A 54,048-nucleotide genomic window follows, 5' to 3' on the forward strand; every position below is an offset into this window, starting at 1 on the left:
CTTGCGACCGTTGTCTTCCGACACGAATTCGGCGCCCAGACGGATCGGCAGGTTGAAATCGAGCTGCAGAGTACCGCATTGCCAGACGCGACCCAAGCAATCCTTGAGAGAAAATTCGATCTTCGGACCGTAGAACGCGCCCTCGCCCGGTTGCAGATCGTACGGCAGACCCGCGCTGTCAAGGGCTGCAGCCAGTGCAGACTCGGCGCGATCCCACAATTCATCGGAACCGACACGCTTCTCAGGACGGGTAGACAGCTTCATTTCGATGTCTTTGAAACCGAAATCGGCGTAGACGGCCATGGTCAGCTTGATGAACGCGGCGGATTCAGCCTGCATCTGTTCTTCGGTGCAGAAGATATGCGCGTCATCCTGGGTGAACGCCCGCACGCGCATGATGCCGTGCAGCGCACCCGAAGGTTCGTTGCGGTGGCAGGCGCCGAATTCGGCCAGACGCAGCGGCAACTCGCGGTAGCTTTTCAGGCCCTGATTGAACACCTGCACGTGGCACGGGCAATTCATCGGCTTGATGGCGTAGTCGCGGTTTTCCGACTCGGTGGTGAACATGTTCTCGGCGTAGTTCGCCCAGTGCCCGGACTTCTCCCACAGGGAGCGGTCGACAACCTGAGGCGTCTTGATCTCGAGGTAGCCGTTTTCGCGCTGGGTCTTGCGCATGTATTGCTCAAGAACCTGGTAGAGCGTCCAGCCGTTCGGGTGCCAGAACACCATGCCCGGCGCTTCTTCCTGGGTATGGAACAGGCCCAGGCGCTTGCCGATCTTGCGGTGATCGCGTTTTTCGGCTTCTTCGATGCGCTGGATGTAAGCCGCCAGCTGCTTCTTGTCCGCCCACGCCGTGCCGTAAACGCGCTGCAACTGCTCGTTCTTGGCATCGCCGCGCCAGTAGGCGCCGGACAGCTTGGTCAATTTGAATGACTTCAGAAAACGGGTGTTCGGCACGTGCGGACCGCGGCACATGTCGACGTATTCTTCGTGGTAGTACAGGCCCATGGCCTGCTCGTTCGGCATGTCTTCGACCAGACGCAGCTTATAGTCTTCGCCACGGGCCGAGAACACTGCGATCACTTCCGCACGCGGCGTGACCTTCTTGATGACGTCGTAGTCCTTTTCGATCAGCTGCTGCATGCGCTGCTCGATCGCCGCCATGTCGTCCGGCGTGAAAGGACGTTCATAAGCGATGTCGTAATAGAAGCCATCATCGATGACCGGGCCGATCACCATCTTGGCAGTCGGATAGAGCTGCTTGACGGCATGGCCGACCAGGTGCGCGCAGGAGTGACGAATGATCTCCAGGCCTTCCTGATCCTTGGGGGTGATGATTTGCAGGCTCGCATCGGTATCGATGATGTCGCTGGCGTCAACCAGTTGACCGTTGACCTTGCCGGCCACGGTGGCTTTGGCCAGGCCCGCACCAATGGATGCTGCGACCTCGGCAACGGATACCGGGTGATCGAAAGAACGTTGACTGCCGTCGGGAAGAGTAATAGTTGGCATGGCGCCTCCTCTCCTAGTGGTGACCCCTACCAAAGGTCACGTGGGTGGGATAGAGCCAGTACGCGATTCGGTGGTATGCCTGCCTCACAGTGGCAGGAGCCCGAAGGCCAACCTGAAGACCGAACCAGAGTGACTGGAACTTACGAAATCGACAGAACTTGCAGCAGGGCAACGGGGCCCCGCGAGATGCGAGCTAATCTGCAGGCGCGCATGCTATCACAGCGTTACCGCAGGGTCAGCTAAACGGTGGTGGGCGCTGCACGGGGATCGGCAAATGAACCGAGACGCAGCGGCGCCACGGAACTGGTGCGCTTCAGGGGCCTCAGATTATCGGTAGTACCTGTTCAAGGCCTGACACCTCGACGGCCACCGACAAAAAGGAATCCACCATGAAGCTTCTACGCGTTGCCGCCCTTCTCGCCCCGCTTGCCCTGACACTGCCCCTCAGCGCTCATGCCGCGATGGATGCGAAAACCAAGACCAGCTACATGAACGAATGCACCACCGCAGCCACCCAGAGCAATCCATCGATGGACGCCAGTGCAGTGAAGGCGCATTGCGAGTGCGGCGCTCAACAAATCAACCAGAACTTCTCGGACAAGGAGATCGCGTCGCTCAATGACAAAACGACGCCTCCCAGTACCGATATGACCTCTCGTCTGCAGGCGGCGGTGAGCAAAAATTGCCTGAATGGCAAAAAATAAAAAATTTACATTTCCTTGATGCCCCAGACCGGGGCGTAAAGAAGGACCTATCGACCGACACCCTGAAGCCCGCGAATTCAGCGGGTTTCAGGGGTTGAAGAAGGGTTCGCCGCTGAACGCGCCGACCGGGCTAAACAGGCCTACGGGGCCCATTTGGGGCGTTATATCGAAGATGCTGACGCAAAGTTCTAATCGAAAAAGTCCAGCATTCACACAATTCGACTATGATAGCGCTCGTGTGCCCAGTTGGCCTGAGCAACACAGCACTACTGAAAATTATGTTCCTGGAGATACACCATGTCTAATCGCCAATCCGGCACCGTAAAATGGTTCAACGATGAAAAAGGCTTCGGCTTCATCACCCCACAGGGTGGCGGCGACGACCTTTTTGTACATTTCAAAGCCATTGAATCCGACGGTTTCAAAAGCTTGAAAGAAGGCCAGACTGTTTCCTTCGTGGCTGAAAAAGGCCAAAAGGGCATGCAAGCTGCTCAGGTTCGCGCGGAGTAATCCCAGCGATCTGAAAAAACCCCGTCACTGACGGGGTTTTTTTATGCCTGCAATTCCGTAATGCGCTGACGTTAACCGCAATTGACGCGGTTCACTTTCCCTGAATCATCGGTGTTCAGGTTCAGACGGTCCGAGCGGTATTCCAGTGTCACGATGTCGTTGGGCCCGAGCACTCTGGCGGTCTGCGCGCCGGCCTTGGCCTTCGCCTGGTCCAGCAATGCCGCTGACGCCGGCTTGCCGACAGCGAACTGCACCGCTGCCGCGTCACAACGGGCATAACCATCAGCGGAACTGGCCGGGGAACTGGCGACGCTCTCCTCAGGCTGGCTCGAAGACTCCGACGTGCTGCTGCAACCGGCCAGCAGCGCTGCGGCGAGCACCAGACCCGATGATGCGTATTTCCAGGGCATACAACCTCCTAACGTTTAACTGAATCAGAACCTCTGCGACAGCGGTCCAGCGGCTTCGTTTCGCCACGCGCAAGCCAAGGCATGTCGAGTACAGCGCAGGAGTCTGCCCGAGGCATCGCCTGCCCGGCGCATTCAATCGTGACAAAACGTTTAAGGCACGCCCGCAGGACGGGCCAAACAGGCGGGCGCGAGTCAATAGACGTCGACGTAATCGGTGGTGGGATTGGCCCAGTTGTCCCGCAGGGCGTTGTAGATCTGCGTCACCCATACGGCATCGCTGGCAGCCACCGGGCCCACGCAACCGGAACCGGCCGCCCAGGTCTCCAGACGAAACAGCAGTCCGCGGATGTCGACGCCGCCCACCGCGTCACTGGAAATCCACGCACGGCCGTCACGACCGACGCGCAGCTGGCTGTGCACGCCATCCCGCGCCGCCGCGATCATTTGCCGGACAGCGTCGTGGGTAAAGGAATCGGGACTATTGAGGTCGATAGACACAGTTTTGCACCTTGATTGCTCTGCGCCCCGCAGCGGGATGCCACGCGGCGCAGCACTGCAGATTTACTTCAAAAGACCAAGGCGCTGAGTCAACAGGTCAAAAAAGCCTTGGGCATCGCCGTTTTCGACCCAGAACACATTTTTGTTCTGAGCGAGGGTGTCATACCAGTCCGCAACGGTCTGGCCGTGGGTCACACCCTCACGGTTATCGATCACCAGATTGACCTGTCTGCCGCTGAACAGCTCCGGTTTGATCAGCCAGGCAATCACGCTCGCATCATGTACCGGCCCGCCGGGCAGGCCGTAATGGACCATATCAGCCTTGACGTACTCGTTGAGGATACCGCTGACCAGCTTGCCAGCCTGATTGTTCAGGCCGTCGATCTGCTTGATGCGCGCTTCGCTGGTGAGGATCTTGTGGGTGACATCCAGCGGCACGTAGGTCAGCTTCACGCCGCTGTCCAGGACAACCTTCGCCGCATCGGGGTCGGCGTAGATATTGAACTCGGCCACTGGAGTGATGTTGCCACCGTTGAAGTGGGCGCCGCCCATCACCACGACTTCCTTGATGCCCTGGGTGATCTCAGGCGCCTGACTCAGCGCGAGCGCCAGATTGGTCTGCGGCCCGAGCATGGCGATGGTGATGCTGTGGGGCGCAGCTTTCTTCAGGGTGTCGACCAGGTACTGCACGGCATTGCCTTCAGCCAACGGCTTCTTCGGCTCATGCACTTCCACGCCCGGGAGTCCTTCCTTGCCGTGGATGTTCTCGGCGTAGATCGGCGTGCGCACCAGTGGCTTGCCGGCACCGGCGTACACCGGCACTTCTTCACGGCCAGCCCATTCCCGAGCCAGCCGGGCATTACGCGACGTCTTGTCGATGCGCACGTTGCCCGCCACGGTGGTGATTGCCATGACGTTGAGTTCTCGCGGCGACGCCAGCGCCAGGAGCAGTGCGACGACGTCATCGGCGCCCGGGTCGGTGTCGATGATCACGTCGCGCTTCTCGGCGGCATGCACCGACGTGGCGGATAAAATGGTCAACAGCGCGGCACTCCTGATCAGTCCTGTAAAAAAATGACGGGTTGTATTCATGGGAACTCCTTGTTCCTGACGGCTGAAAATAAAAAACCGGCGTTAAAAAACCACGCCCGCCACGAGCGCGATGTTGGTGTAGGGCTGGCATTCGCCGGTGCGGATGATAGCCCGAGCGCCGCGGCTGAGCTGTTTCAATGCCTGATGACTCACCAGGCGTTGCTCACCGAGGCTGCCCGAGGCCTGCAAGCTCGAAACGGTGGCCAACGCTGGCGGTTGTTTCGACAGCATCTCTTCGGCGAGGACGTGACTCTCGACCTGCATTTCAGTCAGCACCACATTCAGCACGCTGAGAAAATCGGGCACCCCATGGGTCAGGGCCAGATCGATCAGCTCGACGCCAGCCGGTACGGGCATGCCCGCATCGACGATCATCAGGATGTCGCCGTGGCCGAGAGACGCGATGGCGCGGGACAAGGCAATGTTGAGCAGTGGGGTTTTTTTCATGATGAGTGCCCTTGTGCCGCAGAGGCTTGAACCTCGGCAAATGTCGGAATGGAAGGTTGGGCGCCGGAACGGGTCACGGACAGCGCCGCTGCGACCTGACCGAAGCGAATGGCGTCCGACTCGGATTTGCCATCGGCCAGCGCCGCCGCGAAGCCGCCGACAAAGGTATCGCCTGCCGCGGTGGTGTCAACGGGCTGTACTTTGGGTGCCGGGAAGTGCTCGGAGCGCGACGCGCTGGCGAACAAGGCGCCCTGCTCGCCCAGCGTCACGATCACCTTGCTGACGCCGGCTTTAAGCAGTGCCGACGCAGCGGCGTCTGCGCTGGCGGTGCTGTCGACGGGCAGGCCGGTCAGCGCGGTGGCCTCGCTTTCATTGGGGATCAGGTAATCGATCCAGGCAAACCACTCGGCCGGCAGCGGGCCACTGGCCGGCGCCGGGTTGAGAATGACGGTCTTGCCCAGTTCGTGGCCGCGCTTGAGCACGTGGCCGACGGTGTCGAGCGGCACTTCAAGCTGGCAGATGATGACTTCGGCCCCGGACAACAACGCATCGAAGCTGTCCACCACGGAGGCAGTGACGTGGCCGTTGCCGCCGGCCACGATCACGATAGCGTTCTGGCTGCTGTCATCGACGACGATGAGCGCAACGCCGGTGGACTCGCCGGAGACCGGGGTCACTGCCTGGCAATCGATGCCTTCGGCCAGCAGCGCGGTGCGAAGTTGTTCGCCATAGGCATCATCGCCGACGCAACCGACCATGGCGACACTGGCGCCCAGTCGTGCCGCCGCTACTGCCTGATTGGCGCCCTTGCCGCCCGGCACGGTGACGAACGACTGCCCGGCCAATGTTTCTCCGGCCCGGGGCAAACGCGGCGCGCGCGTCACCAGGTCCATGTTCAGGCTGCCCACTATCACTACTTTTGCTTGCATGACGTCTACTCTTCAGAACGCTTTCTAGACCGGGCGGAGCGCTCGGCTTAACGAAATTCGGTAAATACCTGGGGTGGAGGCGCTGTGGATTCGCGCAGCACGATACTCGGCGCAACGACCAGGTGTTCGACAGCGGTTTCACCCCGCGAGGAGATCCGCCGCAGCAGCATCTCGGCAGCGCGCTCGCCCAGTTGCAGAATGGATTGGCCGACGGTGGTCAGGGCCGGGTAAACGTATTGGCTCATCTGGATGTCGTCGAAGCCGATGACCGATAGGTCCGCCGGGACCCGCACGTTCCGCTCGGCAGCAGCGCGCAACACGCCGATGCCGACCATGTCGTTGGCAGCAAAAATCGCCGTCGGCGGATCCTGCTCCAGCAGTTTCACCGCAGCAAGATAGCCACTGGGGCCGGTGAAATCGCTTTCTACCACCCAGCTTTCCGGCACGTCGACCGACGCTTCCTGCATCGCCCGGTGATAGCCCGCCAGACGCATCTTCGCCACGCTGGTCTGCGCCGGGCCGCAGATACAGGCGATTTTCCGGTGGCCCAGGGACAGCAAATGCGACGTCGCCAGATACGCGCCCAGCTCATGGTCGATGCGCACCAGGTCAGCCGTTACGCCATCCAGATCGCGGTCGACGATGACCAGCGGCGTGCGAACCGTGGACAAGCCCTCGACGAGGCTGTCTCCGCCGCCCACCGACGACACGATCAGGCCGTCGACGCGTTTTTCCAGGAGCACGCGCAGGTAACTGCGCTGCTTGTCGGGGTTGTCATCGGAGTTGCAGAGGATCACGCAGAAACCGTTGCGCTCGCAGTAATCCTCGATGCCCCTTGCCAGTTCGGCGAAGTACGGGTTGATGCCGTTGGGAATCAACAGGCCGATGGTCGCCGTGGCCTTGGCCTTGAGCGACCGCGCAACGGCGCTGGGCACATAGTCCAGCTGCACAATGGCGGCTTCGACCTTCTTGCGTACTTCTTCGCTGACCGGTCGGGTGCGGTTAAGGACATGGGACACCGTGGTGTAGGAAATCCCGGCAATCGCCGCTACGTCCTTGATGGTTGCCATGTCAGCCGCGCCGCCGCGCGCGATTGCTGCGGTAGGTGTCGAGGACCACTGCAACGACGATGACAGCGCCGGTGATGATGCGTTTGGTTGGCTCGGTCGCGCCGATCTGCGCCAGCCCTGCGGCCAGGACCGAAATGATCAGCACGCCGAAGAAGGTGCTGATCACCGAACCGCGCCCGCCCATCAGGCTGGTGCCGCCGATGACCACCGCCGCAATCACTTGCAGTTCGAGTCCGGAACCGGCGTTAGGGTCGGCGGCTTCCAGGCGCGAAATCTGGAACAGTGCGGCAACGCCCGCCAACAGGCCCATCAGCGAGAACACCAGGATCTTGTAGGGCTTGGGATTGATGCCCGCCAGACGCACGGCTTCCTCGTTGGTGCCGATGCCGATCAGGTAGCGGCCAAACACGGTACGGGTCAGCACGGCCTGGGCGGCGAAGATGACGATCAGCGCGATGACGAACGACGGCGAGATGCCAAAGGCAAAGGGGTTGGACAGCCACGCAAAGGAGTCACCGATGTACGCGGTGCGCGAGTCGGTCAGCTGATACGCCACGCCGCGGGCCATTTCCAGCACGCCGAGGGACACGATGAACGAGGGAATACGCCACGCCACGGTGATCGAGCCGGTCAGCGTACCGGCCGCCGTTGCGCAGGCGATGCCCAGCAACGCCGACGGAAACACGCCCCAGCCCCAGCCGAGCATCGCGACACTGACCGCCGACGCAGCCAGCGCCAGCACCGACCCCACCGACAGGTCGATGCCGCCGATGATCAGGATGAAAGTCATGCCGACTGCCAGCACCATCAGGTCGGGAATCTGGTTGGCCAGAGTGCTGAAGGTTTCGTACGACAGGAAATGATCGCTGAGCAACGAGAACAACACGATCATCGCCAGCAATGCGCCCGCCAGCCCCAGGTAAGTGCCCAGGCCGAAGTAGTTGCCGCTGCGCTTGCCCGGAGACGGCAGCGCGGCAGGAGAAGTAGAAGTTTTCATCAGTCGATCCTGGGCGCGGCTTCAGACAGCAGCGCGTCACGTTTTTGATAGCCCGCGAAGGCAGCGGCAAGCAGTTCGTCCTGGGTCCAGGTGTCACGCTCGAAGGTGTCGATCAGGCGCCCGGCAGACAGTACGCCGATGCGGTCGCAGATCAGCATCAGCTCGCGCAGATCACTGGACACCACGACCAGCGCCCTGCCCTGACGGGTCAGTTCACCCAGCAGCGCGTAGATGTCGAACTTGGCGCCGACGTCGATGCCGCGGGTGGGCTCGTCGAACAACATCACCTGGCAATCGCGCTCCAGCCAGCGGCCGATCACGACCTTCTGCTGGTTGCCGCCCGACAGCTCCGACACCAGTTGCGTCGGGCTGGAACTGCGAATGCGCATGGCGCCCACCTGACGTTGAGCCAGAGCGATTTCAGAATTGCCGTTGACCACGCCGGCACTGGAAATGGCGTCCATGTTGCCCAGCGCAATGTTGGCGCTGATCGACTGCGACAGCAGCAGGCCTTCGCCCTTACGGTCTTCGGTGATCAAGGCAATGCCATGACCCACGGCGTCCACCGGCGATTTGATCTGCACGCTGCGCAGCGGGCTGCCGACTTCGATGCTGCCGCTGTCGGCCACGTCCGCGCCGTAGATCAGCCGCAGCAACTCGGTACGTCCGGCGCCGATCAGCCCGGAGATCCCGAAAATTTCACCGGCCCGGACATCAAAGGAAACGTCGCGGACCTTGTCGGTACGGCTCAAGCCTTTGACCGACAGCGCCACCGCGCCGATCTTGCGCTCGCCCAGATCGATCTTCTCGCCCAGTTCACGGCCCACCATCAACGTGACCAGTTGCTCGCTGTTGTAATTGGCCATGAAGTCGACGCAGACCAGCTTGCCGTCGCGCAGCACGGCGATGCGCTGGGCAACGCGGGCGAGTTCTTCCAGGCGGTGAGAAATGTAGATGATGGAAACGCCACGGTCCTGAAGACGCGTGATCTGCTCGAAGAGCATTTCCACCTCGCGCGCCGTGAGCATGGCCGTTGGCTCGTCGAGGATCAGCACATGGCAGTCGCCGATCAGGTTGCGGGCGATTTCGACCATCTGTTGGTGGCCAATGCCCAGTTCGCTGACCAGCGTGTCCGGGTCAATCGCCTCAAGGCCGACCTGGGCCATGGCCTTGATCGCATCTTCGCGCAGCTTGCGGCGATTGATGAAACCGGCGCGGCTGGGCAGGTTGTCGAGAAACAGGTTTTCCGCCACCGACAGCGTCGGCAGCAGATTGAGTTCTTGCATGACCATGCGCACGCCGAGCTTTTCGGCCTGGGTGCGACTGCCAGGCTGGTAGGGCTGCCCCTGAAACTGCATCTGGCCGGTGGTCGGTGTGACCAGCCCGCCGATGATTTTCGACAGCGTGCTTTTGCCGGCGCCATTTTCCCCGGTCAAGGCCAGCACTTCCCCGCGCATCAGCGTCAGGTCGATGTCACCGAGTACAGGTTGGGCGTAGGTTTTGCCAATACCACTGACAGATAGAACAGCGGCCTGAGCAGACGCTGACATAACGATCTCCACGCACCTGCCCTCACGGGCAGGCGGTACATATTTGGACAACTGCGGGTTTGGAATGTGTTGACTGAGCAACCAGGCCGGCTTACTGCGGCTTGGTTACCAGCTCGACCGGGGTTTCGATCACGCCGTTGGTGATCTCGAGCTTCTCGCCCTTGACCATCTTCAGGGCGGTGTCGATACCGAACACGGCTTGACGCGCCGCGAACTGGTCAGCGGTGGCCAGAATGCGGCCGTCTTTCAGCATCGGCTTGATGGCATTGATGTTGTCGTAGCCGACCACCTGAACCTTGCCCGCCTTGCCTGCCGCACGTACTGCCGAGACAGCGCCCAGCGCCATGCTGTCGTTGCCGGCCAGCAGCGCTTTCAGGTTCGGGTATTCGTTGAGCATGGCGGACGCAACAGCGTTGCCCTTGTCGATTTCCCAGTTACCCGACTGCGTGGAAACGATTTTCATCTGCGCAGCGTCCATCGCGTCCTTGAAACCCGCGGTGCGTTGCTGCGCGTTGGTGGTGGTCGGAACGCCTTCGATGATCCCGACTTCATCACCTGCCGTCAGTTGCTTGGCCAGGTAGTCACCCACCAGCTTGGCGCCCTTGCGGTTGTTCGGGCCTACGAACGGCACTTCCATGCCCTTGCTTTTCAGCACGTCGGCGTCAAGCTGGTTGTCGATGTTGACGACTTTGATGCCCGCGTCCATGGCCTTCTTCAGGACCGACGCCAACGCCTTGGAATCGGCCGGGGCGATGACCAGCGCGTCGACTTTCTTGACGATCATCTGGTTGACGATGTCGATCTGCGCGGCCGTGTCGGACTCGTTCTTGATGCCGTTGGAAATCAGGTCAAAGTCAGCGGAATGCTCTTTTTGATAGACCTTGGCGCCGTCTTCCATGGTCAGGAAGAATTCGTTGGCGAGGGATTTCATCACCAGCGCGACGGTCGGCTTTTTAGCGTCGTCGGCACAGGCGGATGAGAGAGGCAGGGTTGCAGCGGAAGCGGTGAGCATGGCAACAGCAAGAAGGCGTGCAGCGAATGGCAGCTTCATGGAATCACTCCGACATTATGATTGTTGTTATCGGCAGCGTTTACGCGTCGGGGGATGCATCGACGAAATCGCAAACGTTTGCGTGAGCGAAACTATGGGAACCGTTCAAGCATTTGTCAACTGTGCAAAGCGGTCAAAAGAGGCGGGCCGTGTGTTGCCCTGCTCCTCCGATCACCGTTGCAGCGCTGGCGGCCTGCACCCTGAATCGGAGGATAGAAAGGAAGGGTGAATCGTGCCTCGGTTGTCGTGAGCCTTACTGAGGAATTACGCGCGTTCCTGATAGGCGGTCGTACGTCGGCTGGCTGAGTGGAGCTTCAAGTCTTCTTTGAGCGTGGCTATGAGGTTGGCGATGGCGCGGCTGGAGTTGAGCGAGCTGACCGGAATACCCCCGGCCAGGAGATCGGCGTGGCCCCGCTCGCGGTCAAAAATCTGCACCATTATTTGGTCGTTGGCATCGATGGTGCATTTGCACTTGGCAGGCAGAAACCCTGATTCGACGATATGGCAGAGTTCAAGTGTAGAGATCATGGCAAATTTCCTTATTTAGTTATGCACGGTGGATGTCGCCAGGTTCCAGCAATTCCGCGAGTTTCACAGGAATGGGACGAACGGGCATGACTTGGCTCACGAGGGACACGTCCCAAGGGTCATTCAACGGGATTGCCTGGCGGCGTAATCAGACAATGCTGCCTATACGACCTGCTGGATGGCGTAAATGCCGCGGGTTTGACTGGTTAATGAGAGCGGCAAGCCAGTAAGCTGGGCGCCTTCAAAATGGCCATTCGCCAATATCCTTGAGCGGCAGTGAACTAATCTGGCCCGCGACGGCCAGAGGGGCTCGCACTGCAACACGGCAGTCGCTGCACAAGCAAGATTTCTACAGTATTCGGAGCGCATGATGGGTCGGGCAAACAACGAGTTTGAGTTCTGGTGGGGCACGTCGGGGCCTTGGGTCGAGCCACCAAACGTGCGCCGCAACGGCACCAGCGGTGTGCAACGCGTTGTGCATGACGGCAAGACGCTTTACGTGAAACGCCAGACGGGCCACCTGTTTCGCAGCTTCCGTTACCCGACAGGCCGCCCGACTGCACTGCGTGAGGGCATTGCGCTGACAAAACTCGAGGAACTGGGCGTCAACGCACCACGACCTGTTTTTTATGGCGCACGCAAGGTTGCCGGTGTATGGCAAGGCGTTCTGGTGACCAAGGATCTGGGCGGTTTCATCGATCTTGATACCTGGTATGCCCAGGGCGGTGCCAGCACCTTGAGCGTCGAGCAACATCAGCGACTCTTCAAGCGCCTGGCCGAGACCCTGGCAAAGATGCACCTGGGCAAGTGGCAGCATGGCTGCATGCGCTCCAAGCACATCTTCATCAAGGCGACGGTCACCGACACGCGTTTTGATTTTGAGCTGGCGCTGCTGGATCTGGAAAAATCCCACGGCCGGATCACCACCCTGGGCGCGGCGCGTCACGACATTCCGCAGCTTAGAAGGCACTCATTCTGGGACGAATCCCAGTGGCAGTATTTCCTGTCGTGCTACGAACAGGCCATCGGCCGAGCCGTCTAGGCGAAGCAGCCACCCTTCATGCCGTTGCAGCACCTGGCATGAAGGGTACGGCGTGAAGGGATCACCCCATCAAGAGGCGTGACCGACCTGCTCGCTGATCAATGCCGGTGCTTTCCGGTCGTTGATCACCTGCGCCACTTTCGACGCAATGTCAGCGCGGCTGAAGGGCTTGGCCAGCATCTCGAAACCGGCAATCTGCGTCGACGAATCGCTGGTGTACCCCGTGACGACCAGCACCGGCAGCGCAGGCAGGACTTCGCGCAGACTCAAGGCGAGCTGGGTACCGCTTTTTTCGGCCATCAACTGATCGGTGATCAGCACGTCCGGCCGCAACCCGGCGCTGACCATCTGCTCGGCAGCGGACGGCGACGCCGCTTCGGTCACCCGGTAGCCCAGGTCACGCAGTTGCAGCGCAACGGTGTAGCGGACCAGTTCCTCATCATCCACCACCAGCACGTGAAAAGGGTGATCCGCGGCGGGCGCCGAGTCGCCCTCACCTTCTGCCGGTGTCAGCACATCCGCGCTCGACACGGGCAGCCAGATGTCAACGCGCGTGCCAAGACCCGGCGCCGACTGAACATCAAAACCACCGCCCGATTGCAGGGCCAGCCCCTGCACCATCGACAATCCGAGACCGGTGCCCTTGCCGACGCCTTTGGTTGAGTAGAACGGCTCGACGCAGCGTTGCAGCACTTCCTCGGTCATGCCGCTGCCGTTATCCGACACTGTCAGCCTGACGTAACAACCCTGCGCCGGCGCCGGGCCCAACCCCGGACTGTCGGCAATCACCTCGGGACGCGCGCTGATTTTCAGGTAGCCGCGTTCGGCGATCGCGTCCCGGGCATTGACCGCGAGATTGAGCACGCCCAGTTCAAGCTGATGGGGGTCGATGAGTATGTTGGGCAGATCTGCGGGAATCTCGACGATTACTTCGATGGTCGGACCCAGCGAGCGCTGGATAAGGTCACGCATGTCGTTGACCAGGCTGTCCAGCGCCACCACCTGAGGCTTGAGCGTCTGCCTGCGAGCGAAGGTCAGCAAGCGGCCGACCAGAATTCTCGCGCGATCTGCGGCCTGCAGTGCAGCATCGATCAAGCGATGGGAGCGGTCATTGCTGACCGGCTGGCGCCGCAGCAACTCCAGCGAGGTCATGATCGGCGTCAGCAGGTTATTAAAGTCATGGGCGATGCCGCCGCCGAGCTGACCGACCATCTCGATCTTGCGCGACTCGTGCAGCAGCGAAATGGCCGCCTCGCGCTCGGCCACCATGGTCGCGACGCGCTGTTCGAGGCTTTCGTTGAGCTCGATCAGTTGATGTTCGGCACCCACACGCGCGGTGATGTCAACGCAAACAAACAGCAAGCCGCTGAGGTGTTGTTGCGCGTCGAGCAGCGGCGTCACGTGGGTCTGCACCCATACGACGGAGCCATTGGCGCGCACATGGTGCTGAGTCAGCTCGAAGGGCGCTTCGGCGGTCAGGAAGTTCTCATGGAACATCGACTGCGTGTCAGGTGCGAGGTCGTTCTGTAGATCGAGGATTGAGCGGCCGTCGATGGCCCGGCGCTGCAGCCCCATGATGTCGCAGTAGCGATCATTGACCTGCTGAAACACGCCTCGGTGATCACACAGCGCAATCCCGGCGCCTGCCTGCTCGAACATCCCGGCCAGTTGCGCGGAACTGGCGTGCAGCGCCGATTCAGCCCGCGTGTGGTTGATCCATTGCCAGCCCAGCTTGGCTGTTTCTTCGATGATGTGAATGTCATGGGGGCTGCAGACCCGTTGCCCGTCGAACTCAACAGTGAACACGCCGGCCAGGACGTCATGGCGCATCAACGGCACATGCACGGCCAGACTCGTTGTACGGTCTTGCTTAAGAGCAACGCCGTGAGGGTCAGCCAGAACGGCGTCAGCCTTAATCGCCGCTTGCACGGTAACGCCCTGGTGCAACGCAGTACAGCTGTCATCGCTGACGGCGATCAGCCCTGATCGGGTCGTCACGTCACCCTGCCGGTATTCACGGCGAATGACGAAGTCGCCCTGCTCGTCAGCCTCCGCGAGGTGGACTCGGGTGGCGCCCAGCTCGCGCCCGATACGCCGGATGACGTCCGCTTCGATCTGCTCGGGGTCGCGAATGGAAGGCAAGGCCTGCCCCACCTCAAGCAGCAGCGCCTGACGACGTTCGAAATGCACGCGCTCGGTGGTTTCGGTCACAACGCAGAGCACGCCGCCCACGGCCCCGTCGCTCTGGTGTACCGCAGAATAGGAGACGTCAAAGTAAACGGTTTCGCCGTAGCCGTGGCGTTCGATATAAAAGGCACGGTCCTTGGCAGCAAAGGTTTTCCCGGTTTCACGCACGCCGCGCAGCAGCGGCTCGAGGTCGTCCCACAACTCGCGCCAGTTCTCGACCGCAGGCCGGCCAAGGGCACGGGGATGTTTCTCGCCGATGCTCGGCGCATAGGCGTCGTTGTAGAGCGCCACGAATTCAGGTCCCCAAAAGAGCACAATCTGCGCCTGCACAGGGAGAATCGTGCCCATGAGGGCCTTCAGACTGTCCGGCCAGTCGGAGGGCGCGCCGAGGGGCGAGCCGTCCATCAATGGGGACTGAAGCAGATCACCGACCGCACCGCCGTTGGCAAGGAAACGCAGGGGTGCTGCGCTGAACCCGGTGTTGGGTGGGGTATCCATAATTAGGGCCTGAGAGGAAATATCGTGAGCAGAAAGCCTCGCTTAGAGCGAAGGCAATGCGAGGACGTTCCATTCAGATCGGGACGAGTTTGCATACAGCGCGGGCCCGGCGGCCATGCCAGCCGGGCCTTGGCGTGGCTCAGTCCTCTTCTTTGACGGTGGCTACCTCGTCAGCGCGAACGCGGATGGTTTTGCCGGAGATGTCCTCGAACTCATAAAAGCCGTCTTTGCTCTTGGTCTTCGGCGCATCCTTGGTCACGTACTGCGTGCCGTTCTGCAAGGTGACTACGGTCGACGTAGAGCAACCCGCCAACGCTGCACAACAGGCGAACGCGACCGGCATCAGCAATGATTGAATCTTCATAAAAGCCTCCTGGTGTGTAGGGCTCAAGCGTCATGCGCTCGAACGCTGAATCGTCATCTAGCAGATCAGATCAGCGCCATCGACTTTGGTTCGCGATCCCGGACAATCAACCGAAAAATCAGCGACTTGGGTCAAAGGAGGTTTTTGTCCGATCCGCTGTTGCGAAACGTCCGACACTCAAATACTGTATGCGCATACAGCGAACAGGAGGGTCACGTCGTGTCTGACACCAACGCATCAACCGCAGCATCGCCAGGACACTACGGGCGCATGGCCGTGCGGGTTCAGAAAATCATCAACTCGCAGAGCGCACAGAAAGCCCGCGCGGCGCTGATTTTCCGGCTTGCGGACGAACTCGAGGACGACTGGAAACAGTTGCTGGAAGAGATCGACGAGAACGACAACGTGACCCTGGCCTGGCGGGACGACGGCGGCGTGCAGATTTTCTGGACCGTGCCCAAGGAAGATTGACCTGCCGGCGTCCTTGAGGCCGAGGTCATGGCCAGACATCCCCGCTACGACAGTGATGGCCGCAGGCGCACAGCTCACGGCCATCGACTCGTCACAGCTACACCCCGAATCAATCTCCCTCGATGAATAACCCAGTTGGATAAACATGCTCAGATTTTGTGTCGCTCTGCTTTTGTCTTTCACTTTCCTGCAAACCGCTTCCGCTGACGTCAACATTGGCACCTGGAACCTGGAGCACCTGAGCGTGCGCCCGAACAAGGACTTTCAGGGCATCGCCAAAGTCGCGCAGAAGGTGGACTTTCTCGCGGTTCAGGAGCTGATGAGCGAAGACGCGCTGGAGGCGCTGGCCAAGGAGCTGACCCGGCAAACCGGCAAGCACTGGAGCTCAATGGCGTCCCATGCCGTGGGCCGCTCTTCCTACAAGGAAATGTACGGATTCGTCTGGCGGGATGATGCCGTTGCCTATGAAGACGGCGCCGTGAGCTACCTGGACCGCAGCGACACCTTCGAACGCGAGCCCTACTCTGCGCAGTTCCGCTCGCTCAAGGACGGCAAGACCTTTGTCGTGGCCACCGTGCACATCCTGTATGGCAAGAACCAGGCGGACCGCGCTTCGGAAATCGTCGCGCTGTCTAATTACTGGACCTGGCTGCAGGAAACCTACCCGGGCAACAACCAGATCATGTTGATGGGCGACTTCAACACCCCGCCCAACTCGCCCGCGTGGGACAAGCTCGACAGCAGCGCCAGGCCGCTGGTACTTGATGGCGCGAGCACGCTCTCGACGAAGGACGGCAAATTCGCCAACCTCTACGACAACATCTTTATCAGCAAGCAGTCGGCGATCCGGGTGAACAAGGTCGAGGTGTTCGATTACCCGACATTCCTCGGCGTGACCCACGCCAAGGGCCGTGACAGCGTGTCCGATCACGCACCGATTTTCCTCAGCGCCAATTTGAGCGGTGGCAACGGTGCTGCCGGGGCGTCTGCCGTGACCGCCAAGGCACCGCCCACTGCAAGCAATCCGATGAAGCCTGCTGCGAGTGCCGGCGGGAACCCGGCGAACCTGACGCTGGCGATTCGCGGCAACAAGAAGACCATGGTGTACCACCGTCCGGACTGCCCTTCGTACAACGCGATTGCCGAGAAAAACCGGGTGGAGTTCAACAGCCCGGCGGCTGCCGAAGCGCAGCATTATCATTTGGCCGGCAACTGCCATTGATCCGCAGCGGCGCGCGCCGATCCCTGCTCAAGTCGCCTGCCACGCCGTGAAAGGCGACTTGCGTGGCTGTCCAACGCCGAATAACCCCCCAGTCATTTACGCGCCAGGTCGTGCTGGATGCAGCCCTCGTAGTAGGTTTGCTTCACTGCGGCGGGTTTGAGCTTCGAAGGGCTTTTGTAGGTCTGTTCCGTGATGCCCAGCGCCATCTTGCTCATCCACGGTTTGGCGAACTTACGGCTCTGCAGTTTTTTGCGCGCGCTGTAGAGGGTGGTGCCAGAAAGCTTTGACTGCTGCGCCGCCCCCGCGACACCTGCTCCCCATTTGCAGACCTGCAGATCGTTCTTGCTGAGGTCTTTGGCGTGCGCGGTCACGGACACCGCTGCCAGAAAAACCGCCACTACCGCCAAGCCCACACTGCGCATACAGGTTCATCCCGGAATCAATTGATAAAAAAGGATTTTTTCAGAAAAGCCGGCCGAAGCGGGCCATCAATTTGCCTTTTCCGCACAAAACATTTCCGACCCCTCCAGCATTCACCTTCGCGGGCGGGTTTGATCCCCGGCATCCCTTCGAAAACGCCCTGTTATCCCTAGTCAACGCGTCTGGATGTATGGCGAATATTCATATCGATATGGCACATGGCCGCCCATCGGCCAACGATTTTAAACCCTCATGAAGGTATGCAATTCTGCGCCGGTCGGCCGCTTCGCAACCCGATTGCGGATGGCCTGTCTCAGGTAGAGATGCATTACGGTCCAAGGCCCATTGAGAGTTGATCAGCCTGTATCGATCTCGAAATGAAGTGACAGCAATGCCGATGCAGTCGACGTGCAGGCTGTCAGGTACATGAAGCAAGCCCCCTCATTCAGCCGGCGTTAACTCACGCCCATACAGGCCAGCACCATGAATGACTATAAGGATTTTGAAATTCATTACCGGTTTCAAGGTGAGCCGCGGCACTTCAATCATCAAGGCAATCATCTCTGCGAAAGTGACGCGCTGCATTTTGCGACCTTGCACGCAGGGGTGGGCGCCGTCGAGGGTCACATCTGCGCGGGGCCGGTGAAACGCGCGCTGCTTTACGCCGAAGGCCTGGGCGTCACGCAGGTGCAATGGAAACGCACCTGATCGAGGAAAACTGCAAACAAACCCGGATTCATGCGGTCGGAATTTACAAGCAGCGCTCATCACACCAGCAAAGCGAGGTAAACATGACCATCGATAACGCACTGAAGCAGGAAGTCCTGACCCGGTTGCTACATGCCCACCCGGCAGGCCTGGGCAAGGAAGTTCTGGACAACTACCGAGGGGAGAATGCGGTTGCAGACACCCTTGAGCATTTGCAGGAGGCGGGATTGATTCACGACGGGTGCGTTAACCGCCCTGCTGAAGGGGATCGCACGTTGAAGTACCCCGTTAAACTCAGTTCTTCCGGAGTCGTGGCTGCCAGGCAGCTGGAAGCTGAGCCATCCAGACATTAAGGTTTAAGCAGGCAACAAAAAACCGGCCAAGGCCGGTTTTTTTGTGTCCGATAAGTGGTGTTCTCCCCTGGTGCTACCTGCACTGATCATCCAAAGCCTGTCAGGAAGCAGCACCACAGGGGAACGAGAAGGAGCCTACAAGCTCAGTCCCGTTTTCGTCACGCTCGCTATTGTGACTTCATGCGTCCAGTCCCACTTGCTCAACCTTGCTCAACGCCCGCGCTCAGACCGCCGGGTAGTCGCCCGTGCCGTCCGGCCACGGGGTCAGCAGCTCGAAGCCCGTCTCGGTCACCGCCACCATGTGTTCCCACTGCGCCGACAGTGACTGATCGCGGGTGAGCACGGTCCAGCCATCATCCAGCACGTAAGTGCCCGGTTTACCGGCGTTGATCATCGGCTCGATGGTGAAGACCATGCCGGTCTTGAGCTTCAACCCCTTGCCCGCTGCGCCGTAATGCAGGACTTGAGGTTCCTCGTGGTATTTGCGACCGATGCCATGCCCGCAGTACTCACGCACTACGCTGAAGCCTTCGCGGTAGGCCACGCTCTGGATGGCATGGCCGATGTCGCCCAGGGTCGCACCGGGTCTCACGGCGTGTATCCCCGCCAGCGTGGCTTCGTACGTGGTTTCGACCAGACGCCGGGCGAGCGGGCTGACCTCCCCGACGTAGTACATGCGGCTGGTATCGCCGTACCAGCCGTCTTTGATGACCGCGACGTCGATATTGACGATGTCGCCGTCCTTAAGCACATCATCCGCTGACGGGATGCCATGGCAGACGACCGTGTTGGGCGAGATGCAGGTGGTTTTGGTAAACCCGTGGTAGCCCACGTTGGCAGGGATCACTTTCAGCTCGTTGACAATGTAGGCGTTGCAAATGTCGTCCAGCGCTTCGGTGCTAATGCCCGGCTTGACGTGCTCTGCGATCATCGCCAACACATCTGCGGCAAGGCGCCCCGCCACACGCAACCCGACCAGATCGGCTTCGGTCTTGAGACTGATGCTCATTGGGACACCGCCCGGGCCGGGGCCAGATCCGGTACCAGGTCGCAGGGCTGAAGACTCAATACGGCGCCGCCAGACGTTTCAGCGCGGATCAGCAACTGGCAGATCTCGCTGTAATTCAGACCGGGGTGCAGCTCGGCTAGCATGCCCACCCGCATCCAGTGCTCGGCCTGAGCATTGATCGAGCGACTCAGGGCCGCGCTGGCGCAACGTATGTTGGCGTGCATCTGTTCGGAAATTTTTACCAGTCCCATACCGACCTCTCGAAGAATATACGGAGCATATACGTTCCATATATTTTCTTGCAACCGGCCGTCGTGATTCCTCCGTGCAGAGCGTGCCCTTTTTATGCAGAGCGGGAAAACTCGGTCGCGCACTCTGAAAGGGACGTAGCCAATTGCGAAATCGCCTCGCGGTCATCTTCGCTTAGCGCCCGGTAATGAGTAATGACTGCCCGCTCCGCGTCGTTCAGCGTGTCGGTGGCAATCGGGGTCCTCTCGCCTGACAGCACGTACATGACGTCGATGCCTTTTTTGCCCAGCGCCGCCAGGTAATCCGAACGCGGGATGCGTTCACCGCTTTCGTATTTGCCTTGGGCGTTGGCCTCAACGCCACCGATGGAGCCGAAGTCCTGTTGCGACAGCCCGAGCCGTTTGCGTTCTTCTTTCAGACGTGAGCCGAGATCTTTCATAAACGAGGGTCCTGAAGTTGACTGTGTTCAAAGAGCAAGACCCCATTGGTCCGAGGGAGTTGCGCCCTTGGGCTCATTTGGTCAATCTTCCGAATTGACGGCTCAAGGAATCACCTTCGTGGCCGATAGGTTCTGATGTACCGCTATTCTTTTTGAATGGCAGCCCGATTTCTGTAGTTCGGAGAACCAGACAATGATTTCTTTCTTACTGGGTTGGTTGGCGCTATCGGCCGTGGGCACATTGATTGCCCTGGCGATGATTCGCACCGGTAAAATGCGCCAGCCTGACGCAGACGGCCCGGTGAACGGTCAGACGCCCGTCCCGGTGCTGGTGCGATTCAAGCCCTGAATCAATCCCGGCTGTCTTGCCGGGAGCACGCTCCTGACATCATTCCCCTGCGAGCTGACCCTGTTCAGCCCCGTAGACATTGGCGTTGCCCGTGGCGTAACCGGCGCTTGCTGGCACAAATGCGATATCGGCCTGACTGGCGCTGAACTGGCGAAGTCCCGACGCCAGAGCAAGAAAATCCTCACGCTGCATCTCGTTGCCCCACACGCTGCTGAATGACGACTCGTTTTTCTGCGCAGCGAATTCCTGACGGGTGTTGACTTGATTGGTTTGCATGGCCGCTCTCTTCTTCTCGATACTGTTTAAACATACAGTATTTTCAACGCCCCTCGAGCGCAAGTCCTGTCGCGACGAATGGTCATGGGAATGAGCCTGAGTTTTGGGCTCACTCAGGCAGCCTCCGCGCCGACCCTTTACGTCAAGCCGTTAACCTTTAGCCAGCGCTTCCAGCCGATCGAGATCCTCTGCCGACACTGCAATCCCGTCTTTCAAGGAGCGCTCGCGCTGACGATAGCGGCGATCGCCCGGCATGCGCTGCTGGCCGACGCCGTGCATCTGCCGGACCAGTTCTTCGCTGCGTTCGGCGAATGCCTGACCGCTGCCCTTGTCCGGATCAATGACGATGATCACCTGGCCGGTCCAGGGGGTTTGCGCGCCGGGAGACTTCGACATGTCGAACTCGAAGGAGAAATTGCCGCCGGTGAGCGCGGCGGACAGCAGCTCCACCATCATCGACAGCGCCGATCCTTTGTAACCGCCAAAAGGCAGCAACGCGCCGCCGTCGAGAATGGCTTTCGGGTCTTCGGTCGTATTGCCGTTACGGTCGACGCCCATCCCCGGCGGCAGCAGGCGCCCCTCTCGGGCGGCGATCTGCACGTCGCCATGGGCGATGGCGCTGGTGGCCATGTCAAAGACGATGGGCTGACCGTCAGCCCGTGGCGCGGCGAACGCAATGGGATTGGTACCGAACAAGGGTTTTTGCGCATCGTGGGGCACGACGCAGGTCATGCTGTTGACCACGCTCAAGGCCACCAACCCTTCCTGGGCGAACGGCTCGACGTCCGGCCACAGCGCGGCGAAGTGATGGGAGTTGCGGATGGCCAGAATGGCGATCCCGGCGCTGCGTGCTTTCTCGATCACCAGGGCCTTGGCGGCCTGCATCGCCGGCTGGGCAAAACCGCCCATGGCATCGACGCGCACAAACGCTGCGCCGACGTCCTCGACATTTGGTTCGGCCTGGCCGTCCACCCAACCCGCTGCCAGCGACGACAGATAGCCCTTGATGCGGAAGATGCCGTGGCTGTGGGAACCGTCGCGCTCAGCCGCCGCGCAATTGGCGGCCAGCACCCGCGCTACTTCTGGCGAGGTGCCGTGACGCACAAAGATCTGCCGCAGCAGCTCAGTGAGATCAGTAAAGGAAATCGTCCGGGTGGCCTGGCGACCGTGGGTGGAAGGCATCTGAAGCTCCGTTGTGATTATTGGAAGTGGAAGCGGAACAGAGAGGGCAGGCGTCCGGAGACGCTTGTTCTGAAGAGTAATGCGCAGCAACCAGCGGGTAAACTGCAGGCCTCGCGCAATGGCCGCCCTGCCCTCAACCGAACGAGGACCGCTCAATGGATTCGCTCACCGCTGATAGCCCGATCGTGGATTGCCAAACCGTCGTCCTCGGCGCCGGTATCGTCGGCGTCTGTTCTGCACTGCACCTGCAAGCGGCAGGCCAGCAGGTCGTCTTGCTGGACCGCGATGAACCCGGCGCTGGTACCAGCCACGGCAATGCCGGCTTGATCGAACGGTCCAGCATCGTCCCCTACGCCTTTCCGCGCGAGTGGTCGCGGCTGGCGCGCTATGCACTGAACCGGCAATCCTCCATGCGTTTCAGCCCGGCCTGGCTGCCTAAAATCGCGCCCTGGCTGTTTCAGTACTGGCAGAACTCCTCGCCCGCCAATCTGGCCAGCGCCAGCCACGCAATGCTGCCGCTGATCGAACGCTGCGTCAGCGAGCACGACCGGCTGGCCGAGGCCTCAGGCATGACCTCGCTGATCCGTGCCAAGGGCTGGATCGAGTTCTATCGCGACCAGGCGGAATTTGATCTGGCAGTGGCCGACGCCCGCACTTATGACCGTCACGGCCTGCGTTATGAGGTGCTGGATGCGGGCCAATTGCGCGAGCGTGAACCTCACCTGAATGGAGCGCTGGGCGCCATTCACTGGCTCGATCCGAAAAGCGTGAGCGATCCCGGTGCACTGGTCCGTGGTTATGCCTCGCTGTTCGTCGAACGTGGCGGCCTGTTGCTCAAGGGTGACGCGCGCAGTCTTTGTCAGCACAACGACGGCTGGCGGGTGGAAACGCGCGAGGGACAGGTGCAGGCGCAAAACGCAGTCGTGGCGTTGGGCCCGCAATCGACAGAGGTGACCGTTCGCCTTGGGTACCCTATTCCCCTGGGGATCAAGCGCGGTTATCACATGCATTACGCGGCAAACCCGGATGCGCCGTTGCAGCACTCGATCATCGACGCCCAGGCGGGGTATGTGCTGGCGCCCATGGCGCGGGGGATTCGTCTCACCACCGGCGTCGAGTTCGCCGCACCGGACGCGCCGATCAACGAGATCCAACTGCGCCGCTGCGAAGCCATCGCCCGAACGCTCTATCCCATGGGCGAGCGGCTGGACGCCGAACCCTGGCTGGGCCGCCGACCCTGTCTGCCGGACATGCGCCCGGTCATCGGGCCGGCGGCTTCCCACAAAGGGCTGTGGTTCAACTTCGGGCACGCCCACCATGGCCTGACGCTGGGGCCGGTCACTGGCCGACTGCTGGCAGAAATGATGACCGGCGCCACGCCATTCACCGATCCCGCGCCTTACAGCCCGGACCGATTCAGGTAAACCTCATCACACCGTTGACTACTCTGCCTGCAAGCGCTTCTGGAAGAACAGCCGCTGGTGCCCAGGCGGATAGTCATCCAGCTGACCAAATTGCTCATAGCCATGCTTGCGATAGAACTCGGGTGCCTGGAAATCAAAGGTGTCGAGCCACACGCCAAGGCAACCCCGTTCGCGGGCGAGGTCTTCGGCCATCTTCATCAACTGGCTGCCCATGCGCTGCCCCCGGGCCTGTTCAGGCACCACGAGCAGTTCGATGAACAGCCAGCTGTAGAGGATTCGGCCGTGCAGGCCACCGAGCACGGCATCGGTTTGCTCGTCGCGGACAAACAGCGCAAACTTTTCTGACTTGCCGTCGCCGGCCATGGCTGCGTTGTAATCCCTCAAGGGCTCGAGGATCTGCAGGCGTTCTTCTTCGGAGGGGTTGGATTTGAATTCGATCCGGACACTCATGCGTCGCTTCCTGCTGACGGAAATGGGGACGGCAAGGTTGTCGGATATACAGGCGGGAGTAAAGCCGAGAAGGGGTTAAAGCGAAGAAGAAGTGCGAGGGATTCGGTGAGGATGGATGTGGAAGCCCGGGGGCTCCCACGTGCGCGCAAGCGCCGGATTGATCAGTCTTTCTGATCGCGCAGGACGTTGCCGGAGGTGCCGTCGATGCGGAATTCGTAGGTCAGGCTGTCCGCCTTGCGGCCTTCGCCTTCCCAGTAGCCATTGTCGTCGGCTTCGATCTTGTAGATCTCGGTGTAACCTGCCGACTTGGCTTTTTCGATCGCTTTTTCGATGGTGATCCAGCCAGCGCCCGGTTTGTCCGCCAGGGCGAACTGTGCGGTGGTCAGGGCAGCGGTGGCGAGAACGGCAGCGGTAAGTTTCTTGATCATGATTGAACTCCATTTCCCTGTACGGGCTTTTTGAATGCGATTTTTTGGAGTTCGTGACCGGAAAAATAGTTCAGCCGGGGTTTGTAACCGCTTGATGCTGCCATATGAAGTCGCAGCGCTGACACTGCTAAAAAAGCACCAATGTGGATCAGCGCTTGACCTTGCGCCGCAGCACGCCGTTCAGGACCACCACGACGACAGCGACAAAGATCGCGATGTATTGAAAGGTCTTTTCGCTGAGCACGCCGGTGGTCTGCAGATGGGACAGGCCAAGCATGATCGCCAGAACGCTCAAGGCGATGATGATCGAGTAAATCAGACGCTGTTTGTTGGTCATTGCGGGATTCCTGAAAACCGGTCGAGATGTGGGGCGCGGTACAAATGTGCGGACATGGTACCTGCTCACGTCGACGCTGACACGCCAACCCCCGCGCCCGGCCTGCGGCGAAGCGTCTCGGCCGCTGATGTCCGTCACTTTCACGTGGTTTAATACGCGCACTTTTCAGTCGCTCAAGCGTTTTCAGGGCGGTAGGACGGGTCTGCAACAAACGCAGAATCCTTCCTCTGCCCTCTTTCAACAAGGAGTTCCCAATGCCCCATGAAGGCAGCCTGTTGCAGGCCGCAGTCGTGTTCCTGCTCGCCGCCGTTCTCACGGTTCCTCTGGCCAAACGCCTGCAACTGGGCGCCGTGATTGGCTACCTGATCGCGGGTGTGATCATCGGCCCGTCTTGCCTCGGCCTGATCGGCGATCCACAAAGCGTCGCGCACATCTCCGAGCTGGGCGTGGTGCTGCTGTTGTTCATCATTGGCCTGGAGTTGTCGCCGCGACGCCTCTGGACCATGCGCAAATCGGTGTTCGGTGTCGGCATGGCACAAGTGCTGCTGACGGGGGTGGTGATTGGCGCCGTCGCGTTGCTGGGCTTCAATCAGCCGCTCAACAGCGCCGTGGTGCTCGGCTTGGGGCTGGCGCTGTCGTCGACCGCCTTTGGCCTGCAAAGCCTGGCCGAACGCAAGGAGCTCAACGCGCCCCACGGTCGCCTGGCCTTCGCTATTCTGCTGTTTCAGGACATCGCGGCCATCCCGCTGATTGCCCTGGTGCCGATGCTGGCCGGCGGCTCCCACGATGCCAGTTCCGGCGATTCCCTGCGTCACGGCCTGCAAGTGCTCGGCGGCATCGCCATTGTGGTGGTCGGCGGTCGTTATCTGCTGCGGCCGGTATTCCGCATCGTCGCCAAAACCAAGCTGCAGGAAGTCTCCACGGCGACCGCGCTGCTGGTGGTGATCGGCACGGCGTGGCTGATGGACCTGGTGGGCGTGTCCATGGCGCTGGGGGCGTTTCTTGCCGGCCTGCTGCTGGCGGACTCTGAATACCGCCACGAACTGGAAGCGCAGATCGAGCCGTTCAAGGGCCTGCTGCTGGGGTTGTTCTTCATCAGCGTCGGCATGGGCGCCAACATCGGCCTGCTGATCAACTCGCCGTTCACGGTGCTGGGCCTGACGCTGTTGCTGATCGGCCTGAAGTTGCCGCTGCTGTTTTTCGTCGGTCGTCTGGCGGGCGGGCTGGGCAAGCAAAGCGCGCTGCGTCTCGGGCTGGTCCTGGCGGCGGGCGGTGAATTTGCTTTCGTGGTGTTCAAGATCGGTCGCGATCAGGGCCTGTTCGATGCCGCGTTGTACGACACGCTGGTGCTGACGATCACCTTGTCGATGGCGCTGACGCCATTGCTGCTGCTGGCCCTGTCGCGCTGGCTCAAGCCCAAGACGGTGATCAAGGAAGTGCCGGCAGAGTACAAAGAAATCGAATCGGACAACCCGCGCGTAGTCATCGCCGGCATGGGCCGGATGGGGCAGATCGTTGCGCGTATCCTGCGCGCGCAGAACATCCCGTTCATTGCGCTGGACACCTCGGTGGAAACCATCGAGTTCACCCGCAGCTTCGGTAATGTGCCGGTGTTCTACGGCGACCCCCTGCGTCCGGAAATTCTGCGCGCGGCGAAGGTCGACCAGGCCGAATATTTCGTCATCGCCACGGACGACCCGGACACCAATATCAAGACCGCCGAACTGGTGCGCAGGCTGTACCCGCACATGAAGATCATCGCCCGGGCCCGTAACCGGCAGCACGTTCACCGCTTGCTGGATCTGGACGCCGAAGCGGTACGGGAGACGTTCTATTCAAGCCTGGAAATGACCCGCCGCACGCTGATCGGACTGGGCCTGAGTGAAGCTCAAGCGGCCGCACGCATCGATCGATTCAAGCGTCATGACGAACAAGTGCTCAATCGCCAGCACCTGATCTACGACGACGCCGCGAAGGTCATGCAAAGCGCGCTGGAAGCCCGGACTGAGTTGTCCGAGCTGTTTGAGTCTGACCGGATGGACGAAGAGGCGAGTGATGCGCAGCCTGCGGTGAAGGTCAAGAAGTAGACCAAGCGGAATTTCGACGTGCAAGATCAGGCCCATGCCACGATCAACGGCGCATGGGACCTTGTGGGAGTGAGCTTGCTCACGAAGGCAGTGTTTTGGCCGCCGGAAATGTGGAGCGAACACCGGCCCTTTCGCGAGCAAGCTCGCTCCCACACGTTATGCGGTGCGGGTGAAAACTCCCGGCCACTGCCCGCTTGTGTGGTTGAGCCTTCTGAAGAAGGCTCAGCTCTTCAGCCCATGACTTCGCTCAGCGGAATAAAGTTGAGCAGGTCGCCCTCCGCCACCGTTGTGCCTTCCACAATCTCGATCAGCCCGTCGGCCCAGGCGGCGCTGCGCAGCACACCCGAGCTCTGATTGCGGTAGGCAACCAGCCTGCCCTGCTCAAGGCGTCCGCGCAGGTACTCGCGCCGGTTCCCCGGTTTGGTCCAGCTAAATGCAGCAGGCACCTGAAACTGCAGCGGCTTGACGGCCTGCACGCCCAGGCGTCTGAGCAGATAGGGCCGTGCCAGCAACGCGAAGGTCACCAGCGTCGACGCTGGATTGCCGGGCAGACCGATCACCGGCACGCCACGGAAATGGCCGAAGGTCAGCGGTTTGCCGGGTTTGATCGCCAGTTTCCACAGCGCAATCTCGCCTTCTTCCCGCAGCGCGTGGCCGAGGAAATCCGCTTCGCCGACGGACACGCCGCCGGTGGAGAGGATCAGGTCGACATTGTTCAGGCTGCCCAGCGCTGCGCGGGTTTTCTCGAGGTTGTCAGGAAGGATGCCCGCATCGACCACTTCGCAGCCCAGTCGCGTCAGCCAGCTGCACAGCAACACGCGATTGCTGTTGTAGATCTGCCCCGGGCCCAGCGGCTGCCCCGGCTCGATCAACTCGTCTCCAGTGGACAGAACAGCCACCCGGGCGCGGCGCACGACCTGCACATGGCCGAAACCCATGGTCGCGGCCAGGCCCAGTTCGATCGGGTTCATGACCGTACCGGCGTCCAGTACCTTGTCGCCGACGATGGTTTCCTGCCCTTTCGGGCGAATGTTCTGACCGGTGCTCAACGGCTCGAGAAAGCGCACTGTCGCGTCCGCCTGGACCTCGGCGTTCTCCTGCATTTCGACGCAGTCAGCCCCCTCAGGAACCGGAGCGCCGGTGAAGATTCGCGCGCAGGTGCCCGGCTGCAACGGCTCAGGTGCCTGCCCGGCGAAAATGCGCTGGCTCACCGGCAGCGGCTCGCCGGTCCAGTCCGCGACGCGCATCGCATAACCGTCCATGGCGCTGTTCGGCCACGGCGGCAAGTCCAGCGTCGAGACCAGATCCTCGGCCAGCACGCGTCCTTGGGCATCGGCCAGCGCCACGGTTTCACGCTCGGTGATCGGCGCGGCGGCGGCGAGGTCCATCAATCGCTGCATGGCCTCTTCGACCGGCATCAGCCCACTCATTTCAGGTGCATTCATGGCAGCTCACCCGCGCGTCGCGCAGGGTTCGGCCTTCTTCAGGTGCGGCACGAAGTTGCATGGACGAAAGCTGTTGTTCAACTGGTCGGCGAGAATGCCGTCCCAGCCGGTGCGCACGGCGTTGGTCGAGCCCGGCAGGCAGCACACCAGCGTGCCATTGGCCAGACCGGCAAGGGCGCGGGACTGAATGGTCGAGGTGCCGATATCGGGCAGGGAGATCTGGCGGAACAACTCACCAAAACCGTCCACCTGTTTGTCCAGAAGGCAGGCCACGGCTTCCGGGGTGCTGTCGCGGCCAGTAAAACCGGTGCCGCCGGTGATCAGCACGACCTGCACTTCATCATCGGCGATCCAGGTCGCCACCTGGGCGCGGATCTTGTACAGGTCATCCTTGAGCAGCACGCGCTCGATCAGGCCATGACCTGCGGCGGTCAAGCGGTCGACGAACATCTGGCCGGAGGTATCGGTTTCAAAGGTGCGAGTGTCGCTGACAGTCAGAACAGCGATATTCAGGGGTACGAAAGGCGAGTCTGCCTTGGCTTTCATGGCGAGGTCCGGTTGTAGAGGAAACAGGGCGGTGTTATATCACAGCACCTGTTTTTTACCGCGCCGACCGAGCTGATCATGACCCCTACCGAAGCCCTGCCGCCCTGCTCCATCCTGCTGCTCGCCGGTGGCCAGGGCCGGCGCATGGGCGGGCGTGACAAAGGCCTGATCACGTGGCGCGACAAGCCTTTTATCGAGCATTTGTACGGGCTGGTGCGACCGCTCACGAACGACCTGATCGTTTCGTGCAACCGCAACCGCGAGCAATACGCGTGCTACGCCGACCGCCTGGTCGAGGATGAGCAACAGGACTTTCCTGGACCCTACGCAGGTATTCGCGCAGGCCTCGCCGTGGCGAAACATGATTATCTGCTGGTGATTCCCTGCGACATGCCGCTGCTGGATCGCCCCCTGCTTGATGGCCTGCGCCAGGCCGCTGCTGCGAATCCCGGCGTGCCGGTGATGGTCCGTCAGGGCGAGCAGTGGGAGCCGCTCCTGTGTTGCATTCCCACCTGTCACGCGCAGGTGTTCGAACAGCATTGGCAGGAAGGACAGCGCAGCCCGCGCCGGACCATGGCAGAATTGCGCGCCATCGGGTTGCAATGCGAGACCGACGACCCCCGTCTCGCCAACCTGAACACGCCGGATCTATTGACCGAGATCAAGCCCTGAGCGCAGCAGGCAGGTTTCATGGAACTTTGCCGTTACACTCTGCGTCAGACACATCACTAAACAAAATACCCCGGAGACACAGCAATGAAACAACGGACTCTTCCTGCCGCCTTCCTGCTCGCACTGAGCCTCGCCTCTTTGGCCGGTTGCTCTTCGCCAACGGTAATCACGCTGAACGACGGCCGTGAAATCCAGGCAACCGACGAGCCGAAGTACGACGAAGAGTCGGGCTTCTACGAGTTCAAGCAGCTGGACGGTAAAGAAACCCGCATCAACAAAGATCAGGTTCGTACCGTTAAAGAACTGTGATCTCCGCTTGATCGCGAGGGTTTGAAAAGACCGCCGCTGAAAGCAAAAGACCCGCCAATCGAGCGGGTCTTTTTTTGCCTGGAATAATCGGGCCACGCTGGGCCTGAGCCGCGTTACCAATCCAGTGTGATCCGGCTCTCGAAAACCCTTTCCTCTCCGGTCACCGGATCAATGAAGCGCAGTCCCTGGGCGAGCAGTTTGAGCGGATTGGCGTAGTCGTCCACGGCATCCTTGAGCACGTCGGGGTAGAACGGGTCGTTGCAGATGCCGGCGCCCAGAGCGGCCATGTGCACGCGCAGCTGATGTTTTTTGCCCGTCACCGGGTACAGCGCGTAACGCCAGAGCCCGCCATTTTGTTCGCTGACTTCGACGCGGGTCTCCGTGTTGCTCGGCCCCTCTCCCTCCTGCATGCGGAAGAACGGTTCGCCGTCGACCAGCCGGCTTTTGTGAACGCGCGGGAACGCCATGTCGGGCAGCGCAGGCGCGATCGCCTCATAGCGCTTGTCAATCTGCCGGGTCGGAAACAGCGCCTGATACGCCGACCGTGTTTGCTTGTTGGCCGAGAACAGCACCAACCCCGCCGTGTGCCGGTCGATGCGGTGCAAGGGCACCAGGTCGGAATTGTCGAGGGTGCGAATCAATCGCCGCAACAGGGTCTGCTCGACGTACTCGCCCGCCGGGGTGACGGGCAAAAAATGCGGCTTGTCGGCGACCACCAGATGCTCGTTGGCGTACAGGATCGACTCCTGCACCGGGATCGGCGTTTCGTTGGGCACTTCGCGAAAGTAATGGATGCGCAAGCCTTCGCGGTAACCAAGGTCCACCGCGATCGGCTGGCCGTCAGCGTCGAGCACCTTGCCCCGCGCGATGCGGTCCAGCCACTGCTCGCGGCTGATGGCACTGAAGCGCTCGCACAGGCAATCGAGCACCGTCAGCCAAGGCCCGGGCGGCAGATACAACGTGCTGGCTTGACGGTGGGCGGCGGTAAACACAGGTGCGGGCATAAACGGCTCAGAATAAAAAGGGTGATGGCGGCAGGGCTGGCATTATCTACGCCGAAGAATCTTTGCGCGACCGGGCAAATAACAGTTTTGCCGGGAGGCTCTAGCACGCGCCACACGCAAGTGCGCGACGTTATGTCGCACGGAAATCCGGCGCCAGTTGTCTGACAACCATAGGTCAGCGCTGGATGCGCAAATTGATTTGTCCTAAAATGTTTCGAAATCGGCACGCAGGCGCGAATCCGAGCGGACACGAACAGCCTCGTGATCGAAATCGAAAACGCCTGCCAGACCTGAAACTCATAAAAAGAAAGCCCGTCATCGACGGGCTTTTTTCGTTTTCAGGATTTGCACCGCGCATTAAGCGCTGCTGCCGGCCACAGATTTCCTTTCGCAACTTTTGAGGTTACGCCCATGCTGGTTCAATTCTTCCAATGGATCAAACGTCTCTCCACCGGGACTTCATCGCAGAACGATGAAAACTACTCCCAGTCCTTTTCCAACGAAGACCATGACGTGGGTCGCTGGACGTTCATGTCGGTGTTCATCGTGCTGACCCTGAGCCTGTACATCGTCGCCGGCCTGGGCTACTACGCCAAAGTGCACGTCTGGGACGGCATGACCGAGGAGCAGAAAGCCGCCGTCGCTCAAGCCATGGTGGTCGACACGCAATACCTCTGACCCGCAATCTCTGAAGCCGATGCTGAAACGGGGGTTCATGCCCTGATCACGTGTGCTTCAGCCGCTCAGAAACAGCACGACCTGATCGGTGTCGAACGGCCAGTCCAGTTCGGCACCGGTGTCTGCCCGCCTCAGCACGGGAATCCTCAGACCATAGGTTTCGTAGTCCGCCTCGCGCTCGGCGATGTCGACCAGCTCCACCATCAAGCCGTGCTCCACCAGCGGCATGAGTACGGCCTCGGCCACCTCGCACAAATGACACCCCAACGTTCCGAACAGCTGACATTCCGGTGGCATGGATGGGCCCCTCTGTGGCTGGGATTCCAAGGGTTGGATCGACAAGTCTAGAACCGGCCGCCGATACCGTCGAGTCCCCGCACGCGTCCTGATGTTCTTCGAATCGCCCGCCCACACTGGAGCGCGACGTTCGGCGAGTGCACCGGAACAGCGCAGAACCGCTGCAGACGAAACGGTGGCTCAGTTCACGCGATTGGAATGAACCTTCAGGAATGCGCCATACTCGAAACCCCATATCGTCATCCCCTAAGGAGAAAACCATGGCTCGACCTACAGCAGAAAAAGCCCAGGACATTTTGATGTCTGACTTCCAGACGCTGGTTGCCGATACGGAAAAACTGCTGGCGCACACGGCCTCCCTGGCCGGTGAACAGGCTGACGAGCTGCGTGAGCAGATTCGCGAAAGCCTGCTCCGTGCCCGCGAGACCCTCAAATTGACCGAAGAAACCCTGCGCGCACGGGGCAAGGAAGCGGTCATCGTCACTGAGGACTATGTTCAGAACAATCCATGGCAATCGGTAGGCATCGCAGCTGGCGTCGGCTTTCTGCTGGGCCTGCTGGCCACCCGGCGCTAACGGCCATGACGCAGCCGACAGGTCCAACCGGGACCGAACAATCCTCTTCGCCACGGCGGCTGGGTGCGGCCATTCTGGGGCTGTTGCACACCCATGTCGAACTGTTCGGCATCGAGCTTCAGGAGCAGAAAGCCCGTACCGTCAGGCTGTTGCTGTTCGCAGGCCTGGCGCTGGTTTTCGCGTTGCTGCTGCTCATCGGCCTGTCCGCGCTGCTGCTGGTTCTGGTCTGGGACAGCTATCGCCTCTACGGAATCATCGGCTTGTGCGGGTTGTACACACTGGCGGCATTGTTCTGCGCCATGCGGCTCAAGGCAGCTGTTTTCGATGAGTCTTCACCCTTCCATTCGACCCTGGAAGAACTGGCTAACGACCGCGAGCGACTGATGCCATGAGCACACCTCAATTGCCCCAGACCCACAATCGTCGCGAGCTGCGCAAAGCGCTCATCCGCCTGCGCATGGAGATGCACCGTCAAGAGATCCGTCAGGAATCCTCGCGATTGATGCATCCCCTGCAACGCATGCGCGGCATGGCCTCTGACCTGCCCGGCTCCCTCGGCATCAAGCATGGGCCGCTGTGGGGCGTCGGCGTCGTCACCCTGCTGGGATTTCTCACTGGCAAGGGCACGCGCAGCAAAAAAACCGGCAGCGTCACCCGGCTAATCAAGTTCAGCGCAACCGTTTTGCCGTTGATCAAAATGGCCCTGCAGAACTCGTCCCGCCGTCGCTAAACGCCTTCTGGCTGCATTCTTGCTAACAAACCCCGCCTTGCCCGATATGCGTATCGGGTGAGGCGACGGTGCTTGTCGAACGAGAACCCGCAGCCAATCCCTCGCCAACGCCACCCCACTCAATCGCCACTAAGGAGGCCATGTGTTCGATGGGCAACCCCTCGCCTGTTTTCAGCCGTTCATCGACACCGCGACCGGCCGCATCGCCGGCATCGAAGCCCTGGGCCGCCTGCGCCAGGCGGATGGCAGCCTGCAATCGGTCGGCCCACTTTTTGCGGATCCGCGGCGGCCGGCCGTGCAATTGAATCGGCTGGACCGGCAGGTTCGCGACAATGCCCTGAGCCGTTTCCATGAGGCGCCCGGCGACTGGTTCCTCAGCCTGAACATCTCCCCGCGCTGGATCAGCCGCCTGCGCCCCGATGAATCGCCACCCAGCCTCAAACAGCTGCAGAGCTATGGGATCCCCGCAGAACGGATCGTTTTCGAAATCACTGAATTGAGCGGCGACGGGCAGCGCCTCAATGAGGTAGTGGCCCGCTACCGCGACGCCGGCGCACGCATCGCCATCGATGATTTCGGCGCCGGCTATTCGCAGCTGGACCGGGTGCTGGCGTTGCAACCCGACATTCTCAAGCTGGACATGCGCCTGTTTCAGGCCGCAGCCCGGGGCGGCCCCAGCAGCGATGTGGTCAAGGCCCTCGCGCAGATGGCGGAGAAAACCGGGTGCTGGATCATCGCCGAAGGCGTCGAGACAGAAGCCGAACTGGACTTCGCCCTCGAATGCGGCTCGCGTTATGTCCAGGGCTATCTGTTCGCCCCGGCGCAGCTGGATTTCTTCGCAGCCGATGCGTTCGTCGACCGCTTCGCTGCCCTGCGCGATCGTTACGTGATGAAGAAAGTCGCCGAGCGGGAGCAGCTGATGACCCTGCGCAGGCAACTCACGCAATTGATGTCCCGGCTGCAGCGCTGGGCCGAAGGCAATGCGTCGCTGAGTGATTTGCCCCAGGTCACGGACTTCCCGTGGCTGTTGCGCTTTTATCAGTGCGACCGCCACGGCACGCAGCTCACGCCCAATCTGGAATGGCGCAACGGGGCCTGGACGGCGGACGCCCGGTATCTGGGCCATAACTGGTCCTGGCGGCCCTACTTCTATCACCTGCTCGCCGAGGGCTGGCACGAGCGGCGCCTGACGCTGTCGAGCACCTACCGCGACGCCACCAGCAATCAGTACTGCCTGACGGCCGGGCAGTTCTTCGACAACGGCGAGCGACTGTTGCTGATCGATGTCGACGCGGCCGGGTTTTGATGAGGCTTCTTGATCCCGCATCGGCGATCTTGTGCTTGCAGCGTGCGGGACGAACCGGGAAGCTAGCGCGGTAATCACCCGACGGAGTACCGGCCTTGGATTGGCAAACCCTGCTCACCCGCGAGCGCCTTGGCAAGACCCTGCACAGCCCTGAAGAATTGGGGCGCAGCCCGTTCCACAAGGATCACGACCGGATCATTTTCTCCGGGGCCTTTCGCCGTCTCGGCCGCAAGACTCAAGTTCATCCGGTCACCAGCAACGACCACATCCATACGCGCCTGACCCACTCGCTGGAAGTCAGTTGCGTCGGCCGCTCGCTGGGCATGCGCGTCGGCGAAACCCTGCGCAGCGCCCTGCCCGACTGGTGTGACCCCAGCGATCTGGGCATGGTCGTGCAATCGGCCTGCCTGGCCCACGACATCGGCAACCCGCCGTTCGGCCACTCCGGCGAAGACGCCATTCGCAACTGGTTCAAACAGGCCGCCGGCCGTGGCTGGCTGGACGCGATGAGCGAGGTCGAGCGCAATGACTTCCTCAATTTCGAAGGCAATGCCCAGGGCTTCCGCGTCCTGACTCAGCTGGAATACCACCAGTTCGAGGGCGGCACGCGGCTGACCTACGCCACCCTGGGCACCTACCTGAAATACCCGTGGACGGCGCGTCACGCCGACTCGCTGGGCTACAAGAAACACAAGTTCGGTTGCTACCAGAGCGAGCTGCCGATCCTGGAGCAGATCGCCGGCAAACTCGGCCTGCCGCAGATCGAGGACCAACGCTGGGCCCGGCATCCGCTGGTGTACCTGATGGAGGCTGCTGACGACATCTGCTACGCGCTGATCGATCTCGAAGACGGCCTGGAAATGGAGTTGCTCACCTACGACGAAGTAGAGTCGCTGCTGCTGGGTCTGGTGGGCGATGACCTGCCGGAGACCTATCGCCAGTTGGGACCGAATGACTCGCGGCGTCGCAAGCTGGCGATTCTGCGGGGCAAAGCCATCGAGCACCTGACCAACGCCGCCGCCCGCGCGTTCGTCGAACAGCAGGACGCGCTGCTGGCCGGCACACTGCACGGTGATCTGGTCGAGCACATGCACGGGCCGGCCAAACGCTGCGTGCTCAACGCCAAGGACATGGCGCGCAAGAAGATCTTTCAGGACAAGCGCAAGACGCTCCACGAAATCGGCGCCTACACCACGCTGGAGATCCTGCTCAATGCGTTCTGCGGCGCGGCACTGGAGCAATTCGGCGGGCATGACCTGTCGTTCAAGAGCCGGCGCATTCTCGATCTGCTCGGCAATAACGCGCCCGACCCGAGCTGGCCGCTGCACACGTCCTTTCTCCGGGTCATCGATTTCATCGCCGGCATGACCGACAGCTACGCCAGCGAAATGGCCCGTGAAATGACCGGGCACTCCAGCCCCGTCTAGCGGCGCCTTTAGCCGTCGCGCCTTTTCGAAGGCGCTGGCAAAAGCCCGAATCCGACCCTGAATCAGGGCCCGGATTCGGGCTTTTCTCGTTGGGCCTTCAGGCAATCCAACAGCAACTTCGGATATTTCCTACACAACCGTCGGAATGCCCTTATCGCTGGTCGTACATCCCTGCCGAATAATCCGCGCCATTCCGAGCCTTGGGACAACTCGACCCATTACCTCCCGAAGACACCGCTCGCCCTGCGAGCGCGCCGCCAGCCCGCCTTCAAACAGCGGCGCTCACTTCCCCTACGTCTGGAACCGCCGATGTTCACTAAAGATTTCCGAATCCTGCTGGTAGAGGATCATCCGTTTCAACTGATCGCCTTGCAGATCCTGCTGAACAACCATGGCCTGTACCGCATCACGCCGGCGCTCAATGCCAGCGAAGCACTCGGCGCCATGGAGCGCAGCGCCGAACCCTATGACCTCCTGCTCTGCGACCAGCGTCTGCCCGGTATGTGCGGCCTGGAGCTGATACAGACGGCGAACCAGCGCGGCTTGATCCAGCGTGCCGTCCTGCTCAGCGGCCTCGATGCCGATCCGCTGGCCACCCTTGAGTCGGAAGCCAAAGCGATGGGCCTGCCATTGCTGGGGTGCCTGAGCAAACCGCTCAACACCCTGGAGCTGATCAGTCTGCTGTCCACACCCGCGTAATGTTCGCTTGCAGGCCGGTCTTTCCCTGTCTGTGTCAGCACTCATCCAGGCCAATGCCGAGTGCGCATTTCTGACGTGCCGTTGATATCCGGCAAGCGACGTATTTAAAAATGTAGGCACAGTTTCGCGAATGTGTAGGGTTATTCCGATTGGAAATAAACACCCGCGTTTAAATGCATTTAATTCAAGGGTAACTGCAGTTACGTATTAAACATTCATGACCGCTGCGTGCATCCATGTACGCACATACGCTTATTTCTGTAGGAACATTCCTATATAGCGCTTCGGGCATGATCTCCTTATGTGCGCCTTGAACATCTGAGATAAGGTGCGCGCTTTCTTGCCACCCGTTATGGATTCATCATGAACTCAATTTTTATTATCGACGACCACCCGGTCATACGCATGGCCATACGTATGCTTCTGGAAAACGAAAATTACGAGGTGGTCGGAGAGACCGACAACGGCGTCGACGCCATGCAGATGGTCCGTGAATGCATGCCCGACCTGATCATCCTCGACATCAGCATCCCCAAGCTGGACGGGCTCGAAGTCCTCGCCCGCTTCAACGCCATGAACCTGCCCTCGAAGATTCTCGTACTCACCGCTCAGGCGCCGAGCCTGTTCGCCATCCGATGCATGCAGTCGGGGGCCTCGGGTTATGTGTGCAAGCAGGAAGACCTCAGCGAACTTGTCAGCTCGGTAAAAGCGGTATTATCCGGCTACAATTACTTTCCCAGTCAGGCCCTTGCCGCGTCGATCAAAAAAGAGGGTGACCCCAACGAGCTTGAGCGCTTCAAACTCGTCAATGACCGTGAACTGATGGTGTTGCAACTGTTTGCCCAGGGGCGGACAAACAAGGAAATCGCCAAAGGCATGTTCCTCAGCAACAAAACGGTCAGCACTTACAAAACCCGATTGATGCAAAAACTCAAGGCCAAGACTCTGGTAGAACTTATCGAGATGGCAAAACGCAATTCGCTAGTGTGAGAGACAGGATGCCAAAGGCGTTAAAGGACTATTGGATAGCAGCCGTGATGGTCTGCGTGGGCTTCGATACCCAGGCAGATCCCCTGGCACCGGAACGCTACACGCTGCTCAGCCGCTCCAACCCTGCGCACATGGACGTGACGCTGGAGCGCGCCCAGTGGCAATGGGTGCGCAACAAGCGCGAACTGGTGGTCGGCACCTCCGCGCCGGACTACCCGCCTTTCGACATGACCCTGACCGGGCACGACTACGAAGGCTTTACCGCTGATTACGTCGGCATTCTCGGGCGCGTACTCGACCTGCCGGTCAAAGTCCTGCGTTTCGCCAGCCGCGACGAGGCGGTGCAGGCGCTGAGCAAAGGCGAAATCGACCTGCTGGGCAGCGCCAACGGCTATGAGGCGGCGTCGCGCGGGATCGTGCTGTCCACGCCCTACGCCGTTGATCAGCCCGTGCTGGTGACCCGCGCCGGAGAAACCCGGCCCTTGAGCGGCGACCTCAACGGTTTGCGCCTGAGCATGGTTTATCACTACCTGCCGCCGGAGGAAATCGCCTCGCTGTATCCCAAGGCGCGCCTGCAGACCTTCCCCTCCTTCCAGAGTGCGATCAACGCCGTGGCCTTCAACCAGGCCGACGTGTTTCTGGGGGACACGATTTCCACTCACTACGTGATCAACAAGGGCTATCTGAACAACGTGCAGATGGCCAATTTCGGCAAGCACGAGGCAAACGGTTTCAGCTTCGCGGTGGAGGCGTCCAACCCGGTACTGCTGGACATCGTCAATCGGGTGCTCAAGGGCATTCCGGTGGAAGAGCGCATCGCCATTTCCAAACGCTGGGGCGCCGGCAGCGACCTGATGCTGACCGACCAGAAGCTGCAGCTCAATCAACGGGAAGAACGCTGGATCGCCCAGCACCCGATCGTTCGCGTGGTGTTCAACGAAGCCTACGCGCCGCTGACGTTCTTTGATGCGGCCGGCAATTTCAGCGGCGTCACCGCCGATTTACTCGAACTCATCCGCCTGCGCACCGGGCTCACCTTTAAAGTCAGCCATGCCGCCAGCATGAACGACATGACCAATCAGTTGAGCCAGGGCCAGGCCGACCTGATCGGCGCGATGATCCCCAGCGAAGAGCGCCAGAACCGCTTCAATTTCAGCCGCCCCTACATGGACAACGTGTTCGTGCTGGTCACGCGCAAGGAAACCTCGGCGCCCTCCAATCTCGATCAACTGGACGGCAAGCGGGTGGCGCTGGCCCTCAGCAGCCCGATCCTGCCCTTCCTGCGCGACCACCACCCGGGCATTTATCCGGTGGAGGTCGACAACCCGGCCCAAGCCCTGGACATGCTCGCCCACGGCCGGGCAGAGGGCGCCATCACGTCGCTGTTCAGCGCCAGTTATTTTCTGTCCTCCCGGGCGTTGAACGACACGCTGCAGATGCGCGTGACGGTCGGGCAGGAACCGGCGCGCATTGCCATGGCCACGTCCCGCAATGCCACCGAGCTGACCTCGATTCTCGACAAGGCGCTGTCGAGCATCGCCCCGGAAGACCTGGCCGCGATCAACAATCGCTGGCGCACCTATACCCCGCCAAGCAGCGGCGCGTGGCACGACTATGAGCTGTTGATCTATCAAATCATCGGCGGCGCCAGCCTGCTGCTGCTGGGCTCGCTGGCCTGGAATGCCTGGATGCGCCGGCAGATCAAACAGCGCGAGCGAGCCGAGCGGGCGCTCAACGACCAGTTCGAATTCATGAGCGCGCTGGTCAATGGCACGCCTCATCCCATCTACGTCCGCGACCGCGATGGCCTGCTGCAAATGTGCAATGAAAGCTACCTCGCCGCCTTCGCCGCGCGGCGCGAGGAGGTGATCGGCGAAAGCATTCTGGACGGCATATTGAGCGACACTGAAGAGGCCTTGGGCTACGTCGAGGATTACAAGCGTGTCATGGCCGAAAACGAGCCTCTGATTCTGGATCGCTCGCTGCACATTGGCGGCCGCGAGCTGACGATCTACCACTGGATCCTGCCGTTCCGCGATTCCCTCGGCAAAGTGCAAGGCATCATTGGCGGCTGGATCGACATCAGCGAACGGCGGCAATTGATCGAGCAGCTGCAGACGGCCAAGGAGCTGGCGGACGATGCCAACCGCGCCAAAAGCACCTTTCTGGCGACCATGAGCCATGAGATCCGCACGCCCATGAACGCGGTCATCGGCATGCTCGAGCTGGCCCTGAAGCGTGCCGACCATGGACATCTGGACCGCCCGGCCATTGAAGTGGCCTACAGCTCGGCGAAGGATTTGCTGGAGCTGATCGGCGATATTCTCGACATCGCGCGCATCGAGTCCGGCCGATTGAGCCTGAGCCCCGAGCGCGCCAATCTGCGCCAACTGGTCGAATCCGTGGTGCGGGTGTTCGACGGTCTGGCCCGGCAAAAAAGCCTCACGCTGGCCCTGGATCTGGACGCGCGAACCAACACGGACGTGCTGATCGACCCGCTGCGTTTCAAGCAGATCCTTTCCAATCTCATCAGCAATGCCATCAAATTCACCGAAATGGGTCAGGTCAAGATCAGCCTACAGACCGAAGCCGGCCGCAGCCCGCAGCAAATGCGCGTGCAGGTGGTGATTCACGACAGCGGCATCGGGATCACCGAGCAGGACCAGCAGCGGCTGTTTGCGCCCTTCGCCCAGGTCGATCAATCAGGGCAGCTGGCGCGCACTGGCGTAGGGCTGGGTCTGGTGATCTGTCGCAGTCTGTGCGAAATGATGGGCGGAAACCTGACGCTGAGCAGCCGTCCCGGGGATGGCACGCGAATCGAGATGACCTTCGAATTCACTACCCTGGAGCCGCTCGATGCGAAAAGCATTGCCCGCGAGGCGGCGCCCCACGCCTCGGGCCAGCTGCACATTCTGATCGTCGACGATCACCCGGCCAACCGCCTGCTGCTGTTCGAGCAACTGTGCTTTCTCGGGCACCGTTGCGACATGGCGCTCCAGGGCGCCGAAGCCCTGGAGCGCTGGCGTGCAGAGCGTTTCGATCTGGTGATCGCCGATTGCAACATGCCGGTCATGAACGGCTACGACCTGACGCGGGCCATCCGCCAGCTGGAGCAAACCGAGGCACGTCCGCGCTGCACCGTGCTGGGCTACACCGCCAATGCGCAGCCGGAGGAAAAGCAACGCTGCCGTGATGCCGGCATGGATGATTGCCTGTTCAAACCCATCAGCCTGACCGCGCTGAACGACCGCTTGAGCAAGGTCATGCCGCTGCGAGCCTCGTCTGCGCCGGGCATGCTGCCCGCCGTGCCCGTTCAGCCGCCCCAGGCGGTGTTCGACCCGCACGCCATCGAAGCGCTGACCGGCGGCAGGGCCGACATGAACGAGCGGTTGCTCGCTCAACTCATCGCCAGCATTCATCAGGACCGTGCCGAGCTGAACGCGACCACGCACCCGGAGCAGCTGAAAGACATCGGCCACAAGGTGCGCGGCGCCGCGAACATCATTTCCGCGACGGCTGTCATCGAGGGCTGCGAAGCGCTGGAAGCGGCCTGCGAGGCCGAAGCGCCGGCCGCCACTATCGGCGAGCGGCAGTCAGCCCTTTATGAGGCGATGGGCGCGCTGGAGCAGGCGTTGGTGGCTTATCGCGGGAAAGCGCTCGTGCCCCAGGCGGGGCCGCAGACATGATGCTGATGCCGATGACCGCCGCTGATTTTCAGGCATTTGCTGCCCGCTCGGTCGCCGGGTATGCCCGGGATATCGCGCGCACCTACGGACTGCCTGAAGCGCTGGCCTTCAAAAGCGCCAGCGCTGACTTCAACGACCTGTTGGCGGAGGGTCTGGACACCGAGGGGCATTGGTTCTACTGCCTATGCATCGACGAAGGCGTTGAGGTGGGCAGCCTGTGGGTAGGCGTCGTGGAGGACCCGCCGTTGCCGGCCAGGCTGTTCATCTACGACCTGGAAATTCATCAGGCCTTCCGACGTCAGGGCCTGAGCCGGCAGGCACTGAGCGCCGTCGAAGCGTGGGCCATCGAGCGCGGTATACGGCGTCTGGAGCTCAACGTATTTGCTGACAACCATGGGGCGCGGAGGCTGTACGAAACGTCGGGGATGGCTGTCTGTGAAATGACCATGGGCAAGGATTTATTGCCCGCCGATGTGTGCCCCGTTCAGACCGGCCCGGTAGCAGAATCGACGCTGCCGTAGGGCGCCAGGTGCTCGCTCAGGTATTTCAGCAGAATGCTCACTTTCGGCAGCGCCTCTCGGGTTTTCAGCCAGACCAGATTCATCGGCAGTCCATCGGTGGCAAGCTCCGGCAGCACTTCAACCAGCCGTCCTTCGTTGAGGTGGGTTTGCACCAGCCAGGTTGGCAATTGCGCGATGCCATGCCCGGCCAGCGTGGCCGATACTTCGCCCTCCCCGTCGCCGACGGCAATCCGCGGATGAATGACGCGCCGCTCCTGATCCCCCGGCACGCGCCCGCGAAAATACCAGGGCCCGACCTGCCCGTCGGACTGGCCGTAGGCGATGCAATGATGATGCTCAAGATCGGCGTCCGTCTCGGGCCGACCGTGCTCGGCGATGTAACTCGGCGCGGCGCAGAACACCAGTCGTTGAGCGCCGATGAAACGATGCCCCAACCCCGCCGCCCATGCATCGCGCCCGCCGATTCTGACCACAATATCGATGCCTTCATGCACCGGGTCGATGAACCGGTCGGAGAACGAAATGTGTGGCTGCAGCAGTGGGTATTCCCTGACGAAGTTGAGGATCAGCGGCAACACATGGAGACGTCCGTAGGAGGCCGGCAAATCGATCCGCACCCGGCCATGGGGCTCATGCCGCTCCGATGCGAGGGCCAGCTCGGCTTCTTCGAGGTCAGCCAGCACGCCGCTGCAGGTGGCGTAGAACTTCACGCCGGCTTCGGTGAGGGCCAGGCGGCGCGTGGTGCGATTGAACAAGCGCTGGCCCAATCGCTGCTCCAGGCGGGCGATGCTTTTGCTGACCGCCGATGCCGTCAGGTTCAGCTTCAATGCGGCGTTGGCGAAGCTGCCGAAATCGGCCACGGCCACAAATACATCAATGCCCTTGAGACGCTCGGATGAGAACACGGCGATTACCATTGCTGAACTGAGTTCGCGATAGTAAGTCATTTATGTCGCGGATGAGAACTCACATCTCCAATAGGCTATGGCAACGTCCATTGGAGCTTCTTCTATGCAACCTTCACATTCCGCAACGGCCTCTGCGCCGGATGCCTCGTCCCGATCAGGGATACAAATCCTGATCATGGCGATCGCTGCATTCATCATCGTCACCACTGAATTCCTCATCGTCGGCCTGCTTCCGGCCATGGCCAAGGACCTGGGCGTATCGATCGCCGTGGCTGGCCAGGTGGTGACACTGTTCGCCTTTACCGTGATGTTGTGCGGGCCGTTCCTCACGGCAAAACTGGCGAGTGTCGAGCGCAAGAAACTCTTCACCATCATCCTGCTGGTGTTCGCCGCTTCCAACGTGCTGGCGGCGCTGTCCACCAATATCTGGGTCATGGCCCTCGCGCGCTTCATTCCGGCGCTGGGCCTGCCTGTGTTCTGGGGCACCGCCAGCGAAACTGCCGGGCAACTGGCAGCACCCGGCAAATCGGGTCAGGCGGTGTCGCGGGTCTACCTGGGCATTTCCGCCGCCCTGGTGTTCGGTGTGCCGTTGGGGACCGTCGCCGCCGACACCCTCGGCTGGCGCGGCAGCTTCTGGGTCCTGGCCGTCATCTCGCTGGTGATCGCCATCCTGATGCAACTGTGCATGCCGACCTTGCCTTCCTCCCCTGCCAAGCACGGCGAGAAGCAGACCGACATCCTGAAACAGCCACGCTTCCTCGCCCACGTGTTGCTGTCGGTGCTCGCGTTCACCGCGATGTTCACGGCTTACACCTATCTGGCCGATATCCTCCAGACCCTGGCCGGCGTTCCGACCAATCAGGTCGGCTGGTGGCTGATGGGCTTCGGCGCGGTCGGCATGATCGGCAACCAATGGGGCGGAAAGTTGGTCGATCGCAGCCCGCTGGGCGCGATGGTGCTGTTCCTGGTGATTCTGAGTATCGGCATGGCCGCCGCCATTCCATTGGCCACGGACCATATCTGGCTGATCGCCGCGCTGGTCTTATGGGGCGTTGCGTACACCGCGCTGTTTCCGGTGTGCCAGGTGCGCGTGATGCAGGCCGGTGCCAAGGCTCAGGCACTGGCGGCGACCATGAACATTTCGGCGGCCAACGCGGGCATTGGCTTGGGTGCGATTTTTGGCGGGCTGGGTATCGGCCACTTCGGACTGGGGTCGCTGGGCTGGATCGCGACCGGGATCGCCGCCCTGGCGATTGTGGTTGCGCTGTTGATGATGCGTAAGCGTTAAGGACTTGGTCTGGCAGTGAAGCGATGTTGGGTTGCTGTCTTGCCAGGCAGAACACGCAGCATCGGGATGCCGCTTTTTGAGCGCGGCATCCCGAATCTGCCAATGAGAAGAACCGGTCACTCAGGTGACGACGCTTTCCCTTCCCGCGCCGCCAGAATCCGCGGCAGGTTGTCTTCGATCCAGGTGGTCAGCCCGTCCATCTGCAGGGCGACCTCCTCGCCCATCGCCGTCAAACGGTATTCGACGTGGGGCGGCACCACCGGCAGCGCTGTGCGGTCGACAAACCCATCCTGTTCCAGGCACTGCAGCGTCTGCGACAGCATCTTTTCGCTGACGCCGCCGATCTTGCGCCGCATTTCACTGAACCGGTGCATGCCGTCCAGCAACACCACCAGCACCAGCACGCCCCAGCGGCTGCACACATGATTGAGGATTTCCCGCGACGGGCAGTCCCGGGCCAGCACCTCTCCGGTACGAATACGCTCGAGCAGTGAGACGGAGCCTACAGAGGGCGAAGCAATATCGTTCATGACACTTACCTTTTCGTACGTACTTACGAAAGGTTAGCACGGTGACTATGCTGATCGCTCAATCAACTTCGTTCGGGAATCATCATGATCGTCATCACCGGTGCATCAGGTCAGCTGGGCCGCCTCGTCATCGCTCAACTGCTCGAAACCGTGCCTGCCTCGCAGATCGTCGCAGCGGCCCGTGATCCGGGAAAAGTGGCTGACCTCGCCGCCAGGGGCGTGCAGGTTCGCCAGGCCGATTACGCGCAGCCGACCACTCTGGACCAGGCCTTTGCAGGCGCCGAGAAAGTCCTGCTGATCTCGTCCAGTGAAGTAGGCCAGCGGGTCGCTCAGCATCAGGCGGTGATCGACGCGGCCAAACGCGCGGGCGTGAAACTGCTGGGTTACACCAGCGTGCTCCACGCCGATACCTCGGCGCTGGGCCTGGCAGAAGAACACAAGCAGACCGAGGCGGCCCTGGCGCAATCAGGCGTTCCGGCGGTGGTGCTGCGCAATGGCTGGTACCACGAAAACTATACGGCCGGCGTTGCCCACGCGGTGGAGAACGGCGCCCATTACGGCAGCGCGGGTGAAGGCCGGATCAGCTCCGCCGCCCGGGCAGACTACGCAGCGGCAGCGGCCGTCGTACTGACATCCACTGAGGATCAGGCGGGCAAGGTCTACGAGCTGGCCGGCGACGAGTCCTACACGCTGAAGGAATTTGCCGCTCAAATCGCGCAGCAATCCGGCAAGCCTGTCGTCTACACCGATCTTCCCGAGGCCGATTACAAGGCTGCGTTGCTGCACGCCGGGCTGCCGGAATTCGTCGCCGAGTTGCTCGCCAACTCCGATGCCGCTGCGGCCAAGGGTGCGCTGCTCGACGACAGTCGCCAGTTGAGCCGCCTGATTGGCCGGCCGGCCGCTCCGCTGTCGGCCAGCATTGCCGAAGCGCTGCACCGGTAACCTTCGCTGCCGCCTCGCAGTTGCACGCGGGCGGCGCGCCAGCACGGGCACTGAATGATTTGCGCCCCCCAGGGTCGAAACCAATGACAGCGCACCACGCGCTGGCCAAGGAGTTTCGAATGAACAGCAAATCGCTCATTGCCGGTCTGGCGATTCTGGGTAGCGTTTCCGTTGCAAGTTTCACGGTCCAGGCCGCCAACGCAACGGAGCCGACCATTCAACCTTCCCGAGACAATATGCGGGAGCTCGAAGTCGGCAGCCGTTCGCCGCAGGAATTCCAGCGTCCGGACGCCGCGATCAAGGACTGGAAAGCCAAGGGTCTGGAAGAACCGGCCAAAATGAGCCAGTGGACGCGCATCCACGACAAATACGTCGAAGTGCAGACCACCAACGGCCAGATCACCAAGATTGTCCCGATCGAAAAATAAGTCGGGGCACTGACCCAGCGCGTCGGGTCCATGTGGCGCGCACCAGGTGAAAGAACCTATACGGACGACCAAAGGAATTCCCATGAACATCAAAAAACTGATGGCTTGCGCGGCAGTGGTCACTTGTCTGAGCGGCACCAGCTTCGCGGCGATGGCGCAAACCCCTGCAACCAAAAGCGTGCAGGCGGAACACACCAATGAACAGTACAAGGTCGGCGACACCACCCATGACCTGTACAAAGACGAGCGCGTCGGCGTCAAGGACTGGCAAGGCAAGGGCCTGACCGCGCCCAAGGAAGGCACGCAGTGGGTGCTGATCAGCGATAAATATGCGCTCATCAACATGGAAGACGGCAAAGTGCTTGATATCGCGCCGGGCAATCTCAAACCGCTGAAAAAGTAATTGCCGACGTAACGCCCACCGTGCCCGACATCCCTCGGGCACCGCTTTGCCTTCCCCCTCATCCAAACACTCGCCCCCTCTTGCCACGGCTGACAAGAAAGGTTGCACCCTAACGATTGCGCCCTCTACTCTGCGGCTCTTGTTTGTTGCGCCATAGGCCCGGGTTCGATGTCTTCCGTCTTGAATGTCTTGTTGCCCATCTTCGCCCTCATCCTGGTGGGCTACCTCTGTCGCCGCACCAACCGCCTCGGACCGACCGCCGCCTCTGAAATCAACCGAATGGTGGTCTGGCTGTGTTTGCCGGCACTGCTGTTCACCGCCACTGCCCACGCCACCTGGGCGCAGATCTGGCACCCGGGTTTCGTGCTGACCTTCACCCTGTCGACTATGGCGATGTTCGTCATTACCCTGCTGCTGCGGCGCCGGAAGGCCGGCCATTTCGCCGATGCCAGCATCGACGCCCTCAGCGCCTCCTACGCCAACACCGGCTACATCGGCATTCCGCTGTGCGTCATGGTGCTGGGGCAGGACGGCCTGGAGCCGGCGCTCATCGCCTCGTTGCTGGTGGTCTGCGTGGTGTTCGGCATCGCTCTGGTGTGCATCGAAATCGGGTTGCAAAGCGAGGCCCGGGTGCACCGCATCGTGCTCAAAGTGCTGCTGGCACTGGCGAAAAACCCGCTGGTGGTCTCGCCGATACTGGGCGCCTGCTGGGCGTCGACCGGCATGGCATTGCCGGGCGCGCTGGATAAATTCCTCAGCCTGCTGGGTGCCGCGACGACGCCCTGCGCGCTGATTTCCCTGGGCCTGTTTCTCGCTCAGAAACAGCAAGGCCCCCGTGAGGGCACGACGCTGCTGGTGCTGATCAAGCTGATTGCTCACCCGCTGCTGACCTGGTTTCTGGCCTTTCGGGTCTTTCACCTGCCGCCGCTGTGGGCCAACTCTGCCCTGCTGTTGAGCGCTCTGCCCACCGGCACCGGGCCGTTCATGCTGGCCGAGTACTACAAGCGCGAGGCGTCGGTGGTGTCGAGCACGATTCTGATCTCGACGCTGGGCTCGCTGGTGACGCTGTCGCTGTGCATCTATTACATCAACGGTTGACGGGCTGACGTCGGGGATGAGCTCGGGCATACATTCAGGCACTAGATGGGTGCGTCAAAATGAACAAGCTGGATTTGCTGAAAACCTTCGTCAGGGTCGCCGAGCTGTCGAGCTTCACCCACGCCGGGGACGCCTTGGGCCTGCCGCGCTCGACGGTGTCGGAGCATGTGCGCAGCCTCGAAGAACTGCTCGGCGCACGACTGCTCCTGCGCACCACGCGCAAGGTGCAGGTGACCCCCGATGGCCAGGCGCTGTATGAGCGCAGCAAGGATGTGCTCAGTCAGATGGACGAGCTGGAAGGCCTGTTCCGCCAGGACAACTCGGCGCTCAGCGGGCGGCTGCGGGTGGACATGCCCACCGCCATTGCCCGGCGCCTAGTGATGCCACGGCTGGGTGAATTCCTTGAGCGGCACCCGCTGATCGAGCTTGAAATCAGCAGCACCGACCGGCGCGTCGATCTGATTCGCGAGGGCTTTGATTGCGTGCTGCGCATTGGCGCGCTGCCGGATACGCCGCTGATCGCGCGCAACGTCGGCCTGTTCGGGATGATCAACTGCGTGAGCCAAGGCTATGCCGAGCGTTTTGGTATTCCGCAGAATCTGGAAGAGCTGCAGCAGCATCGGCTCATCAACTACGCACCGGCTTTCGGCGCTGCCGAATCGTTATTCGAGTATTGCCGCGAGGGCAAGGATTTCCATGTGTCGATGCCCTGCAGTGTGACGGTGAACAACATCGAAGCCTACGAGGCGGCGTGTGTCGGCGGGCTCGGGATCATCCAGATTCCGCGCCTGGCTGACGCTTACCAGCAGCAACGCGGCGCCTTGATCGAAATCCTCCCCGAGTACCGGCCAACGGCGATGCCGGTGTCGCTGCTCTACGCCCATCGCCGCCATCTGCCCCAGCGGTGCCGGGTGTTCATGGATTGGCTGGAGCAATTGCTGGGGGAATATGGGGTGATGTCGAAGGGCTCGCGGGGGCGGCGTTAACAGGCTGGTAGGACCGGCTTTAGCCGGGAACGCATCGGCGAAGACTCCGCAAAAATGATGTCGTTTGCACAGGCCTCTTCCCGGCTAAAGCCGGTCCCACAGGGATCGCGTTGATCCAGCGGACCGGTTGAGTCTCTCCTGCCTGCCATCACTTCAACGCCGCGACCACCGCATCGAAGAAGGCCATCGGGTCGATGGGCTCTTTGTCCACCGGCTTGGGCTGCGCGCCGAAGGTGACGATCACCACATTGTTGGCCGGGTTAACGTAAATGTTCTGTCCCTGGATGCCGACTGCGGAATAGGCGCCGTCCTTCACAGAGGGTGCGGTCCAGGCCGTCCACCACATATAACCGTAATCCAGACTCTTGCCGCCCTTGAGGGTGGTCGGCAGCGTCGCCTCCCTGACCCAGCCATCGGGCAGGATCGAAGTGCCGTTGATCTTGCCGTCGTTCATGAAGAACAGGCCGAAGCGCCCGTAATCCCGCAGGGTGGCGCTGATGCCGCTGCCGCCGATCTCCACGCCGTCAGGGGAGTCCAGCCACCAGGTCGCGTCGCTTTCCATGCCGAACGGCTGCCAGATTTTCTTCGACAGGTACTCGGCCAGCGGCATCTTCACCGCGCCCCGCACAATCTCGCCGAGGACCTGGGTTTCTCCCGTACTGTAGTTGTTCACCGTGCCGGGTTCCGCTGCGCGCGGCAGGCTCGCCATCAGCGCCATGGCCGAATGGGGCTGCTGGGAAATCTGCGCCTTGAGCAACGCCCGCCGATCCGACGCCGGATCGGTGTAGGTCTCGTTCCACTTCACCCCCGAGGACATCATCAGCACGTTGCGCACGGTGACCCCTTCGTAGGCGCTGCCTTTGAGGGCCGGCACGTAATCGACCACTTGGGCGTCAAGCCCCTTGATCAGGCCATCCTTGATTGCCGCCGCGGTCAGGGTCGAGGTGATGGATTTGGCCATCGACATCGACATCCAGCGGGTTTTCTCGGTGTTGCCGCGCTGATAGGTCTCGAAGACGATCTTGCCGTCCTTGATCACCAGTATCGCGGTAATACTGTCCAGCGCCACGCAGTCGTACAGGTCGTACTTTTTGCCCTCGACGGTGAAGCGCACGTTGGGCAGTTGTCGCTCCGACTTCGGCAGTGCATAGGGATGATCGCCCGCCTGGATGGTGTGGGTGGGAAACAGCCGGCCGATATTGCGATAGGTGCTGACCGCCAGGTCCGGGAGCATGGCGCCGTCGTAGATCTGTTCGACCGTGCCGATGGGTTCCTGGGCGTGGGGGTAGTCGTCTGCCCAGGCAGTGGAAACAAACGCGGCGGCGAGCAGGCCGAAGGACAGGGTCAGTGGCCGGTTGAAAGCGGCGGGACGGGAGACGGGTAAGTGCATGACGTATCCTTTTTTTGTCGTCGATGGACGCTGAAGTTCCGGCTAAAACCGGTCCGACTGAAAGAACGTGCGCGCTTGAACCATAGCCCACTCACCGGTATTGCACCGGGTGAACAGTTCAGTGGTTTCCTACCCTGACGTCTGCGATTGCACACCTGAACGAATCGAAGGCAAAAAAAACCACCGCACGAAGGCGGTGGTTTTTCAGGCTTGCAGGACGCGTCGAATCAGACTTTGACGATCCAGCCCGCCGGGCCCTCGATGTCGCCGTACTGAATGCCGGTCAGCTCTTTATACAGGCGCTGGGTCACGGGACCGACGTCGGTTTCGCTGTGGAACACGTGCAGCTTGTCTTTGTAGCTGATGCCGCCGATCGGAGTGATCACCGCCGCAGTGCCGCACGCGCCGGCTTCCTTGAACAGGTCGAGCTTGTCGATGAACACCTCGCCTTCGATGACCTTCAGGCCCAGGCGGCTCTGCGCCAGTTCGAGCAATGACAGGCGAGTAATGCCTGGCAGCACCGACGGCGATTTCGGCGTGATGAACTCGTCGTCGTGGGTAATCCCGAAGAAGTTGGCCGAGCCGACCTCTTCGATCTTGCTGTGGGTCAGCGGATCGAGGTAGATGGCGTCGGCGAAGTTGGCTTTCTTGGCCTCACTGCCTGGCATCATGCTCGCGGCATAGTTACCGCCGACTTTCGCAGCGCCGGTGCCTTGTGGCGCGGCGCGGTCGTAGCTGGAGATCACGAAGTTGTGGGGTTTCATGCCGCCCTTGAAGTACGGGCCCACCGGGATGCAGAACACCGAGAAGATGAACTCGGGCGCAGCGCGCACGCCGATGTTGTCGCCGACGCCGATCACGAACGGACGCAGGTAGAGCGCGCCGCCAGTGCCATACGGCGGGATGAAGCGCTCGTTGGCGCGGACCACTTGCTTGCACGCTTCGATGAACTGCTCGGTCGGCACGTGGGGCATCAGCAGGCGGCTACAGCTGCGCTGCATGCGCGCGGCATTCTGGTCGGGTCGGAACAGGTTGATCGAGCCGTCTTTGGCGCGATAGGCCTTGAGGCCTTCGAAGCATTGCTGGCCGTAATGCAGCGCGGTCGAGCCTTCGCTGATGTGCAGCACGTTGTCTTCGGTCAGGGTGCCTTGGTCCCACTCGCCATCGCGCCAGTGTGCCAGGTAGCGTTTGTCGGTCTTGATGTAGTCGAAGCCGAGCTTGTCCCAGTTAATGCTTTCGTTACCCATGACACCCTCTATGTCCAGGCCAGCTCGGCCGGGAGTGTCCGGCGTCTGGCGTTTCATCGATAAGGCCCGGAGCAGGACGCAACCCGTTCCGGTGTGTCGCCATATTACTGATTTTTCTCCCTGCAAACCGCCTCGGCGGCCGATGAGCTGAAAAAGATCCGCCGCTAGCGTGCCTGTGCGCGCCGGTTTGTGCCGTCTGTAGCAAAACCGCCCAGAGACGCGTGCAGTTTCGCCAATGTTGCCTAAGGTGTGTAAATCGTCTGAGACAGGAGCAGCACCCATGGGTATCGATCAGTTGTTCGCCGATTTGAGCAGTCTTCCCAGCATTCCCAAGGTGGCGCAGGACCTGATCAAGCAATTCGACAGCCCGTCGTCGGACCTGGGCAGCATTGCCGGCAACATCGAAAAAGACCCGGTGATCGCGGCGAAAATTCTGCGGCTGGCCAACTCCGCGCGCTTTCGCGGTGCGCGGGAGTCGTCGAGCATCGAGGACGCTGCCATGCGCCTGGGGTTCAACACCCTGCGCACATTGGTGCTGGCCTCCGCAGTCACCGGCGCGTTCAAGGCAGGGCCGAGTTTTGACCTGAAGGGCTTCTGGCTGAAGAGCTTTCAAGTGGCCGGGATCTGCCGCTTGCTGGCGAAACAGTCCGGCGCCGATGCCGAAATCGCCTTCACCTGTGGGGTCATGCACGACATCGGCGAGCTGCTGATCCAGACCGGCGCACCAGCCGTTGCCGAGCGCATAAACAGCGTGACCAAGACCGGCACCACCGGGCGTGCGGCGATTGAAACCTTGCAATTGGGCTTTGGTTACCCGGAAGTCGGCGCGGAACTGGCCCGACGCTGGGGATTGCCGGAGGTCATCCAGAACGCCATCGCTTATCAGGCGCGGCCCATGCAGGCACCGGGGGACGCGACTCAGCCACGGATTGTTGCCCAGGCATTGACCATTTCCGCTGCCTTGGAAAATCACGGCGGCGCCACGGCGCAGGCGAAGCAGGAAGTGGATGGGCCATTGCTGGAGGGGGTTGATCTGGATGCGGTGTTCGCGGCGCTGCCGAAGGTGTTGGAGGACGACAAAGCGTTTGCGGAGTTGTTGAGTTAGGGAAAGCGGTCATGGTCTGAAATGGATGGCGCCTGAACCGACCCCTTCCCGGCTGAAGCCGGTCCTACAAATTGATCTCGGTCCCACTGACACAACACGGTCACTCGTAGGACTGGCTTCAGCCGGGAAAACGTTAGGCGTCACGCTGCAAAATTGAGGGTGCTGACTGAGGCCCCTTCCCGGCTGAAGCCTGTCCCACTAGTATCAGCGCACAGCCGCTCTTGAGAACCTGTGCATGCCTGATGTTCCTGACACCCACGTCGACACCCTGCTGCACTGGATGCACGACCGCTCGTTCCTCGTGCTGACCGGCGCCGGGATCAGTACGTCGTCCGGTATTCCGGATTACCGCGACAGCGAGGGCGTGCGGCGGGGTCGGCAGCCGATGATGTTTCAGGAATTCCTCAATGCCCCTGAAGCCCGGCGCCGTTACTGGGCCCGGGCAATGCTCGGCTGGCCCCGGGTTCGCGCCGCGCTACCCAATCCGGCCCACGAAGCGATTGCCCGCTTGCAGCAACACGATCTCATCAGCGGGGTGATCACTCAGAACGTCGATACCTTGCACGATCAGGCCGGCAGTCATGACGTCGTGGAATTGCACGGCAGTCTGCACTGGGTGCTGTGCCTGGACTGCCACCACCGCACCGAACGCGACATCATTCAGTTGGCCCTGATCGAGCAGAACCCGTATCTGGCGGGCGTTGATGCGGTGCAGGCGCCGGATGGCGACACTTTGCTGGACCCCGCCTTCGAAGAACGCTTCCAGGTGCCGCACTGTCCCCACTGCGGCGGCGAGCGAATGAAGCCGGACGTGGTGTTTTTCGGTGAAAACGTGGCGCCACCCACGGCGGCCAAGGCCATGCATCGGGTGGAAGAAGCCCAGGGACTGCTGGTGGTGGGGTCGTCGCTGATGGCGTTCTCCGCCTTCCGCCTGTGCCGCGCGATCAAGGATCAGGGCAAACCGCTGATCGCCATCAACCTGGGCAAAACCCGGGCGGATGATCTGCTGGATCTCAAGATCGAAGCGTCATGCGAGGTGCTGTTGCCAGCGTTGGCCCAGCGGCTGTTACAGGGTTAACGGGCAGCACGACATGTGGGAGTGAGCTTGCTCACGAAGACGGCATTTCAGTCGCTGAAGATTTAGCGGATGGCCCACCCTATATCGTGAGCAAGTCCGCTCCCACCTTGCCCGATCCCTCATCTGATTGCGCGAATCCCCGGCAACGCCACCAGCGCCCTGTCCCACACCTGCCGCGTCCTCAGCCACGCCACTTCCTGCCAGTCCGGGTCCGCCGGGTAAAACTGCTCCAGCAGCCCGTCCTTGATCCGTCGACCGGTCTCGTCCAGGGGATCGCCGTGCAGATGCAGCCAGTGATCATCACGCAAATGCCCATGCACTTCTGCGCCCGGGTACGTGCCGCACTCGATGACAAACGGCATCAGGTGCACGCCCGGCAAGGCGTCGAGGAGCATCTGCGAGGTGTAGCCGGTGGAAGTCGCCGCGACACCGGTTTCGCTGACCCGATTAGCGCCGGTGATCAGCGTGAACAGCCACGGCCCGAACAACGCTTTCGCATCCTCCAGCGCGGGGTAGGCCGACTCGACGATGCTCATCAGCATCGGATGGCCGTAATCTCCCGCGCCGGTGTGCAGGTCGAAGCAGGTCACCAACTCGGCGTCCTGCAAGTACTGCCCGACGATGCTGCGCAGGGTGCGATTGGACCAGCTCGGCCCGCTGCCGCCGAAAAACAGCCCATCGGGGAACGCGTACTGCCCCGCCTCCACCACCGACATCAGCCCTGCCCAACCCCGCGCCTCGATCGACGCCTGAAACAACGCATCGGCCTGATCGCGCTTTGGCCCGCGCAACTGCTCGCAGGCGTAAATCCCGTGGACGTCGGCGTAGGCGCGGTTGTCCGGCAGCGGCTGATTAAAGTCCAGGTAGTTGCGGTTCTGATCAAGGTTGTCCTCGTTGACCCGGCGCATCCACGCCGTGCCCCAAGGGTTGATCAGGTGAATCATCAGGACCGCAACGCCCTCGGGCA

61 protein-coding genes (2 of these 61 running past the window's edge) are annotated in these 54,048 nt (G+C 61.2%); 30 read left to right on the forward strand and 31 right to left on the reverse strand.

The window, feature by feature from the left end:
* Nucleotides 1–1,512, reverse strand: the 5' portion of a protein-coding gene (thrS, locus tag AC07RO_RS07460; protein WP_346626218.1) for a threonine--tRNA ligase. Its footprint begins 411 nt before the window's first position; only the first 1,512 of its 1,923 coding nucleotides appear in the window; it begins with the start codon at nt 1,510–1,512; its stop codon lies off the left edge, out of view.
* Between the two features lie 389 nt (nt 1,513–1,901).
* Between thrS and AC07RO_RS07465 the strand changes: the two genes are divergently transcribed.
* Together AC07RO_RS07465 and AC07RO_RS07470 are read left to right on the forward strand one after the other, a co-directional pair.
* Complete coding sequence (locus tag AC07RO_RS07465; RefSeq protein WP_133771120.1) at nt 1,902–2,216, forward strand: hypothetical protein; 315 nt, start codon at nt 1,902–1,904, stop codon at nt 2,214–2,216.
* Nucleotides 2,217–2,513: 297 nt separating this feature from the next.
* Nucleotides 2,514–2,726 (forward strand): cold-shock protein, encoded by a 213-nt coding sequence (locus tag AC07RO_RS07470; protein ID WP_065991529.1) that lies wholly within the window; start codon nt 2,514–2,516, stop codon nt 2,724–2,726.
* A 71-nt stretch (nt 2,727–2,797) separates the two neighbouring features.
* Here the strand turns inward: AC07RO_RS07470 and AC07RO_RS07475 are convergent, their stop codons facing one another.
* The 10 genes from AC07RO_RS07475 to AC07RO_RS07520 form a co-directional block, all read right to left on the reverse strand.
* Nucleotides 2,798–3,136, reverse strand: a complete 339-nt coding sequence (locus AC07RO_RS07475; RefSeq protein WP_282373371.1) for an I78 family peptidase inhibitor — start codon at nt 3,134–3,136, stop codon at nt 2,798–2,800.
* Nucleotides 3,137–3,328: 192 nt separating this feature from the next.
* A complete protein-coding gene (locus tag AC07RO_RS07480) occupies nt 3,329–3,634 on the reverse strand; it encodes a hypothetical protein (RefSeq protein ID WP_346629874.1) in 306 nt (101 codons plus the stop codon).
* 63 nt (nt 3,635–3,697) lie between these two features.
* The gene (locus AC07RO_RS07485; protein WP_495085706.1) at nt 3,698–4,726 is read right to left on the reverse strand and encodes a nucleoside hydrolase; all 1,029 of its coding nucleotides are present in this window, start codon (nt 4,724–4,726) and stop codon (nt 3,698–3,700) included.
* 42 nt (nt 4,727–4,768) lie between these two features.
* Nucleotides 4,769–5,173, reverse strand: a complete 405-nt coding sequence (gene rbsD, locus AC07RO_RS07490) for a D-ribose pyranase (protein ID WP_495085707.1) — start codon at nt 5,171–5,173, stop codon at nt 4,769–4,771.
* The gene (gene rbsK, locus AC07RO_RS07495; RefSeq protein ID WP_423574353.1) at nt 5,170–6,102 is read right to left on the reverse strand and encodes a ribokinase; all 933 of its coding nucleotides are present in this window, start codon (nt 6,100–6,102) and stop codon (nt 5,170–5,172) included. The genes rbsD and rbsK overlap by 4 nt, the downstream gene beginning before the upstream one ends.
* Before the next feature lie 47 nt (nt 6,103–6,149).
* A complete protein-coding gene (locus tag AC07RO_RS07500) occupies nt 6,150–7,172 on the reverse strand; it encodes a LacI family DNA-binding transcriptional regulator (protein ID WP_495085708.1) in 1,023 nt (340 codons plus the stop codon).
* A 1-nt stretch (nt 7,173) separates the two neighbouring features.
* Nucleotides 7,174–8,169 carry an ABC transporter permease gene (locus tag AC07RO_RS07505; protein ID WP_122538241.1) on the reverse strand — a complete coding sequence of 332 codons (996 nt, stop codon included), beginning with the start codon at nt 8,167–8,169 and terminating at the stop codon, nt 7,174–7,176.
* Complete coding sequence (locus AC07RO_RS07510) at nt 8,169–9,719, reverse strand: sugar ABC transporter ATP-binding protein (protein WP_495085709.1); 1,551 nt, start codon at nt 9,717–9,719, stop codon at nt 8,169–8,171. The genes AC07RO_RS07505 and AC07RO_RS07510 overlap by 1 nt, the downstream gene beginning before the upstream one ends.
* Before the next feature lie 91 nt (nt 9,720–9,810).
* Complete coding sequence (locus tag AC07RO_RS07515) at nt 9,811–10,770, reverse strand: sugar ABC transporter substrate-binding protein (RefSeq protein ID WP_495085710.1); 960 nt, start codon at nt 10,768–10,770, stop codon at nt 9,811–9,813.
* A 264-nt stretch (nt 10,771–11,034) separates the two neighbouring features.
* Complete coding sequence (locus AC07RO_RS07520; RefSeq protein ID WP_192171992.1) at nt 11,035–11,298, reverse strand: DUF1652 domain-containing protein; 264 nt, start codon at nt 11,296–11,298, stop codon at nt 11,035–11,037.
* A gap of 370 nt (nt 11,299–11,668) precedes the next feature.
* On the opposite strand from AC07RO_RS07520, the gene AC07RO_RS07525 reads away from it, so the two are divergent.
* Complete coding sequence (locus tag AC07RO_RS07525) at nt 11,669–12,340, forward strand: lipopolysaccharide kinase InaA family protein (RefSeq protein ID WP_346629870.1); 672 nt, start codon at nt 11,669–11,671, stop codon at nt 12,338–12,340.
* Between the two features lie 69 nt (nt 12,341–12,409).
* On the opposite strand, the gene AC07RO_RS07530 is transcribed toward AC07RO_RS07525, so the two are convergent.
* A complete protein-coding gene (locus AC07RO_RS07530) occupies nt 12,410–15,025 on the reverse strand; it encodes a PAS domain-containing hybrid sensor histidine kinase/response regulator family protein (RefSeq protein ID WP_495085711.1) in 2,616 nt (871 codons plus the stop codon).
* A gap of 139 nt (nt 15,026–15,164) precedes the next feature.
* Complete coding sequence (locus tag AC07RO_RS07535; protein WP_037010898.1) at nt 15,165–15,389, reverse strand: YgdI/YgdR family lipoprotein; 225 nt, start codon at nt 15,387–15,389, stop codon at nt 15,165–15,167.
* 270 nt (nt 15,390–15,659) lie between these two features.
* On the opposite strand from AC07RO_RS07535, the gene AC07RO_RS07540 reads away from it, so the two are divergent.
* A complete protein-coding gene (locus tag AC07RO_RS07540) occupies nt 15,660–15,860 on the forward strand; it encodes a DUF1654 domain-containing protein (RefSeq protein ID WP_074887522.1) in 201 nt (66 codons plus the stop codon).
* Nucleotides 15,861–16,032: 172 nt separating this feature from the next.
* On the forward strand, nt 16,033–17,082 hold the full coding sequence (locus AC07RO_RS07545; RefSeq protein ID WP_282371555.1) for an endonuclease/exonuclease/phosphatase family protein: 1,050 nt from the start codon (nt 16,033–16,035) through the stop codon (nt 17,080–17,082).
* Nucleotides 17,083–17,174: 92 nt separating this feature from the next.
* Here AC07RO_RS07545 and AC07RO_RS07550 read toward each other — a convergent pair whose 3' ends face one another.
* A complete protein-coding gene (locus AC07RO_RS07550) occupies nt 17,175–17,504 on the reverse strand; it encodes a hypothetical protein (RefSeq protein ID WP_192171997.1) in 330 nt (109 codons plus the stop codon).
* 481 nt (nt 17,505–17,985) lie between these two features.
* Here AC07RO_RS07550 and AC07RO_RS07555 point away from each other — a divergent pair, with 481 nt between their 5' ends.
* Entirely contained in the window at nt 17,986–18,210 is a 225-nt protein-coding gene (locus tag AC07RO_RS07555) for a DUF6555 family protein (RefSeq protein ID WP_192171998.1), read from the forward strand.
* A gap of 83 nt (nt 18,211–18,293) precedes the next feature.
* The gene (locus AC07RO_RS07560; protein WP_192172285.1) at nt 18,294–18,563 is read left to right on the forward strand and encodes a hypothetical protein; all 270 of its coding nucleotides are present in this window, start codon (nt 18,294–18,296) and stop codon (nt 18,561–18,563) included.
* A gap of 223 nt (nt 18,564–18,786) precedes the next feature.
* On the opposite strand, the gene map is transcribed toward AC07RO_RS07560, so the two are convergent.
* The 3 genes from map to AC07RO_RS07575 form a co-directional block, all read right to left on the reverse strand.
* Nucleotides 18,787–19,572 carry a type I methionyl aminopeptidase gene (gene map, locus AC07RO_RS07565; protein ID WP_192171999.1) on the reverse strand — a complete coding sequence of 262 codons (786 nt, stop codon included), beginning with the start codon at nt 19,570–19,572 and terminating at the stop codon, nt 18,787–18,789.
* A complete protein-coding gene (locus AC07RO_RS07570) occupies nt 19,569–19,823 on the reverse strand; it encodes a ParD-like family protein (RefSeq protein WP_108120136.1) in 255 nt (84 codons plus the stop codon). Before AC07RO_RS07570 ends, map begins: the two co-directional genes overlap by 4 nt.
* A 92-nt stretch (nt 19,824–19,915) precedes the next feature.
* Nucleotides 19,916–20,260: a helix-turn-helix domain-containing protein gene (locus AC07RO_RS07575; protein WP_192172000.1), complete on the reverse strand. Its 345-nt coding sequence runs from the start codon at nt 20,258–20,260 to the stop codon at nt 19,916–19,918.
* Nucleotides 20,261–20,453: 193 nt separating this feature from the next.
* Between AC07RO_RS07575 and AC07RO_RS07580 the strand changes: the two genes are divergently transcribed.
* On the forward strand, nt 20,454–20,609 hold the full coding sequence (locus AC07RO_RS07580) for a hypothetical protein (RefSeq protein ID WP_192172001.1): 156 nt from the start codon (nt 20,454–20,456) through the stop codon (nt 20,607–20,609).
* Nucleotides 20,610–20,648: 39 nt separating this feature from the next.
* Here the strand turns inward: AC07RO_RS07580 and AC07RO_RS07585 are convergent, their stop codons facing one another.
* Both AC07RO_RS07585 and AC07RO_RS07590 read right to left on the reverse strand, forming a co-directional pair.
* Nucleotides 20,649–20,885: a hypothetical protein gene (locus AC07RO_RS07585; RefSeq protein ID WP_495085712.1), complete on the reverse strand. Its 237-nt coding sequence runs from the start codon at nt 20,883–20,885 to the stop codon at nt 20,649–20,651.
* A 150-nt stretch (nt 20,886–21,035) separates the two neighbouring features.
* Nucleotides 21,036–22,067: an Ldh family oxidoreductase gene (locus AC07RO_RS07590; RefSeq protein ID WP_192172003.1), complete on the reverse strand. Its 1,032-nt coding sequence runs from the start codon at nt 22,065–22,067 to the stop codon at nt 21,036–21,038.
* Between the two features lie 185 nt (nt 22,068–22,252).
* Between AC07RO_RS07590 and AC07RO_RS07595 the strand changes: the two genes are divergently transcribed.
* Entirely contained in the window at nt 22,253–23,491 is a 1,239-nt protein-coding gene (locus AC07RO_RS07595) for an NAD(P)/FAD-dependent oxidoreductase (RefSeq protein ID WP_495085764.1), read from the forward strand.
* A gap of 18 nt (nt 23,492–23,509) precedes the next feature.
* On the opposite strand, the gene AC07RO_RS07600 is transcribed toward AC07RO_RS07595, so the two are convergent.
* From AC07RO_RS07600 to AC07RO_RS07610, 3 genes are all read right to left on the reverse strand, one after another.
* Nucleotides 23,510–23,941 carry a GNAT family N-acetyltransferase gene (locus tag AC07RO_RS07600; RefSeq protein ID WP_423574362.1) on the reverse strand — a complete coding sequence of 144 codons (432 nt, stop codon included), beginning with the start codon at nt 23,939–23,941 and terminating at the stop codon, nt 23,510–23,512.
* A 161-nt stretch (nt 23,942–24,102) separates the two neighbouring features.
* A complete protein-coding gene (locus tag AC07RO_RS07605) occupies nt 24,103–24,369 on the reverse strand; it encodes a PepSY domain-containing protein (protein ID WP_037010913.1) in 267 nt (88 codons plus the stop codon).
* A gap of 148 nt (nt 24,370–24,517) precedes the next feature.
* Complete coding sequence (locus tag AC07RO_RS07610) at nt 24,518–24,706, reverse strand: hypothetical protein (protein WP_122538211.1); 189 nt, start codon at nt 24,704–24,706, stop codon at nt 24,518–24,520.
* A gap of 254 nt (nt 24,707–24,960) precedes the next feature.
* On the opposite strand from AC07RO_RS07610, the gene AC07RO_RS07615 reads away from it, so the two are divergent.
* Nucleotides 24,961–26,793 carry a monovalent cation:proton antiporter-2 (CPA2) family protein gene (locus AC07RO_RS07615; RefSeq protein ID WP_282371524.1) on the forward strand — a complete coding sequence of 611 codons (1,833 nt, stop codon included), beginning with the start codon at nt 24,961–24,963 and terminating at the stop codon, nt 26,791–26,793.
* Nucleotides 26,794–27,023: 230 nt separating this feature from the next.
* On the opposite strand, the gene AC07RO_RS07620 is transcribed toward AC07RO_RS07615, so the two are convergent.
* On the reverse strand, nt 27,024–28,238 hold the full coding sequence (locus tag AC07RO_RS07620) for a molybdopterin molybdotransferase MoeA (RefSeq protein ID WP_495085713.1): 1,215 nt from the start codon (nt 28,236–28,238) through the stop codon (nt 27,024–27,026).
* Between the two features lie 6 nt (nt 28,239–28,244).
* Nucleotides 28,245–28,784 carry a molybdenum cofactor biosynthesis protein B gene (moaB, locus tag AC07RO_RS07625; RefSeq protein WP_122538205.1) on the reverse strand — a complete coding sequence of 180 codons (540 nt, stop codon included), beginning with the start codon at nt 28,782–28,784 and terminating at the stop codon, nt 28,245–28,247.
* 78 nt (nt 28,785–28,862) lie between these two features.
* Between moaB and mobA the strand changes: the two genes are divergently transcribed.
* Nucleotides 28,863–29,456, forward strand: coding sequence for a molybdenum cofactor guanylyltransferase MobA (gene mobA, locus AC07RO_RS07630; RefSeq protein WP_495085714.1), 594 nt, complete (start codon nt 28,863–28,865; stop codon nt 29,454–29,456).
* Between the two features lie 84 nt (nt 29,457–29,540).
* Nucleotides 29,541–29,765 carry a YgdI/YgdR family lipoprotein gene (locus AC07RO_RS07635; RefSeq protein WP_074887297.1) on the forward strand — a complete coding sequence of 75 codons (225 nt, stop codon included), beginning with the start codon at nt 29,541–29,543 and terminating at the stop codon, nt 29,763–29,765.
* 113 nt (nt 29,766–29,878) lie between these two features.
* Here the strand turns inward: AC07RO_RS07635 and AC07RO_RS07640 are convergent, their stop codons facing one another.
* Nucleotides 29,879–30,769 (reverse strand): pseudouridine synthase, encoded by an 891-nt coding sequence (locus tag AC07RO_RS07640; RefSeq protein ID WP_495085715.1) that lies wholly within the window; start codon nt 30,767–30,769, stop codon nt 29,879–29,881.
* Nucleotides 30,770–31,180: 411 nt separating this feature from the next.
* Between AC07RO_RS07640 and AC07RO_RS07645 the strand changes: the two genes are divergently transcribed.
* On the forward strand, nt 31,181–31,447 hold the full coding sequence (locus AC07RO_RS07645) for a hypothetical protein (protein WP_192172009.1): 267 nt from the start codon (nt 31,181–31,183) through the stop codon (nt 31,445–31,447).
* A gap of 57 nt (nt 31,448–31,504) precedes the next feature.
* Here the strand turns inward: AC07RO_RS07645 and AC07RO_RS07650 are convergent, their stop codons facing one another.
* Entirely contained in the window at nt 31,505–31,744 is a 240-nt protein-coding gene (locus AC07RO_RS07650) for a glutaredoxin family protein (RefSeq protein WP_282371516.1), read from the reverse strand.
* 260 nt (nt 31,745–32,004) lie between these two features.
* On the opposite strand from AC07RO_RS07650, the gene AC07RO_RS07655 reads away from it, so the two are divergent.
* The 9 genes from AC07RO_RS07655 (at nt 32,005) to AC07RO_RS07695 (ending at nt 41,678) form a co-directional block, all read left to right on the forward strand.
* The gene (locus AC07RO_RS07655) at nt 32,005–32,319 is read left to right on the forward strand and encodes an ElaB/YgaM/YqjD family protein (protein ID WP_065991492.1); all 315 of its coding nucleotides are present in this window, start codon (nt 32,005–32,007) and stop codon (nt 32,317–32,319) included.
* A 5-nt stretch (nt 32,320–32,324) separates the two neighbouring features.
* Complete coding sequence (locus tag AC07RO_RS07660; protein WP_192172011.1) at nt 32,325–32,711, forward strand: phage holin family protein; 387 nt, start codon at nt 32,325–32,327, stop codon at nt 32,709–32,711.
* A complete protein-coding gene (locus AC07RO_RS07665) occupies nt 32,708–33,049 on the forward strand; it encodes a hypothetical protein (RefSeq protein ID WP_192172012.1) in 342 nt (113 codons plus the stop codon). Before AC07RO_RS07660 ends, AC07RO_RS07665 begins: the two co-directional genes overlap by 4 nt.
* Nucleotides 33,050–33,191: 142 nt before the next feature.
* A complete protein-coding gene (locus tag AC07RO_RS07670; RefSeq protein WP_495085716.1) occupies nt 33,192–34,355 on the forward strand; it encodes an EAL domain-containing protein in 1,164 nt (387 codons plus the stop codon).
* 95 nt (nt 34,356–34,450) lie between these two features.
* Nucleotides 34,451–35,782, forward strand: coding sequence for a deoxyguanosinetriphosphate triphosphohydrolase (locus AC07RO_RS07675; protein WP_192172014.1), 1,332 nt, complete (start codon nt 34,451–34,453; stop codon nt 35,780–35,782).
* 309 nt (nt 35,783–36,091) lie between these two features.
* Complete coding sequence (locus AC07RO_RS07680; RefSeq protein ID WP_192172015.1) at nt 36,092–36,481, forward strand: response regulator; 390 nt, start codon at nt 36,092–36,094, stop codon at nt 36,479–36,481.
* Nucleotides 36,482–36,844: 363 nt separating this feature from the next.
* Nucleotides 36,845–37,471, forward strand: a complete 627-nt coding sequence (locus AC07RO_RS07685; protein WP_065991486.1) for a response regulator transcription factor — start codon at nt 36,845–36,847, stop codon at nt 37,469–37,471.
* Nucleotides 37,472–37,479: 8 nt separating this feature from the next.
* Entirely contained in the window at nt 37,480–41,157 is a 3,678-nt protein-coding gene (locus tag AC07RO_RS07690) for a transporter substrate-binding domain-containing protein (RefSeq protein ID WP_495085717.1), read from the forward strand.
* On the forward strand, nt 41,154–41,678 hold the full coding sequence (locus tag AC07RO_RS07695) for a GNAT family N-acetyltransferase (RefSeq protein ID WP_495085718.1): 525 nt from the start codon (nt 41,154–41,156) through the stop codon (nt 41,676–41,678). The genes AC07RO_RS07690 and AC07RO_RS07695 overlap by 4 nt, the downstream gene beginning before the upstream one ends.
* Here the strand turns inward: AC07RO_RS07695 and AC07RO_RS07700 are convergent.
* Nucleotides 41,642–42,583, reverse strand: coding sequence for a LysR family transcriptional regulator (locus AC07RO_RS07700; protein WP_282371568.1), 942 nt, complete (start codon nt 42,581–42,583; stop codon nt 41,642–41,644). The genes AC07RO_RS07695 and AC07RO_RS07700 overlap by 37 nt on opposite strands.
* Before the next feature lie 106 nt (nt 42,584–42,689).
* Here AC07RO_RS07700 and AC07RO_RS07705 point away from each other — a divergent pair, with 106 nt between their 5' ends.
* Entirely contained in the window at nt 42,690–43,874 is a 1,185-nt protein-coding gene (locus AC07RO_RS07705) for an MFS transporter (RefSeq protein WP_192172018.1), read from the forward strand.
* 116 nt (nt 43,875–43,990) lie between these two features.
* Here AC07RO_RS07705 and AC07RO_RS07710 read toward each other — a convergent pair whose 3' ends face one another.
* Complete coding sequence (locus AC07RO_RS07710) at nt 43,991–44,404, reverse strand: winged helix-turn-helix transcriptional regulator (protein ID WP_495085719.1); 414 nt, start codon at nt 44,402–44,404, stop codon at nt 43,991–43,993.
* Between the two features lie 84 nt (nt 44,405–44,488).
* Here AC07RO_RS07710 and AC07RO_RS07715 point away from each other — a divergent pair, with 84 nt between their 5' ends.
* The 5 genes from AC07RO_RS07715 (at nt 44,489) to AC07RO_RS07735 (ending at nt 48,261) form a co-directional block, all read left to right on the forward strand.
* The gene (locus AC07RO_RS07715) at nt 44,489–45,346 is read left to right on the forward strand and encodes an SDR family oxidoreductase (protein WP_495085720.1); all 858 of its coding nucleotides are present in this window, start codon (nt 44,489–44,491) and stop codon (nt 45,344–45,346) included.
* 119 nt (nt 45,347–45,465) lie between these two features.
* Nucleotides 45,466–45,774, forward strand: coding sequence for an RcnB family protein (locus tag AC07RO_RS07720; protein ID WP_192172021.1), 309 nt, complete (start codon nt 45,466–45,468; stop codon nt 45,772–45,774).
* Nucleotides 45,775–45,856: 82 nt separating this feature from the next.
* Nucleotides 45,857–46,177 (forward strand): RcnB family protein, encoded by a 321-nt coding sequence (locus AC07RO_RS07725; protein WP_282371509.1) that lies wholly within the window; start codon nt 45,857–45,859, stop codon nt 46,175–46,177.
* Between the two features lie 168 nt (nt 46,178–46,345).
* Complete coding sequence (locus AC07RO_RS07730; RefSeq protein WP_423574379.1) at nt 46,346–47,275, forward strand: AEC family transporter; 930 nt, start codon at nt 46,346–46,348, stop codon at nt 47,273–47,275.
* 59 nt (nt 47,276–47,334) lie between these two features.
* Nucleotides 47,335–48,261, forward strand: coding sequence for a LysR family transcriptional regulator (locus AC07RO_RS07735; RefSeq protein WP_495085721.1), 927 nt, complete (start codon nt 47,335–47,337; stop codon nt 48,259–48,261).
* 148 nt (nt 48,262–48,409) lie between these two features.
* Here the strand turns inward: AC07RO_RS07735 and AC07RO_RS07740 are convergent, their stop codons facing one another.
* Together AC07RO_RS07740 and AC07RO_RS07745 are read right to left on the reverse strand one after the other, a co-directional pair.
* Nucleotides 48,410–49,651 (reverse strand): serine hydrolase domain-containing protein, encoded by a 1,242-nt coding sequence (locus AC07RO_RS07740; RefSeq protein WP_495085722.1) that lies wholly within the window; start codon nt 49,649–49,651, stop codon nt 48,410–48,412.
* A gap of 227 nt (nt 49,652–49,878) precedes the next feature.
* Nucleotides 49,879–50,898: a branched-chain amino acid aminotransferase gene (locus AC07RO_RS07745; protein ID WP_192172026.1), complete on the reverse strand. Its 1,020-nt coding sequence runs from the start codon at nt 50,896–50,898 to the stop codon at nt 49,879–49,881.
* Between the two features lie 280 nt (nt 50,899–51,178).
* On the opposite strand from AC07RO_RS07745, the gene AC07RO_RS07750 reads away from it, so the two are divergent.
* On the forward strand, nt 51,179–52,003 hold the full coding sequence (locus tag AC07RO_RS07750) for an HDOD domain-containing protein (protein WP_442969470.1): 825 nt from the start codon (nt 51,179–51,181) through the stop codon (nt 52,001–52,003).
* A gap of 235 nt (nt 52,004–52,238) precedes the next feature.
* Entirely contained in the window at nt 52,239–53,081 is an 843-nt protein-coding gene (locus AC07RO_RS07755; RefSeq protein ID WP_346629848.1) for an NAD-dependent protein deacetylase, read from the forward strand.
* Nucleotides 53,082–53,200: 119 nt separating this feature from the next.
* Here the strand turns inward: AC07RO_RS07755 and AC07RO_RS07760 are convergent, their stop codons facing one another.
* Nucleotides 53,201–54,048, reverse strand: the 3' portion of a protein-coding gene (locus tag AC07RO_RS07760) for a DUF2817 domain-containing protein (protein WP_495085723.1). The gene runs 268 nt beyond the window's last position; 848 of the gene's 1,116 nt are visible here — the last part of the coding sequence; the start codon falls outside the window, past its right edge — the gene reads right to left on this strand; it ends in the stop codon at nt 53,201–53,203.

It is taken from the genome of Pseudomonas sp. GW821-FHT07F05 (assembly GCF_059418765.1).

What these genes read in the sequence shown, in the direction of transcription:
- AC07RO_RS07605 (WP_037010913.1), bottom strand. Translation starts at nt 24,369, where the DNA reads ATGATCAAGAAACTTACCGCTGCCGTTCTCGCCACCGCTGCCCTGACC.
- AC07RO_RS07735 (WP_495085721.1), top strand. Translation starts at nt 47,335, where the DNA reads ATGAACAAGCTGGATTTGCTGAAAACCTTCGTCAGGGTCGCCGAGCTG.
- AC07RO_RS07600 (WP_423574362.1), bottom strand. Translation starts at nt 23,941, where the DNA reads ATGAGTGTCCGGATCGAATTCAAATCCAACCCCTCCGAAGAAGAACGC.
- AC07RO_RS07730 (WP_423574379.1), top strand. Translation starts at nt 46,346, where the DNA reads ATGTCTTCCGTCTTGAATGTCTTGTTGCCCATCTTCGCCCTCATCCTG.
- AC07RO_RS07755 (WP_346629848.1), top strand. Translation starts at nt 52,239, where the DNA reads ATGCCTGATGTTCCTGACACCCACGTCGACACCCTGCTGCACTGGATG.
- AC07RO_RS07665 (WP_192172012.1), top strand. Translation starts at nt 32,708, where the DNA reads ATGAGCACACCTCAATTGCCCCAGACCCACAATCGTCGCGAGCTGCGC.
- AC07RO_RS07715 (WP_495085720.1), top strand. Translation starts at nt 44,489, where the DNA reads ATGATCGTCATCACCGGTGCATCAGGTCAGCTGGGCCGCCTCGTCATC.
- AC07RO_RS07750 (WP_442969470.1), top strand. Translation starts at nt 51,179, where the DNA reads ATGGGTATCGATCAGTTGTTCGCCGATTTGAGCAGTCTTCCCAGCATT.
- AC07RO_RS07485 (WP_495085706.1), bottom strand. Translation starts at nt 4,726, where the DNA reads ATGAATACAACCCGTCATTTTTTTACAGGACTGATCAGGAGTGCCGCG.
- AC07RO_RS07570 (WP_108120136.1), bottom strand. Translation starts at nt 19,823, where the DNA reads ATGGGACTGGTAAAAATTTCCGAACAGATGCACGCCAACATACGTTGC.
- AC07RO_RS07725 (WP_282371509.1), top strand. Translation starts at nt 45,857, where the DNA reads ATGAACATCAAAAAACTGATGGCTTGCGCGGCAGTGGTCACTTGTCTG.
- AC07RO_RS07740 (WP_495085722.1), bottom strand. Translation starts at nt 49,651, where the DNA reads ATGCACTTACCCGTCTCCCGTCCCGCCGCTTTCAACCGGCCACTGACC.
- AC07RO_RS07515 (WP_495085710.1), bottom strand. Translation starts at nt 10,770, where the DNA reads ATGAAGCTGCCATTCGCTGCACGCCTTCTTGCTGTTGCCATGCTCACC.
- AC07RO_RS07465 (WP_133771120.1), top strand. Translation starts at nt 1,902, where the DNA reads ATGAAGCTTCTACGCGTTGCCGCCCTTCTCGCCCCGCTTGCCCTGACA.
- AC07RO_RS07635 (WP_074887297.1), top strand. Translation starts at nt 29,541, where the DNA reads ATGAAACAACGGACTCTTCCTGCCGCCTTCCTGCTCGCACTGAGCCTC.
- mobA (WP_495085714.1), top strand. Translation starts at nt 28,863, where the DNA reads ATGACCCCTACCGAAGCCCTGCCGCCCTGCTCCATCCTGCTGCTCGCC.
- AC07RO_RS07505 (WP_122538241.1), bottom strand. Translation starts at nt 8,169, where the DNA reads ATGAAAACTTCTACTTCTCCTGCCGCGCTGCCGTCTCCGGGCAAGCGC.
- AC07RO_RS07580 (WP_192172001.1), top strand. Translation starts at nt 20,454, where the DNA reads ATGATTTCTTTCTTACTGGGTTGGTTGGCGCTATCGGCCGTGGGCACA.
- AC07RO_RS07720 (WP_192172021.1), top strand. Translation starts at nt 45,466, where the DNA reads ATGAACAGCAAATCGCTCATTGCCGGTCTGGCGATTCTGGGTAGCGTT.
- AC07RO_RS07685 (WP_065991486.1), top strand. Translation starts at nt 36,845, where the DNA reads ATGAACTCAATTTTTATTATCGACGACCACCCGGTCATACGCATGGCC.
- AC07RO_RS07530 (WP_495085711.1), bottom strand. Translation starts at nt 15,025, where the DNA reads ATGGATACCCCACCCAACACCGGGTTCAGCGCAGCACCCCTGCGTTTC.
- AC07RO_RS07470 (WP_065991529.1), top strand. Translation starts at nt 2,514, where the DNA reads ATGTCTAATCGCCAATCCGGCACCGTAAAATGGTTCAACGATGAAAAA.
- AC07RO_RS07585 (WP_495085712.1), bottom strand. Translation starts at nt 20,885, where the DNA reads ATGCAAACCAATCAAGTCAACACCCGTCAGGAATTCGCTGCGCAGAAA.
- AC07RO_RS07550 (WP_192171997.1), bottom strand. Translation starts at nt 17,504, where the DNA reads ATGCGCAGTGTGGGCTTGGCGGTAGTGGCGGTTTTTCTGGCAGCGGTG.
- AC07RO_RS07520 (WP_192171992.1), bottom strand. Translation starts at nt 11,298, where the DNA reads ATGATCTCTACACTTGAACTCTGCCATATCGTCGAATCAGGGTTTCTG.
- AC07RO_RS07555 (WP_192171998.1), top strand. Translation starts at nt 17,986, where the DNA reads ATGAATGACTATAAGGATTTTGAAATTCATTACCGGTTTCAAGGTGAG.
- AC07RO_RS07655 (WP_065991492.1), top strand. Translation starts at nt 32,005, where the DNA reads ATGGCTCGACCTACAGCAGAAAAAGCCCAGGACATTTTGATGTCTGAC.
- AC07RO_RS07500 (WP_495085708.1), bottom strand. Translation starts at nt 7,172, where the DNA reads ATGGCAACCATCAAGGACGTAGCGGCGATTGCCGGGATTTCCTACACC.
- rbsK (WP_423574353.1), bottom strand. Translation starts at nt 6,102, where the DNA reads ATGCAAGCAAAAGTAGTGATAGTGGGCAGCCTGAACATGGACCTGGTG.
- AC07RO_RS07660 (WP_192172011.1), top strand. Translation starts at nt 32,325, where the DNA reads ATGACGCAGCCGACAGGTCCAACCGGGACCGAACAATCCTCTTCGCCA.
- AC07RO_RS07510 (WP_495085709.1), bottom strand. Translation starts at nt 9,719, where the DNA reads ATGTCAGCGTCTGCTCAGGCCGCTGTTCTATCTGTCAGTGGTATTGGC.
- AC07RO_RS07710 (WP_495085719.1), bottom strand. Translation starts at nt 44,404, where the DNA reads ATGAACGATATTGCTTCGCCCTCTGTAGGCTCCGTCTCACTGCTCGAG.
- AC07RO_RS07620 (WP_495085713.1), bottom strand. Translation starts at nt 28,238, where the DNA reads ATGAATGCACCTGAAATGAGTGGGCTGATGCCGGTCGAAGAGGCCATG.
- moaB (WP_122538205.1), bottom strand. Translation starts at nt 28,784, where the DNA reads ATGAAAGCCAAGGCAGACTCGCCTTTCGTACCCCTGAATATCGCTGTT.
- AC07RO_RS07590 (WP_192172003.1), bottom strand. Translation starts at nt 22,067, where the DNA reads ATGCCTTCCACCCACGGTCGCCAGGCCACCCGGACGATTTCCTTTACT.
- map (WP_192171999.1), bottom strand. Translation starts at nt 19,572, where the DNA reads ATGAGCATCAGTCTCAAGACCGAAGCCGATCTGGTCGGGTTGCGTGTG.
- AC07RO_RS07535 (WP_037010898.1), bottom strand. Translation starts at nt 15,389, where the DNA reads ATGAAGATTCAATCATTGCTGATGCCGGTCGCGTTCGCCTGTTGTGCA.
- AC07RO_RS07695 (WP_495085718.1), top strand. Translation starts at nt 41,154, where the DNA reads ATGATGCTGATGCCGATGACCGCCGCTGATTTTCAGGCATTTGCTGCC.
- AC07RO_RS07680 (WP_192172015.1), top strand. Translation starts at nt 36,092, where the DNA reads ATGTTCACTAAAGATTTCCGAATCCTGCTGGTAGAGGATCATCCGTTT.
- AC07RO_RS07610 (WP_122538211.1), bottom strand. Translation starts at nt 24,706, where the DNA reads ATGACCAACAAACAGCGTCTGATTTACTCGATCATCATCGCCTTGAGC.
- AC07RO_RS07560 (WP_192172285.1), top strand. Translation starts at nt 18,294, where the DNA reads ATGACCATCGATAACGCACTGAAGCAGGAAGTCCTGACCCGGTTGCTA.
- rbsD (WP_495085707.1), bottom strand. Translation starts at nt 5,173, where the DNA reads ATGAAAAAAACCCCACTGCTCAACATTGCCTTGTCCCGCGCCATCGCG.
- AC07RO_RS07705 (WP_192172018.1), top strand. Translation starts at nt 42,690, where the DNA reads ATGCAACCTTCACATTCCGCAACGGCCTCTGCGCCGGATGCCTCGTCC.
- AC07RO_RS07645 (WP_192172009.1), top strand. Translation starts at nt 31,181, where the DNA reads ATGCTGGTTCAATTCTTCCAATGGATCAAACGTCTCTCCACCGGGACT.
- AC07RO_RS07540 (WP_074887522.1), top strand. Translation starts at nt 15,660, where the DNA reads ATGGCCGTGCGGGTTCAGAAAATCATCAACTCGCAGAGCGCACAGAAA.
- AC07RO_RS07690 (WP_495085717.1), top strand. Translation starts at nt 37,480, where the DNA reads ATGCCAAAGGCGTTAAAGGACTATTGGATAGCAGCCGTGATGGTCTGC.
- AC07RO_RS07640 (WP_495085715.1), bottom strand. Translation starts at nt 30,769, where the DNA reads ATGCCCGCACCTGTGTTTACCGCCGCCCACCGTCAAGCCAGCACGTTG.
- AC07RO_RS07650 (WP_282371516.1), bottom strand. Translation starts at nt 31,744, where the DNA reads ATGCCACCGGAATGTCAGCTGTTCGGAACGTTGGGGTGTCATTTGTGC.
- AC07RO_RS07475 (WP_282373371.1), bottom strand. Translation starts at nt 3,136, where the DNA reads ATGCCCTGGAAATACGCATCATCGGGTCTGGTGCTCGCCGCAGCGCTG.
- AC07RO_RS07745 (WP_192172026.1), bottom strand. Translation starts at nt 50,898, where the DNA reads ATGGGTAACGAAAGCATTAACTGGGACAAGCTCGGCTTCGACTACATC.
- AC07RO_RS07575 (WP_192172000.1), bottom strand. Translation starts at nt 20,260, where the DNA reads ATGAAAGATCTCGGCTCACGTCTGAAAGAAGAACGCAAACGGCTCGGG.
- AC07RO_RS07615 (WP_282371524.1), top strand. Translation starts at nt 24,961, where the DNA reads ATGCCCCATGAAGGCAGCCTGTTGCAGGCCGCAGTCGTGTTCCTGCTC.
- AC07RO_RS07525 (WP_346629870.1), top strand. Translation starts at nt 11,669, where the DNA reads ATGGGTCGGGCAAACAACGAGTTTGAGTTCTGGTGGGGCACGTCGGGG.